General features: G+C 70.4%; 52 protein-coding genes, 1 tRNA gene and 2 pseudogenes (2 of these 55 cut by a window edge). 28 read left to right on the forward strand and 27 right to left on the reverse strand.

The features are described from left to right. The 3 genes from ACFPIH_RS14325 to bldG form a co-directional block, all read right to left on the reverse strand. Window positions 1–584: the beginning of a sodium-translocating pyrophosphatase gene (locus ACFPIH_RS14325; protein ID WP_381171685.1), read on the reverse strand. 1,822 nt of this gene lie to the left of the window's left edge; only the first 584 of its 2,406 coding nucleotides appear in the window; it begins with the start codon at window positions 582–584; its stop codon lies off the left edge, out of view. A gap of 325 nt (window positions 585–909) precedes the next feature. Further along, window positions 910–1,341: an ATP-binding protein gene (locus ACFPIH_RS14330; RefSeq protein ID WP_381171687.1), complete on the reverse strand. Its 432-nt coding sequence runs from the start codon at window positions 1,339–1,341 to the stop codon at window positions 910–912. A gap of 108 nt (window positions 1,342–1,449) precedes the next feature. Further along, window positions 1,450–1,791 carry an anti-sigma factor antagonist BldG gene (bldG, locus tag ACFPIH_RS14335; RefSeq protein ID WP_009189842.1) on the reverse strand — a complete coding sequence of 114 codons (342 nt, stop codon included), beginning with the start codon at window positions 1,789–1,791 and terminating at the stop codon, window positions 1,450–1,452. Window positions 1,792–1,872: 81 nt separating this feature from the next. Here bldG and ACFPIH_RS14340 point away from each other — a divergent pair, with 81 nt between their 5' ends. Next, complete coding sequence (locus tag ACFPIH_RS14340; protein WP_381171689.1) at window positions 1,873–4,494, forward strand: DEAD/DEAH box helicase; 2,622 nt, start codon at window positions 1,873–1,875, stop codon at window positions 4,492–4,494. A 40-nt stretch (window positions 4,495–4,534) separates the two neighbouring features. Here ACFPIH_RS14340 and ACFPIH_RS14345 read toward each other — a convergent pair. From ACFPIH_RS14345 to ssd, 7 genes and pseudogenes are all read right to left on the reverse strand, one after another. Next, window positions 4,535–5,068: pseudogene (locus ACFPIH_RS14345) on the reverse strand (Rv3654c family TadE-like protein); the annotation flags it as partial. Further along, window positions 5,065–5,532 carry a TadE family type IV pilus minor pilin gene (locus ACFPIH_RS14350; RefSeq protein WP_381171691.1) on the reverse strand — a complete coding sequence of 156 codons (468 nt, stop codon included), beginning with the start codon at window positions 5,530–5,532 and terminating at the stop codon, window positions 5,065–5,067. The gene ACFPIH_RS14350 and the pseudogene ACFPIH_RS14345, both read right to left, overlap by 4 nt. Next, entirely contained in the window at window positions 5,519–5,731 is a 213-nt protein-coding gene (locus tag ACFPIH_RS14355) for a DUF4244 domain-containing protein (protein ID WP_381171693.1), read from the reverse strand. The genes ACFPIH_RS14350 and ACFPIH_RS14355 overlap by 14 nt, the downstream gene beginning before the upstream one ends. A gap of 76 nt (window positions 5,732–5,807) precedes the next feature. After that, the gene (locus ACFPIH_RS14360) at window positions 5,808–6,596 is read right to left on the reverse strand and encodes a type II secretion system F family protein (protein ID WP_381171695.1); all 789 of its coding nucleotides are present in this window, start codon (window positions 6,594–6,596) and stop codon (window positions 5,808–5,810) included. Window positions 6,597–6,648: 52 nt separating this feature from the next. Continuing rightward, complete coding sequence (locus ACFPIH_RS14365; protein ID WP_381171697.1) at window positions 6,649–7,542, reverse strand: type II secretion system F family protein; 894 nt, start codon at window positions 7,540–7,542, stop codon at window positions 6,649–6,651. Next, window positions 7,526–8,740 (reverse strand): TadA family conjugal transfer-associated ATPase, encoded by a 1,215-nt coding sequence (locus tag ACFPIH_RS14370; RefSeq protein ID WP_381171699.1) that lies wholly within the window; start codon window positions 8,738–8,740, stop codon window positions 7,526–7,528. The genes ACFPIH_RS14365 and ACFPIH_RS14370 overlap by 17 nt, the downstream gene beginning before the upstream one ends. Before the next feature lie 26 nt (window positions 8,741–8,766). Further along, window positions 8,767–9,870, reverse strand: coding sequence for a septum site-determining protein Ssd (gene ssd, locus ACFPIH_RS14375; protein WP_381171701.1), 1,104 nt, complete (start codon window positions 9,868–9,870; stop codon window positions 8,767–8,769). Window positions 9,871–10,452: 582 nt separating this feature from the next. Between ssd and ACFPIH_RS14380 the strand changes: the two genes are divergently transcribed. Then, window positions 10,453–11,289, forward strand: coding sequence for an HAD family hydrolase (locus ACFPIH_RS14380; protein WP_381171704.1), 837 nt, complete (start codon window positions 10,453–10,455; stop codon window positions 11,287–11,289). Between the two features lie 423 nt (window positions 11,290–11,712). On the opposite strand, the gene ACFPIH_RS14385 is transcribed toward ACFPIH_RS14380, so the two are convergent. Next, window positions 11,713–12,537, reverse strand: a complete 825-nt coding sequence (locus ACFPIH_RS14385; protein ID WP_381171707.1) for a Fic family protein — start codon at window positions 12,535–12,537, stop codon at window positions 11,713–11,715. A 100-nt stretch (window positions 12,538–12,637) separates the two neighbouring features. Here ACFPIH_RS14385 and ACFPIH_RS14390 point away from each other — a divergent pair, with 100 nt between their 5' ends. Further along, window positions 12,638–13,618: an ATP-binding protein gene (locus ACFPIH_RS14390; RefSeq protein WP_381171709.1), complete on the forward strand. Its 981-nt coding sequence runs from the start codon at window positions 12,638–12,640 to the stop codon at window positions 13,616–13,618. A gap of 7 nt (window positions 13,619–13,625) precedes the next feature. Here the strand turns inward: ACFPIH_RS14390 and ACFPIH_RS14395 are convergent, their stop codons facing one another. Then, complete coding sequence (locus ACFPIH_RS14395; RefSeq protein ID WP_381171710.1) at window positions 13,626–14,897, reverse strand: polysaccharide deacetylase family protein; 1,272 nt, start codon at window positions 14,895–14,897, stop codon at window positions 13,626–13,628. A 394-nt stretch (window positions 14,898–15,291) separates the two neighbouring features. Here ACFPIH_RS14395 and ACFPIH_RS14400 point away from each other — a divergent pair, with 394 nt between their 5' ends. From ACFPIH_RS14400 to ACFPIH_RS14425, 6 genes are all read left to right on the forward strand, one after another. Then, complete coding sequence (locus ACFPIH_RS14400; RefSeq protein WP_381171712.1) at window positions 15,292–18,150, forward strand: SulP family inorganic anion transporter; 2,859 nt, start codon at window positions 15,292–15,294, stop codon at window positions 18,148–18,150. Window positions 18,151–18,384: 234 nt separating this feature from the next. Further along, window positions 18,385–20,346, forward strand: coding sequence for an acetate--CoA ligase (gene acs, locus ACFPIH_RS14405; protein WP_381171713.1), 1,962 nt, complete (start codon window positions 18,385–18,387; stop codon window positions 20,344–20,346). A gap of 237 nt (window positions 20,347–20,583) precedes the next feature. After that, window positions 20,584–22,032, forward strand: coding sequence for a Na+/H+ antiporter NhaA (nhaA, locus tag ACFPIH_RS14410; RefSeq protein ID WP_381171715.1), 1,449 nt, complete (start codon window positions 20,584–20,586; stop codon window positions 22,030–22,032). Window positions 22,033–22,152: 120 nt separating this feature from the next. Continuing rightward, window positions 22,153–22,641 carry a phage holin family protein gene (locus ACFPIH_RS14415; protein WP_381171717.1) on the forward strand — a complete coding sequence of 163 codons (489 nt, stop codon included), beginning with the start codon at window positions 22,153–22,155 and terminating at the stop codon, window positions 22,639–22,641. Beyond that, entirely contained in the window at window positions 22,638–23,657 is a 1,020-nt protein-coding gene (locus ACFPIH_RS14420; RefSeq protein WP_381171719.1) for an alpha/beta fold hydrolase, read from the forward strand. Before ACFPIH_RS14415 ends, ACFPIH_RS14420 begins: the two co-directional genes overlap by 4 nt. Before the next feature lie 258 nt (window positions 23,658–23,915). Continuing rightward, the gene (locus tag ACFPIH_RS14425) at window positions 23,916–24,098 is read left to right on the forward strand and encodes a hypothetical protein (protein ID WP_381171721.1); all 183 of its coding nucleotides are present in this window, start codon (window positions 23,916–23,918) and stop codon (window positions 24,096–24,098) included. A 17-nt stretch (window positions 24,099–24,115) separates the two neighbouring features. Here the strand turns inward: ACFPIH_RS14425 and ACFPIH_RS14430 are convergent, their stop codons facing one another. The 3 genes from ACFPIH_RS14430 to nth all read right to left on the reverse strand — a co-directional run bounded on the left by ACFPIH_RS14430 (window position 24,116) and on the right by nth (window position 27,011). Further along, entirely contained in the window at window positions 24,116–25,315 is a 1,200-nt protein-coding gene (locus tag ACFPIH_RS14430; protein WP_381171723.1) for a MarP family serine protease, read from the reverse strand. Between the two features lie 13 nt (window positions 25,316–25,328). Beyond that, window positions 25,329–26,060, reverse strand: coding sequence for an NUDIX hydrolase (locus ACFPIH_RS14435; protein WP_381171725.1), 732 nt, complete (start codon window positions 26,058–26,060; stop codon window positions 25,329–25,331). Window positions 26,061–26,186: 126 nt separating this feature from the next. Continuing rightward, window positions 26,187–27,011 carry an endonuclease III gene (gene nth / locus ACFPIH_RS14440; protein ID WP_381172096.1) on the reverse strand — a complete coding sequence of 275 codons (825 nt, stop codon included), beginning with the start codon at window positions 27,009–27,011 and terminating at the stop codon, window positions 26,187–26,189. A 346-nt stretch (window positions 27,012–27,357) separates the two neighbouring features. Between nth and ACFPIH_RS14445 the strand changes: the two genes are divergently transcribed. Next, window positions 27,358–28,032, forward strand: coding sequence for a Crp/Fnr family transcriptional regulator (locus tag ACFPIH_RS14445; protein WP_029382547.1), 675 nt, complete (start codon window positions 27,358–27,360; stop codon window positions 28,030–28,032). Window positions 28,033–28,126: 94 nt separating this feature from the next. On the opposite strand, the gene ACFPIH_RS14450 is transcribed toward ACFPIH_RS14445, so the two are convergent. The 4 genes from ACFPIH_RS14450 to ACFPIH_RS14465 form a co-directional block, all read right to left on the reverse strand. Then, the gene (locus ACFPIH_RS14450; RefSeq protein WP_381171728.1) at window positions 28,127–28,957 is read right to left on the reverse strand and encodes an MBL fold metallo-hydrolase; all 831 of its coding nucleotides are present in this window, start codon (window positions 28,955–28,957) and stop codon (window positions 28,127–28,129) included. Next, window positions 28,954–29,841 (reverse strand): NUDIX hydrolase, encoded by an 888-nt coding sequence (locus ACFPIH_RS14455; protein WP_381171730.1) that lies wholly within the window; start codon window positions 29,839–29,841, stop codon window positions 28,954–28,956. Before ACFPIH_RS14455 ends, ACFPIH_RS14450 begins: the two co-directional genes overlap by 4 nt. Window positions 29,842–30,321: 480 nt before the next feature. Then, entirely contained in the window at window positions 30,322–30,786 is a 465-nt protein-coding gene (locus tag ACFPIH_RS14460) for a RidA family protein (protein WP_381171731.1), read from the reverse strand. Next, window positions 30,783–30,941, reverse strand: coding sequence for a DUF4177 domain-containing protein (locus ACFPIH_RS14465; RefSeq protein WP_003967454.1), 159 nt, complete (start codon window positions 30,939–30,941; stop codon window positions 30,783–30,785). Before ACFPIH_RS14465 ends, ACFPIH_RS14460 begins: the two co-directional genes overlap by 4 nt. 136 nt (window positions 30,942–31,077) lie before the next feature. Between ACFPIH_RS14465 and bagA the strand changes: the two genes are divergently transcribed. Both bagA and bagB read left to right on the forward strand, forming a co-directional pair. Further along, complete coding sequence (bagA, locus tag ACFPIH_RS14470) at window positions 31,078–32,055, forward strand: ATPase BagA (RefSeq protein ID WP_381171734.1); 978 nt, start codon at window positions 31,078–31,080, stop codon at window positions 32,053–32,055. Continuing rightward, on the forward strand, window positions 32,052–33,518 hold the full coding sequence (gene bagB / locus ACFPIH_RS14475) for an ATPase BagB (protein ID WP_381171736.1): 1,467 nt from the start codon (window positions 32,052–32,054) through the stop codon (window positions 33,516–33,518). Before bagA ends, bagB begins: the two co-directional genes overlap by 4 nt. 266 nt (window positions 33,519–33,784) lie before the next feature. Here the strand turns inward: bagB and wblA are convergent, their stop codons facing one another. Then, window positions 33,785–34,123 carry a transcriptional regulator WblA gene (wblA, locus tag ACFPIH_RS14480; RefSeq protein ID WP_055634507.1) on the reverse strand — a complete coding sequence of 113 codons (339 nt, stop codon included), beginning with the start codon at window positions 34,121–34,123 and terminating at the stop codon, window positions 33,785–33,787. A gap of 563 nt (window positions 34,124–34,686) precedes the next feature. Between wblA and ACFPIH_RS14485 the strand changes: the two genes are divergently transcribed. Continuing rightward, window positions 34,687–36,996, forward strand: a complete 2,310-nt coding sequence (locus tag ACFPIH_RS14485) for a transglycosylase domain-containing protein (RefSeq protein ID WP_381171738.1) — start codon at window positions 34,687–34,689, stop codon at window positions 36,994–36,996. 144 nt (window positions 36,997–37,140) lie between these two features. Here ACFPIH_RS14485 and ACFPIH_RS14490 read toward each other — a convergent pair whose 3' ends face one another. Beyond that, entirely contained in the window at window positions 37,141–37,605 is a 465-nt protein-coding gene (locus ACFPIH_RS14490) for a GatB/YqeY domain-containing protein (RefSeq protein WP_381171740.1), read from the reverse strand. A gap of 117 nt (window positions 37,606–37,722) precedes the next feature. Here ACFPIH_RS14490 and ACFPIH_RS14495 point away from each other — a divergent pair, with 117 nt between their 5' ends. The 5 genes from ACFPIH_RS14495 (at window position 37,723) to ACFPIH_RS14515 (ending at window position 41,508) form a co-directional block, all read left to right on the forward strand. After that, window positions 37,723–38,649, forward strand: coding sequence for a metallophosphoesterase (locus ACFPIH_RS14495; protein WP_381171742.1), 927 nt, complete (start codon window positions 37,723–37,725; stop codon window positions 38,647–38,649). 130 nt (window positions 38,650–38,779) lie between these two features. Then, window positions 38,780–39,547, forward strand: coding sequence for a Pr6Pr family membrane protein (locus ACFPIH_RS14500; protein WP_381171744.1), 768 nt, complete (start codon window positions 38,780–38,782; stop codon window positions 39,545–39,547). A gap of 33 nt (window positions 39,548–39,580) precedes the next feature. After that, window positions 39,581–39,654: transfer RNA gene (locus ACFPIH_RS14505), tRNA-Pro, on the forward strand. Between the two features lie 242 nt (window positions 39,655–39,896). Next, window positions 39,897–40,586: a DUF488 family protein, N3 subclade gene (locus tag ACFPIH_RS14510; protein WP_381171746.1), complete on the forward strand. Its 690-nt coding sequence runs from the start codon at window positions 39,897–39,899 to the stop codon at window positions 40,584–40,586. A gap of 88 nt (window positions 40,587–40,674) precedes the next feature. Beyond that, window positions 40,675–41,508 (forward strand): hypothetical protein, encoded by an 834-nt coding sequence (locus tag ACFPIH_RS14515; RefSeq protein WP_381171748.1) that lies wholly within the window; start codon window positions 40,675–40,677, stop codon window positions 41,506–41,508. Between the two features lie 172 nt (window positions 41,509–41,680). Here the strand turns inward: ACFPIH_RS14515 and ACFPIH_RS14520 are convergent, their stop codons facing one another. Next, entirely contained in the window at window positions 41,681–42,289 is a 609-nt protein-coding gene (locus ACFPIH_RS14520) for a hypothetical protein (RefSeq protein WP_381171750.1), read from the reverse strand. Between the two features lie 282 nt (window positions 42,290–42,571). Between ACFPIH_RS14520 and ACFPIH_RS56510 the strand changes: the two genes are divergently transcribed. After that, a protein-coding gene (locus ACFPIH_RS56510) for an IS630 family transposase (RefSeq protein WP_465270371.1) occupies window positions 42,572–43,659 on the forward strand; the annotation gives its coding sequence in 2 pieces (ribosomal slippage) (window positions 42,572–43,030 and window positions 43,033–43,659; 1,086 coding nt in all). Between the two features lie 118 nt (window positions 43,660–43,777). Next, complete coding sequence (locus ACFPIH_RS14535; RefSeq protein ID WP_381171756.1) at window positions 43,778–44,554, forward strand: hypothetical protein; 777 nt, start codon at window positions 43,778–43,780, stop codon at window positions 44,552–44,554. Window positions 44,555–44,660: 106 nt separating this feature from the next. On the opposite strand, the gene ACFPIH_RS14540 is transcribed toward ACFPIH_RS14535, so the two are convergent. The 5 genes and pseudogenes from ACFPIH_RS14540 to ACFPIH_RS14560 all read right to left on the reverse strand — a co-directional run bounded on the left by ACFPIH_RS14540 (window position 44,661) and on the right by ACFPIH_RS14560 (window position 48,124). Continuing rightward, complete coding sequence (locus ACFPIH_RS14540; protein ID WP_315886462.1) at window positions 44,661–45,113, reverse strand: DUF5615 family PIN-like protein; 453 nt, start codon at window positions 45,111–45,113, stop codon at window positions 44,661–44,663. After that, window positions 45,110–45,751 carry a DUF433 domain-containing protein gene (locus tag ACFPIH_RS14545; RefSeq protein WP_381171758.1) on the reverse strand — a complete coding sequence of 214 codons (642 nt, stop codon included), beginning with the start codon at window positions 45,749–45,751 and terminating at the stop codon, window positions 45,110–45,112. The genes ACFPIH_RS14540 and ACFPIH_RS14545 overlap by 4 nt, the downstream gene beginning before the upstream one ends. Window positions 45,752–45,870: 119 nt before the next feature. Next, window positions 45,871–47,388 carry a LacI family DNA-binding transcriptional regulator gene (locus ACFPIH_RS14550; RefSeq protein WP_381171760.1) on the reverse strand — a complete coding sequence of 506 codons (1,518 nt, stop codon included), beginning with the start codon at window positions 47,386–47,388 and terminating at the stop codon, window positions 45,871–45,873. Between the two features lie 39 nt (window positions 47,389–47,427). Next, entirely contained in the window at window positions 47,428–47,802 is a 375-nt protein-coding gene (locus ACFPIH_RS14555; RefSeq protein ID WP_381172100.1) for a helix-turn-helix domain-containing protein, read from the reverse strand. Between the two features lie 74 nt (window positions 47,803–47,876). Beyond that, a pseudogene (locus ACFPIH_RS14560) lies at window positions 47,877–48,124 on the reverse strand (helix-turn-helix domain-containing protein). A 504-nt stretch (window positions 48,125–48,628) separates the two neighbouring features. On the opposite strand from ACFPIH_RS14560, the gene ACFPIH_RS14565 reads away from it, so the two are divergent. The 8 genes from ACFPIH_RS14565 to ACFPIH_RS14600 all read left to right on the forward strand — a co-directional run. After that, window positions 48,629–49,570 (forward strand): hypothetical protein, encoded by a 942-nt coding sequence (locus ACFPIH_RS14565; protein WP_381171762.1) that lies wholly within the window; start codon window positions 48,629–48,631, stop codon window positions 49,568–49,570. Beyond that, window positions 49,567–50,265: an ATP-binding protein gene (locus ACFPIH_RS14570; protein WP_381172103.1), complete on the forward strand. Its 699-nt coding sequence runs from the start codon at window positions 49,567–49,569 to the stop codon at window positions 50,263–50,265. Before ACFPIH_RS14565 ends, ACFPIH_RS14570 begins: the two co-directional genes overlap by 4 nt. A gap of 52 nt (window positions 50,266–50,317) precedes the next feature. Then, entirely contained in the window at window positions 50,318–50,944 is a 627-nt protein-coding gene (locus tag ACFPIH_RS14575) for a hypothetical protein (protein ID WP_381171764.1), read from the forward strand. Between the two features lie 100 nt (window positions 50,945–51,044). After that, window positions 51,045–51,875, forward strand: coding sequence for a DUF2637 domain-containing protein (locus ACFPIH_RS14580; RefSeq protein ID WP_381171766.1), 831 nt, complete (start codon window positions 51,045–51,047; stop codon window positions 51,873–51,875). A 517-nt stretch (window positions 51,876–52,392) separates the two neighbouring features. Further along, window positions 52,393–52,734: a plasmid mobilization relaxosome protein MobC gene (locus ACFPIH_RS14585; protein WP_381171768.1), complete on the forward strand. Its 342-nt coding sequence runs from the start codon at window positions 52,393–52,395 to the stop codon at window positions 52,732–52,734. Beyond that, window positions 52,731–54,479, forward strand: coding sequence for a relaxase/mobilization nuclease domain-containing protein (locus ACFPIH_RS14590; protein ID WP_381171770.1), 1,749 nt, complete (start codon window positions 52,731–52,733; stop codon window positions 54,477–54,479). The genes ACFPIH_RS14585 and ACFPIH_RS14590 overlap by 4 nt, the downstream gene beginning before the upstream one ends. A 239-nt stretch (window positions 54,480–54,718) precedes the next feature. Then, window positions 54,719–56,293 (forward strand): hypothetical protein, encoded by a 1,575-nt coding sequence (locus ACFPIH_RS14595; protein WP_381171772.1) that lies wholly within the window; start codon window positions 54,719–54,721, stop codon window positions 56,291–56,293. A 26-nt stretch (window positions 56,294–56,319) separates the two neighbouring features. Next, window positions 56,320–56,617, forward strand: the 5' portion of a protein-coding gene (locus tag ACFPIH_RS14600; RefSeq protein ID WP_381171774.1) for a hypothetical protein. 98 nt of this gene lie beyond the right edge of the window; the window shows 298 of its 396 coding nt (coding positions 1–298); the start codon lies at window positions 56,320–56,322; its stop codon lies beyond the right edge, outside the window.

Consider the following 56,617-nt stretch of genomic DNA (forward strand, 5'->3'; position numbering starts at 1 on the left):
GCGTCGGCCGCGTACACCAGCACCACGCAGGAGGCCCCGAGCAGCCCGAGGCCCACCGTGAACATGCCTACGACGCCGCCCGTGCGAAATGCGATCTTCATCGCCTTGTGCGAGACGGCGGTGAGATCCTTTTCCGGTTCGCCGGCCGCCGGAGTCGCTTCCCGGGCCGCCGCGGCGACCCGCACATTACTGCGGACGGCGAGCCACATGCCGATATAACCGGTGGCCGCCGAGAACGCCGCGCCGATCAAGAAGAACACCGACCGCCCGGCACGTTGATTCCAGTCGTCCGCGGGCAGCAGCATGAGCAGGAAGAACACGACGACGGCGAATACGCCGAGCGTGCGCAACTGTCTGGCCAGATAGGCGTTGGCGCCCTCCTGGATCGCGACCGCGATCTTCTTCATGCTGTCGGTGCCCTCGCCGGCCGCGAGCACCTGGCGCAGCAGGACGCCCGCGACCACGAGCGCAGCCAGTGCGACGACCCCGATGACCACCACGAGCAGGCGGTTGCCGTCGGTCAGCACTGCGGTTGCGAGGGTTGTGGGGTGGTCCAACCGATGAGGGGTAGAAAGCCCCGCCATTCGTCCTCCTTGACGCTTGGGCTGAGCTCAAGATGTGGACGGATTGTAGGTACCGGAACCTGATCAAAACAGTGCGCGGTAAACAGAATTCGCTCGCACGTCCAGTAATGCCTCAAAGGCGTTGTCGAGCCGTAGATCCAATTCGCTGATCTTTTATTGACCTTTCACCGATCTTTCAGTGATCGTGAATTAATTCACGGACGGCGAATGGATCAGGTGAATGGATCAGTGGGACAACTGTAAGCACGGGTACCCGGGTGGGCGCACGCCAAAGGGCCCCACCGGAGTGGGGCCCTTCAGGTCGTACGGAAAACGAGCGGCCGGCTCAGGCCAGGTTCGCCTCGGCCGGCGTCGTCGGCCATGTCATACGGATCAGTCCGCCGTGTTCCCCGGCGGTGACCTCCACGTCGTCGACGAGGCCGCTGATGACCGCGAGGCCCATTTCGTCCTCCTCGGTCTCCGCGTCGCCCACGCCGGAACCGGGCGCGCGGTCGCCTGGGGCGGACCGCGGCGCCTCGTCGCCGACCTCGATGGAGAACTGTTTCTCCTCCTCGATCAGCGCCACCTTCACCGGGGCGGTGATGCCACCGCTCTGGTGAAGGCCTACGGCACGGGTGCAGGCCTCGCCCACGGCGAGCCGCACTTCGTCGAGGACGGCCTCGTCCACTCCGGCCCTGCGCGCCACCGCTGCCGCCACCAGTCGGGCGGTCCTGACGTGCTCGGGCAGCGCGCTGAAGCGGAGTTCAACGGTGGCCATGCATCCCCCTCGGAACTACGGGCGTGCTGTGGAGGGGCCGGGCTGCCGAAAGCCCGGTCCCCCATTTTCCACTGTCCGCCCCGGACCGTGAGGCCCGGGACGGGATCGTCAGTCGGTGGCAGCGACCGCTTCGTCGACCGAGGTGTGAATCGGGAACACCTTGGTCAGACCTGTGATGCGGAAGATCTTCAGAATGCGCTCCTGGTTGCAGACCAGGCGCAGCGAGCCCTCATGGGCACGCACTCGCTTCAGACCGCCGACCAGTACGCCGAGCCCGGTGGAGTCGAGGAAGTCCACGCCCTCCATGTCGACGACGAGGTGGAAATTCCCGTCGTTCACCAGCTCGACCAACTGCTCGCGCAGCTTGGGCGCGGTATATACATCGATTTCGCCACCGACCTCGACGACCGTACGATCGCCGACGGTACGGGTCGACAGGGACAGGTCCACGGATCCTCCAGCACCTTGCTATCGAGCGGTCGTCCCGCGGGACACCTCGGCAGGAGCCCCCGGGACGGTTCGCCAGCCGCGATGGCATTCAATCACTTACCGGCAGGCGTGCACGACGCCTTGGCCCCATTGTCCGTCACGCCAGTGACACACTCGGTGCCGATGGCCAAGAATCACCGATCCGATCGATCCTCGGCACAGCCCGCCCCGGGCCTGTCGCCGGGGGCGCTGCTGGCCCGGCTCGCCCCGGGCCCGAGCCGGACTTCGCGCATCACTCATACGGAGCACTTGCCCCCGCGTGAGGGCCGCCATGCCGTCTGGCCTGACCGGATTCGTTCGGAGGTCGTCGCGGCCGTCCAGGCCTGTGGCATCGCACACCCCTGGGCCCACCAGGCCCTGGCCGCCGAGCACGCCCTGGACGGCGACTCGGTGGTCGTCGCCACGGGCACCGCCTCCGGCAAGTCCCTGGCCTACCTCGTGCCCGTGCTGTCCGCCCTGCTGGACGGCTCCGAGGCCCCGAACGGCCGCGGCGCCACCACCCTCTACCTCGCGCCCACCAAGGCCCTCGCGGCAGACCAGTGCCGCTCCGTGAAGGAACTTTCACAACCGCTCGGCAACGCGGTGCGTCCGGCCGTGTACGACGGCGACACGCCGTTCGAGGAACGCGAGTGGATCCGCCAGTACGCCAACTACGTCCTCACCAACCCGGACATGCTGCACCGCGGCATCCTCCCGTCCCACCCCCGCTGGTCCTCCTTTCTGAAGTCGCTGAAGTACGTCGTCATCGACGAGTGCCACACCTACCGCGGTGTGTTCGGCTCCCACGTCGCCCAGGTGCTGCGCCGGCTGCGCCGCCTGTGCGCCCGCTACGGCGCCTCCCCGGTCTTCCTGCTGGCCTCCGCGACGGCCGCCGAGCCCGCGGTCGCCGCCGGCCGCCTCACCGGCCTCCCGGTGGTGGAGGTGGCCGACGACGCCTCACCCCGCGGTGAACTGGTGTTCGCCCTCTGGGAGCCCCCGCTCACCGAGATACGCGGCGAGAAGGGCGCCCCGGTCCGCCGCACCGCCACCGCCGAGACCGCCGACCTGCTCACCGATCTCGCCGTCCAGGGCGTGCGCACGGTCGCCTTCGTCCGCTCCCGGCGCGGTGCCGAACTGATCTCGGTGATCGCCCAGGAGCGGCTCGCCGAGGTCGACCGCTCCCTCGCCCGGCGTGTCGCGGCGTACCGGGGCGGCTACCTGCCCGAGGAACGCCGCGCCCTCGAACAGGCCCTCCACTCCGGCGAACTCCTCGGCCTCGCCGCCACGACCGCCCTGGAACTCGGCATCGACGTCGCCGGCCTCGACGCCGTCCTGATCGCCGGCTACCCGGGCACCCGCGCGTCCCTGTGGCAGCAGGCCGGCCGGGCCGGCCGGGCCGGGCAGGGCGCGCTGGCGGTGCTGATCGCCCGGGACGACCCGCTGGACACCTTCCTCGTCCACCACCCGGAGGCCCTCTTCGACCGCCCGGTGGAGTCGACCGTCCTCGACCCCGACAACCCCTACGTCCTCGCCCCGCACCTGTGCGCGGCAGCCGCCGAACTCCCGCTCACCGACGAGGACCTGGAGCTGTTCGGCCCCGAGACCGAGGGCCTGCTGCCGCAGCTGGAGGCCGCGAAGCTGCTGCGCCGCCGGACGAAGGCCTGGCACTGGACGCGCCGCGAACGGGCCGCCGACCTCACCGACATCCGCGGCGAGGGCGGCAGACCGATCCAGGTCGTCGAGTCCGGCACGGGCCGGCTCCTCGGCACGGTCGACGCGGGCTCCGCCCACACCACCGTCCACGAGGGCGCCGTCCACCTCCACCAGGGCCGCACCTATCTCGTCCGCTCCCTCGACCTGGAGGACGCGGTCGCCCTGGTCGAGGAGGCCAACCCGCCCTACTCGACGGTCGCCCGCGACACCACCGCCATCTCCGTCCTGGAGACGGACATCGAAGTCCCCTGGGGCCAGGGCCGGTTGTGCTACGGCTCGGTCGAAGTCACCAACCAGGTCGTCTCCTTCCTGCGTCGACGTGTCATCACCGGTGAAGTCCTGGGCGAGTCGAAGCTCGATCTCCCTCCTCGTACGCTGCGCACCCGCGCGGTGTGGTGGACGGTCGCCGAGGACCAGCTGGACGCCGCCCGCGTCAACCCCGAGATCCTCGGCGGCGCCCTGCACGCCGCCGAACACGCCTCCATCGGCCTCCTCCCACTCTTCGCGACCTGCGACCGCTGGGACATCGGCGGTGTGTCGGTGCCCCTGCACCCCGACACACTCCTCCCGACGGTCTTCGTCTACGACGGCCATCCCGGCGGCGCGGGCTTCGCGGAGCGCGCCTTCCGCACCGCCCGCGACTGGCTCACCGCCACCCGGGAGGCCATCGCCGCCTGCGAGTGCGACGCCGGCTGCCCGTCCTGCATCCAGTCCCCCAAGTGCGGCAACGGCAACGAACCGCTGCACAAGAGGGGCGCGGTCCGACTCCTCACGGAACTGCTCCGGGAAGCGCCGGAGCCGAAGGAGGATCCGGAGGAGAAGAGCCCGGAGACTCCGGCGGAGGCAGCGAGCCCGGCGACCCCAGCGAGTCCGGCGGGGCCGGAGAGCCAGGCGAGGCCGGAGAGCCCGGCAAGGCCGGAGAGCCCGGCAAGGGCGGCAGAACCGGCCCCGGGGGGCCGGCCCGTGCCCTGACCTCGGCGGTGAACGGCCCCTTTCCCGAGGCCACCGCCACATCCGAGATCTCCCCCACGACCGCGCACCGCACCAGCCGCGCGCCCTGTGCCCGGGCCACCCGGTCGGCCCGCTCGCAGGCCTCCGCCTCACCCTCCGGCCAGTGGTCCGCCGCCGCGAGCGCCGCGAGGTCCGCGCCACCGGCGGCACGATGCCGAGCCACGACGGCCTGTCCGAGGGCGAGCACCACCCCGAAGACCACGCACAGCACGGCGATCGCCCCGAGACTCCAGACGGTGGCAGAGCCACGATCACCGCCGCCCCGCAGCCGCCCACGGACCAACCCGATGTACCGCGGCCGCCGACGGAACATCCCGATGCGCCGCAGCCGCCCAGAGACCGCCCCACCGCGACACCGCCGCCCTGGAGCCACCCCGCCGCGAGGCGGCAGCCCTGGGACGTCCCCACCGCGGCGAACCAGTCCCGGGGCCACCCCACCGGGGTGAACCCGCCCTGGAGCCACCCCATCGCGGCGAACCAGCCCCGGAACCGCACCCCGGCGGCGAAGCGCCCCCTGGACCACACCCGCCGTCATGGCGTGGCCCCCACAGCCTCGTCAGGACTCCGCCCGGCCCCCTCGGCCGCCCCTGGGGCCTCCGGGGCTCCCAGGGCCCCCTGTGCCGCCCCCACGGCCTCCTCAGCCATCGCCACGGCCTCCTCCCGTACCTCGAACGCCTCGAAGGGCAGCTCCCGCAGCACCGATGGCTGTGCCACGACCACCACCCGGACCTGGTCGCCCTCCCTGCCGACCGTCACCCGTGCCCCGCTCGGTGCCGCCGCGAGGGCCAGTTCGACGACCCGGTCGGGCGGATCCTGCCGGGCCGCCGCACGGGCCCCGGTCCTGGCGGCGTCCACGCACTGGATCTGGGCCGCCACGACGAGCAACGCCCACACCAACGCCATCGCGAACCCCACCAGCACCGGCAGCACCAACGCCGACTCGGCCGTCACGAACCCCCGGTCCGAGCCCGGCCACCGGCGCCGCTCACATCCCCGCATCGAGCGCCCGCTTCACGATGTCCTGGAGCTGCGCCTCGACGACGTCGCTGGTCACCACCTGGTAGAGGAGCACCGCGAGCCCCACCGCCGCAACGATTCCCGTCGCGTATTCCGAGGTCACCATTCCGGCGTCGCCGCGCGCACTCCGCCGCATCCCGCACACCAGGGCACGCAGCCGTGCCCGTACTGCCTTGTACATCTCAACCCCCGTGAGGTTCGATCCCGCTTTGGTTTCTTTCGTCCGGTTTCACGCCTGGGTCCCGCTCATCACCCCCTCATCGCCCACCCCCTCCCAGCACCCCGCCCGCGAGCCCGATCACGACGGGTACGATCCCGACCGCGACGAAGGCGGGCAGGAAGCACAGGCCCACGGGCGCGGCGACCAGGACGGCCGCGCGCCGGGCACGGGCCGTCGCGGCGCGCGTCCAGTCGGCGCGGGCGTCCGCGGCGAGCCGGGCGACCGGCCCGGCCGCAGGCAGCCCCGACACGTCGGCCCGCTCCAGCAGGCGTGCCAGCGCCTCCGCGCCCCGTACCGAGGCCAACCTCCGCCAAGCGGTGGCCGGTTCGCCGCCCAGCCGTACCTCGGCGGCGCCCCGCGCCAGCCGTTCCCCCACGGGGCCGCCCAGGGCCTCGCCCACCGCCTGCGCCGCGATCACCGGACCGGCGCCCGCCGCGATGCACGCGGCCAGCAGGTCTGCGGCGAGCGGGAGTTGGCGTGCCGCCAGCCGTGCGTCGACATCGCCCGTGGCGACCGGCGCCGCACACCTGCGCCGCCATCGCCACAGCCCGACCGCGCCGATCACCCCCGCCACCACCCCCGCGACACCGCCGATCACCACACACCCGAGGCCCACCACCACGCCCTCGGGCAGCCATTTCCGTACGGCGTCCCGCGCTGCGGCGGCACGAGGGGCGTCCCGCGTCCGCTCCCGGCCCAGCAGCTCGGCCACCCGCCGACGGGCCGTGCGCAGGCGCCGCAGCCGCTCCAACCGCCACCCCAACAACCCGAGGGCCAGCACGATCCCCACCGTCACCCCCAGCCTGTGGACAACTTCCGCACCCATGACGCCTCCCATGACCCCTCCTGCGCTGCCTGTCATGCCTCCTCCCGCCATGTCACCCACCGCCCCTCGCCTCCTCCACGGGCCCTTCCGCGCCCCGCACGATCCGCTGCACCCACCACACCCCCGCGCCCTCCAGCAGCCCGCCGACGAGCAGACAACCCAGCCCAGCCGCGGTGTGCAGCAGCACGTGCAGCGGATCCGCGCCGAGCGCGGTGCCCAGGACGAGGCCCAGGCCCGGCAGACCGGCGAGCATCACCGCGGTAGCCCTGGCCCCCGCCAACTGCGCGTGCAGGTCGGCCCGTTGGTCGCGTTCCGCGCGCAACGCCCCTTCGAGACGGTCGAGTCCGGCCGCCAGGCCCGCCCCCTGGTCCACTGCCACCCGCCAGCACGCCGCGAGTCCCAGCAGTCCGCCGGCTCCCCGGTGCTGTGCGGCGACCGCCAGCGCCTTGGGCACGTCCCCGCCGAACCGGGCCGCCGCCAGCACCGTCGCCTGCGCCTCGCCCAGACCGCCCGAGTCCCGGGCGGCCCGCTGCAACGCCTCTCCGGGCTGTCGGCCGGCCCGCACCTCACCGGCGAGCGCCGCACAGAGCGCGATCACCGCGTCCCCTCGCTGCTCCTTGGCCCGACGCGCCTCGGCGACCCGCCGCGCCCTGCGCAGCAGAGGCACTCCGGCCGCCCCCGCCACGGCCGGCAGCACCGAGGCGCCCAGCACGGCCAGGGTCAGCCCGACGACCGGCGCCCACCACTCGGGCCGCCACCGCCCCCGCAGCCTGCGCAGCTCCAGCAGAACGTCCTGCCACCCCGGGGGCCCGCCGCCGACCACCCCGCCCCCGGCCAGCAGCAACTGCGCCCGCCGGGACCCGGAGTTCGGCCCGCCCAGCAGCCAGACCGCCGCCCCCAGGCAGGCCACGGCCGCACCTAGCGGCATCTCACGTGTCACGTACATCGTCCGCCTCGCTTCCGCCCCGCAGCAGCTCACGCAGCCGCTCCCAGCCCCGCTCTCGTGCGAAGGCGTCCGCCCCCCAGCGCAGCGCCGGCACGGTCCGCACCAGCCCGGACGGGTCCCGCTCCAGCACATGCACCTCGGCGATCCGGCGCCGCCCGGCCGGGTTGCGGACCAGGTGCAGCACCACCGACAGGGCCGCCGCCAACTGGCTGTGCAGCGCCGCCCGGTCCAGCCCGGCCGCCGTACCGAGCGCCTCCAACCGGGCGGGGACATCCGCGGCGGCGTTGGCGTGTACCGTCCCGCAGCCGCCCTCGTGGCCCGTGTTGAGCGCGGCCAGCAGGTGGACGACCTCGGGCCCGCGCACCTCGCCCACGACGAGCCGGTCCGGCCGCATCCGCAGCGCCTGCCGCACCAGGTCCTCGAGCGTGACGAGCCCCGCGCCCTCCTGGTTGGCGGGTTTGGTCTCCAGCCGCACGACGTGCGGGTGGTCCGGGCGCAGCTCCGCCGAGTCCTCCGCGAGCACGATCCGCTCCCTGGGCCCGACCATGCCGAGCAGCGCGCTCAGCAGGGTCGTCTTGCCGCTGCCGGTGCCACCGCTGACCAGGAAGGACAGCCGCGCCCGCACGAGGGCCCGCAGCACCCGGTCGCCGTCCGGCGGCACGGTGCCCGCCGTCACCAGTTCGTCGAGCGTGAACGCCCGCGGCCGTACCACCCGCAGCGACAGACAGGCGCAGCCGACGGCCACCGGGGGCAGCACCGCGTGCAGCCGGGTCCCGTCGGGCAGCCGGGCGTCGGCCCACGGCCGGGCGTCGTCCAGGCGCCGTCCGGCCACCGCGGCCAGGCGCTGCGCGAGGCGTCGTACGGCCGCGGCGTCGGGGAAGGTGACGGCGGTCAGCTCCAGGCCACCGCCCCGGTCGACCCACACCCGGTCGGGGGCAGACACCAGCACGTCGGTCACGGAGGGGTCGGCGAGCAGCGGCTCCAGGGGGCCGCTGCCGATCAGCTCGGACCGCAGGTGCTCCGCCGCGCCGAGCACCTCCGCGTCCCCGAGCACCCGCCCTTGTTCCCGCAACGCCTGTGCCACGCGCGCGGGTGTCGGCTCGGCCCCGCTGTCGACGAGCCATTGCCGTACGCCGTCGAGCAGCTCGCGTTCGAGCCCGAGCCCGAGCCCGGTCGCGGCCCCGGGCGCCGTGTCCATCACCGCCGTCCTCCTGGCCGCCGTACTCATGAGCCACCCGCCTCGACCAGGGCGCGCTCCCAGAACTCCGTGCAGAAGCGGGCGAGGGGCCCGCGGGCCAGGGCCCCCGGTGGCGCCTTACCGCCGTCCGGGCGCAGCAGACCCGGCTCGACAGGCACCTCGCCGGCCAGCGGCAGTCCGAGCAGGCGGGCCACCTCGTGGTCCTCGAGCCCGGGCGCGTACGGTCCGCGTACCGCCACCCGGAGGTCGCGCAGCACCATGCCCACGGCGGAGGCGACGCGGCCGGACGCGGCGACGGCGCGCAGTTCGGCGGGGACGACCAAAAGCCCGAGGTCGAGCTGGGCGAGGGCCTCGGCGACTCCGTCGTCGATGCGGCGGGGCAGGTCGACGACGACCGTGCCGCCCCTGCGGCGGGCCGCGGCGAGCACCGCGCGGACGGCCTGGGGCGGGATGGCGACACAGTCGCCGCGGTCCCAGCTGAGCACGCGCAGCGAGTGCAGTTCCGGCAGCGACTCCTCCAGGGCGCCGCCGCCGACCCGCCCGCGGGAGGCGGCGAAGGCGGGCCAGCGCAGGCCCTGGGCGGTCTCGCCGCCGAGGAGCACGTCGAGGCCGCCGCCCAGCGGATCGGCGTCCACGAGCAGGGTGCGGACCCCTTCGCGCGCGGAGGTGACGGCGAGGGCGCACGCGAGCGTGGAGGCTCCGGCGCCGCCCCGGCCGCCGATGACGCCGACAGTGAGCGCGGGTCGGCCGACGCCCTCGGCGACGTCGGCGATGCGGTCGACCAGCCACTGTTCGCCGTCGGGCAGCATCAGGACGTGGTCGGCGCCGATCTCCACGGCGCGCTGCCACACCCCGGAGTCGTCCTGGTCCCGGCCGACGAGGACCACCCCTCGCCTGCGGGTGGCTCCCCGCACACGCGGTGCGGCGTCGTCGCCGACCAGGACGAGGGGTGCCGACTCCCAGCTGCCCCTGCGGTCCGGCACCGAATGGTGCACCTCGGGTGTGGCGCCGGCCGCGGCGCACAGGCGGAGCAGGTCGTCGAGGAGGTCCGAGTCCTCCGTGACGATCAGCGGCTTGCCGGGCCGCCCGGAGGCGGCGGGCGGCGGGTCGTGTGTGACGGCTCCGGTCATGTTTTCCATCCCCCTTCGCGGCGGGGTGCGCAGTCCCTGCGGCCCCGCGATTCCCAAACGTCCGGAGAACCGGCAACCGGTCTCCATATGAACGGCCGTCAGAAACCGGCCGCGCGCCCACCCGGACAAACGGAACCGGTCATGAACTCGGCCCGAGCGGACGTGCTGGAATCACGGTGCAGCGAACGCGGAAATCGTGTGGATCTTGGTGAAAATCTGTGGACAGCCAAGCGACTGTGAATATCGCCGTCACCCAAACCGGTGAGCACTCGCCGTCCCCTGTACGACTTCCGCAGAGCAGTCCGACGACTACACACCGTGACATCGCGGGGCATGACGAAGGGGCGGCCTCAGCCGCCCCGGATGGCACGGCTCAGCCATGCACAGAACAGGAAAACCCACCCGGACATGCGACGACCCCCGCCGGGGGGGAGAGCGGGGGTCGTCTTCACGGCCGACTCGGGGGGGGGAGGAGCCGGGCCGCGTTAGCACGGTCGCGAACGATCCGTGACTTCCATGGTGTACCCGAGAGGCCTCTCAGGCAAACCCACGCGCCCACCTTACGCCGAATGGGCTGCCCCTATGCTCTTGGTTGTGGAAAACCACTCCTTGCCCCGCACAGCGGCCTTCTTTGACCTGGACAAGACGGTCATTGCGAAGTCGAGCACGCTCACCTTCAGCAAGTCCTTCTACCAGGGCGGGCTGATCAACCGCAGGGCGGCACTGCGCACCGCGTACGCCCAGTTCGTCTTCCTCGTCGGCGGTATGGACCACGACCAGATGGAGCGGACCCGCGAGTACCTGTCCGGGATGGTGCGGGGGTGGAACGTCCAGCAGGTGAAGGAGATCGTGGCCGAGACACTGCACGACCTGATCGACCCCCTCATCTACGACGAGGCCGCCTCCCTCATCGAGGAGCACCACACCGCGGGCCGCGACGTCGTCATCGTGTCCACGTCGGGTGCCGAGGTGGTCGAGCCGATCGGCGAACTGCTGGGCGCGGACCGCGTGGTGGCGACCCGCATGGTCGTGGGCGAGGACGGCTGCTACACGGGCGAGGTGGAGTACTACGCCTACGGCCCGACGAAGGCGGAGGCGATCAGGGAACTGGCCGAGTCGGAGGGGTACGACCTCGCGCGCTGCTACGCCTACAGCGACTCGGCGACCGATGTGCCGATGCTGGCGGCGGTGGGCCATCCGCACGCCGTGAACCCGGACCGGGCGCTGCGGCGCGAGGCCGTCGCGCGCGGCTGGCCGATCCTCGACTTCCATCGGCCGGTGCGGCTCAAGCAGCGGATCCCGTCGTTCTCGGTGCCGCCGCGCCCGGCTCTCGTCGCGGCTGCCGCCATAGGCGCGGCGGCGGCCACCGCGGGCCTGGTCTGGTACGCCAGCAGGCGGCGGGCCGCGGCGACCGCCTGAGAGTCCGGCCACCTGGGAATCCACGACCGTTTAGACCTATTTGCAGGTAAAAGTAAAGAACTGACGGCAGGGCTTCCGCTTGCCCTGGCACTGGAGTAGAAAGGACTCAACGGCCCGCGAGACCAAGGACATCCGAAAGGATCACCTTAAAACCGCATTTGGCCCCACGGACCGACACATGGACATCGAGCACCCACGCGACGTCGACCCGTCGATTACGGGCCAGCCGCACCAGGTGACGGGCAAAGAACCCGACCTGATGGGCACTACATCGAGGACGCTTGGTAACCCGGTGAACATGTCGGCGGCGGTACGAATCCTCGTACCGCCGCATCCCATTGCGCCCCAAGGGCGCTTTTTTCATGTCTCGCGCGCGTCCCGCACCCTTCGCACCCGGCGCATCCCTCGCATCCTGGTGTCTTCCTACGCCGCCCCGCGCTGCAGCGCCTCGCACACCGCCGTGGACTCGCGGGCGCCGAGCTCGGTCGCCCTGCCGCAGTGCGCGAGCCAGGCCGCCATCCCGTCCGGGCTGCCCGAGACATAGCCCTCCAGGGCCGCCAGATAGGCGGCGCGCCCCAGCTCGGCGTGCCCCACCTCGGCGGGACAGACCGACTTGGGGTCGAGCCCGCTGCCGATCAGGACGATGCGTTGGGCCGCCCGCGCGACCAGGCCGTTGTGGGAGGCGAAGGGTCGTAGCGCGAGGAGCTCGCCGTGCACGACGGCGGCCGTCACCAGGGCGGGCGCGGAGCTGCCCGCGACGATCAGCCCGGCGAGCCCCTCCAGACGGCCGGCCACTTCGTCGGCGCCGGGCAGCGGCAGCTCGACGAGCGGCTCGTCCACCGCCTCGCCGGCCTGCCGGGGCCGTCCGACCTCGTCGCCGCTCGTCGCCGCGGCCACCAGATGCAGCCGGGCCAGCACCCGCAGCGGTGACTGCCGCCAGATGGACAGCAGTTGACCCGCTTCCGCGGTCAGCCGCAGGGCGGCTCCCACCACCCGCGCCTCGTCGTCGACACCGAAGTCGCTGCGCCGGCGCACCTCCTCCAGGGCCCAGTCGGCGCCGGACAGCGCCGCCGAGCCACGGGCGCCGCGCAGGGCGGCCTCGGAGGTGATCTCGGTGCTGCGCCGCCGCATGACGCGGTGCCCGTAGACCCGGTCCACGGCCTTGCGCACGGACTCCACGGACTCGGCCACGCCGGGCAGCGACCCCAGGGCCGCGAGCGGATCGGCGGACGCGCCTGTCGTACTCATGAGTACGACATTACGCAACCAAGCCCGGGCCCCTCGAAGGAGTGGTCTTCTTCACGAACCGCTGCCACATACAGCTACCGCGCCACTACCCTTGGTGAACATGAAAATTGCTTTCGTTGGGAAGGGCGGCAGCGGCAAGACGACCCTGTCCTCCCTGTTCGTCCGCCGTCTCGCCGCCCTCGGCGCACCCGTGATCGCCATCGACGCGGACATCAACCAGCACCTGGGGCCCGCCCTCGGCCTCGACGAGCCGCAGGCCGCCGCGCTGCCCGCGATGGGCGAGCGGCTCCCGCTGATCAAGGACTACCTGCGCGGCTCCAACCCACGCATCACCTCCGCCGAGACCATGATCAAGACGACTCCGCCCGGCGAGGGCTCCCGCCTGCTGCGGGTGCGCGAGGACAATCCCGTCTACGACGCCTGCGCCCGGCCGGTGGAACTCGACGGCGGCGCCGTCCGTTTGATGGTCACGGGCCCCTTCACGGACGCCGACCTGGGGGTCGCCTGCTACCACTCCAAGACGGGAGCGGTGGAGCTGTGCCTGAACCACCTGGTGGACGGCCGTGACGAGTACGTCGTGGTCGACATGACGGCGGGCTCGGACTCCTTCGCCTCCGGCATGTTCACCCGCTTCGACGTGACGTTCCTCGTCGCCGAGCCGACCCGGAAGGGGGTCTCCGTCTATCGCCAGTACAAGGAGTACGCCCGCGACTTCGGCGTCGAGCTGAAGGTCGTCGGCAACAAGGTGCAGGGTCAGGACGACGTCGACTTCCTCCGCGCCGAGGTCGGCGACGACCTGCTCGTGACGGTGGGGCACTCGGACTGGGTGCGCGCCATGGAGAAGGGCCGGCCGCCCCGGTTCGACCTCCTGGAGGACACCAACCGCCACGCCCTGGACCTGCTGCGGACGACCGTCGACTCGGCGTACGAGCGACGGGACTGGGAGCGCTACACCCGCCAGATGGTCCACTTCCACCTCAAAAACGCCCAGTCCTGGGGCAACGAACGCACCGGGGCCGACCTGGCGGCGCAGGTCGACCCCGATTTCGTCCTCGGCGAGAGCCTCACGGCTGCCGTGTGAGGGACCCCTACTGGCCGGACCGACTCGCCGGCGCTCCGGGGACGCCCTTCGGGGCCGGGGCCGGGCGGCCCGCCAGGAAGGACGCCCAGCCCTGCCTCGGCGCCTCGCCGACCTCCAGTGAGCGCAGTCTGCCCAGGACCTTCGGGTCCTGGGCGTCCAGCCAGTCCGCCAGCTGCCGGAAGGAGACACAACGCACGTCGGACTTGTTGCAGACCTCCTCCACGACCTCCTCGACGGCCTTCATGTACGTGCCGCCGTTCCATGACTCGAAGTGGTTGCCGATGATCAGCGGGGCGCGGTTGCCGTCGTAGGCGCGGTGGAAGCCCCGGAGCAGGCCGTCACGCATCTGGTTGCCCCAGTACTCGTACTTGCCGGGGTCCCCCTGGGTGGTGGTGCCGGACTGGTTGACCATGAAGTTGTAGTCCATGGTCAGCTGTTCGTAGGTGTGGCCGGGGAAGGGCACCAGCTGCATCGACAGGTCCCACAGACCCTCCCGCTTGCGGGGCCAGACCTGGTCGTTGACACCGCTGGTGTCGTAGCGGAAGCCGAGTTCGCTCGCGGCCCGCACGAAGTTCTTCTGGCCCTCCAGGCAGGGCGTGCGGGCGCCGATGAGCTCCTTGTCGTAGTCGAAGGGCAGCGGGGCCGCCTTCGACCTGCCGGTGTTGGTCTTCCAGGTCTTCACGAACTGCTTGGCCTGGGCGATCTCGTCCTTCCACTCCTCCACCGACCACTCGCCGACGCCACCGTTCTTGCCGCAGAAGTGGCCGTTGAAGTGGGTGCCGATCTCGTTGCCCTCCAGCCACGCCAGGCGCAGCTGCCTCACGGTCTCGGCGATGCCCTGCTCGTCGTTGAAACCGATGTCGGAGCGGCCCGGCGAGTGCTGTGGCGGCTTGTACAGCTCGGCCTTCTCCTGGGGCAGCATGTACACGCCGCTGAGGAAGTACGTCATGGTTGCGTGGTTGGCCTTGGACACCTTTCGGAAGTGGGAGAACAGCCTCTGGCTGTCCTCGCCGGCGCCGTCCCAGGAGAACACCACGAACTGCGGGGGCTTCCGGCCCGGCTTCAGCCGCTCCGGTCTTGGCAGGTGCGGCTGTGCCCCGGTGTACGCGGTGGAGCCGTCCCCGATCAGGCGGACCGCGCTCTTGGGCGCGGCGCCCTTCAGCGGGACCTGTGCCTCCTCCTTCGAACCGTCGGTTCCCGTCGCGCAACCGGCGAGTGATGCGGCGACCGTCGCGGCGACCACGGCGCCGGCGGCGATCCTCCTCTGGGTGGCGGCCATCTCCGCCCCACCTTCTTCCTTCTCTCGGCCCACGCCGACGACGGCCTTCTGACGGCGGCGTTCTGTCGCTGTCGCCGGACATGCCGGCGGCGCCGTCAAGGTCGCACGGGACCGGAAAGGAATTAGTACGACAAGCCGATAAAAAGCTCACAACACCCGAGAGAGTGATTCATTCACCCATTTGCCATATAAATCCATGCCTGACTTTTACTCTGCATTACGATCGTTTTACCGAGCGTCGATTTCGAGCCCTACTTCCGAACGTTCCGAGCCTTGTTTCCGACCGTTGATTTTCATCCCGCCGCTGTACGCCGTGACCCACGGCCGCGATCGCCCCGCCATCGACCGGGGCCACCGGTTCCGCGACCGCGCCGCCCCGGAGGAGACGGGAAACATGTCAGCCTTCGTCCCCACTCGCGCATCCGACCCGACGCGCACCCGACGCGCCCACTCACCCCACAGCCCCCCACCGGCCCCGCACCGCCGCTTCCGCGTCGCCGGCGCTGATGTGTCCGCCTCGATCGCGGTCTTCCTGATCGCCCTCCCGCTGTCCCTCGGCATCGCCCTGGCCACCGGCGCACCCCTCCAGGCCGGCCTCGTCGCGGCCGCCGTCGGGGGAATCGTCGTCGGCTGGATCGGCGGCTGCCCGCTCCAGGTCAGCGGTCCTGCGGCCGGACTGACGGTGGTCACCGCCGACCTCATCCAGCGCTACGGCTGGCGGACCACCTGCGCGATCACCGTCCTGGCCGGACTCGCCCAGCTCGGCCTCGGCTGCCTGCGCGTGGCACGCACCGCGCTCGCCGTCAGCCCCGCCATCGTGCACGGCATGCTCGCCGGCATCGGCGTCACCATCGCCGTCGCCCAGCTCCACATCGTCCTCGGCGGCAACCCGCAGAGCTCCGTCCTCGACAACCTCCGCGCACTCCCCGCCCAGTTGACCCGCGTGCACCCGGCCGCCATGGCGGTCAGCGCGCTGACCCTCACCCTGCTGTTGCTCTGGCCGCGCATCCCCGGCCGGGCCGGGCGGCTGCTGCGCAAGATGCCCGCCGCGCTCGTCGCCGTCGCCGGAGCCACCACCGCCTCCGCCCTCGCCGGCCTCACCCTGCCCTCGGTCGACCTGCCGTCCTGGCGCAGCCACGCCCTGGCCGGGCTGCCCGAGGGGCCGGTGCTCGGGGTCGTGGCCGCCGTCCTCACCGTCACACTGGTGTGCAGCGTGCAGTCGCTGCTCGGCGCGGTCGCCGTGGACAAGCTGATCGCCTCCCGCCCAGTTCTCGTCGCCTCCCGCGGCGACGGCTCCCGACGCGTCGGCCGCTCCGACCTCGACCGTGAACTGCTCGGTCAGGGCTCCGCCAACATCGTCTCCGGCGCGCTCGGCGGACTGCCGGTCGCGGGGGTGGCGGTGAGAAGTTCGGCGAATGTCAACGCGGGTGCCGTGAGCCGGAACTCCACGATGCTGCACGGCGTTCTCGTAGTAGTCGCCGCGCTGCTGATGGTCCCGATCCTGGAGTTCATCCCGCTCGCCTCGCTCGCCGCCCTGGTGATGGCCGTCGGCATCCAGATGGTGTCCCTGCACCACATTCGCACGGTGACGCGCCACCGAGAGGTGCTGGTGTACGCCGTCACCACCCTCGGCGTGGTGTTCCTCGGCGTCCTGGAGGGCGTGACGCTGGGGATCGCGGTAGCCGTCGCCGTCGCCCTGAACCGCCTCGCCCGCACCCGGATCACCCATGACGAAGAGGAAGGAGTCCATCACGTACGAGTCAGAGGCCAGTTGACGTTCCTCGCGGTGCCCCGGCTCAGCCGCGTCCTGCACCTTGTGCCCCAAGGCGCCCATGCCGTGGTCGAGTTGGACGGCTCCTTCATGGACCACGCGGCGTACGAGTCACTGCAGGACTGGCAGAAGGCGCACACCGCCCACGGCGGTACCGCCGAGCTGACCGGCCGCCGGAACGGCAGGACAGCCGACCCCACGCACCCGGCCGACCCCGCACACCCGGCAGGCACCGCACTCCCGGCAGACACCGCGCTCCCGACGGGCGGCCACCTGGCAGGCAGCTCTCTGGCGGGCAGCTCCCTGACAGGCTGCGACTGCGGGCCCTGGACACCCTGGCGCAACCACCAGTGCGAGGTGCCGCACTCCACGCCGACACCTGCGGCGCCCGGACGATCCCGACCGCGCACGGCCGGCGCCCGTCGGGTCACGGCTCTCGCCACCCCCGACAGCGCCTATACCGGTGCCACCGCCTCCGGCATCACCGAGCCAGCTTCCTCCGTCACCACCGACTGCACGACCGACACCGCCGCCGATGGCACGACCGGCACCGCGGCCGACCGCACGACCGGCACTGCCGCCGCAGCCGACCCCGCCACCGCCGACCGCTCCACCGCAACCGACCCCACTGACCCCGACCCCACCGCCACCGACTCTGCCGACCCCATCACCGCCGAGCCACCCACCGTCACCCCCGTCACCCCCGACACCCCCGCCGACCGCACCACCGCCGCCCCCGACACCACCGAGCCAGTCGCCGCCCAACCCGCCTCTAGCCACCCCGGCACCACCCACCCCTCCACCACCCAACCCGGCAGTCGTCAACTCGTTCGTGGTATCAGTGCGTTCCAGCGGAACACCGCTCCGCTGGTGCGTGGGGAGCTGGCGAGGCTGGCTCGGGAGGGGCAGCAGCCGACGCAGCTGTTCCTGACCTGTGCCGACTCACGGCTGGTCACCTCGATGATCACCTCCAGTGGTCCGGGCGATCTGTTCGTGGTGCGGAATGTGGGCAACCTCGTGCCGCCGCCCGGCGAGGAGAGCGGGGACGACTCGGTGGGGGCCGCGATCGAGTACGCGGTGGACGTGCTGAAGGTGCGGTCCATCACGGTGTGCGGGCACTCCGGGTGCGGGGCCATGCAGGCTCTGCTCGGCTCCGAACCCGGCGAGGCCCGGACTCCGCTGCAGCGATGGTTGCGGCACGGGCGGCCGAGCCTGGAGCGGATGGCCGACGGCGGCCGTCCCTGGGCCCGGTTGGCCGGCCGGCCGCCGGCGGACGCGGTAGAGCAGCTGTGTCTGACCAACGTGGTCCAGCAGTTGGACCATCTGCGCACCCATGAGTCGGTGGTCCGGGCACTGCGGGCCGGGGCGCTGGAGCTGCACGGGCTGTACTTCCACGTGGGCGAGGCACAGACGTATCTGCTCGCCGAGCGAGGGGGAGCCCAGTTGTTCGATCACGTCGGGGTGGCGGACCGCACGGGGTGAGCAGCGGGCGGGAAAGGCGTGGGAGGGGCTGAACTGCGCCCGTGCCCCGTCCGTGGGTACGGGTGACCGGGCTCGCGCCGCCCCTCATAGGTCTAAACCAATTTTCTGACGGCCCTTGTCACCGGCCCCCCGCTTCTGATGAGCTGTGGCCTGGGACACAACGGACACCCTTGGAAAGGGAGATGTCGTGAGCAACGAGAGCCTGGCCAACCTGCTGAGGAAGGAGAGGGAACAGTGAGCGAGAATCCCTCCCTCTCCAACCTGCTGAAGGAAGAGCGCAGGTTCGCGCCACCCGCCGACCTGGCCGCACATGCCAACGTCACGGCGGAGGCGTACGAACAGGCCAAGGCTGACAGGCTCGGCTTCTGGGCCGAGCAGGCCCGCCGGCTGACCTGGGCCAAGGAGCCGACGGAGACGCTGGACTGGTCGAACCCGCCGTTCGCCAAGTGGTTCAAGGACGGCGAACTCAACGTCGCGTACAACTGCGTCGACCGGCATGTGGAGGCCGGGCACGGCGACCGGGTCGCGATCCACTTCGAGGGCGAGCCGGGCGACGGCCGGGCGATCACCTACGCCGAGCTGAAGGACGAGGTCAGCAAGGCCGCGAACGCGCTGCTGGAGCTCGGGGTCCGCAAGGGTGACCGGGTCGCGGTCTACATGCCGATGATCCCGGAGACGGCGGTCGCGATGCTGGCCTGCGCCCGGATCGGCGCCGCGCACTCCGTGGTCTTCGGCGGCTTCTCGGCGGACGCGCTGGCCACCCGTATCCAGGACGCCGACGCGCGGGTCGTCATCACCTCCGACGGCGGCTACCGGCGCGGCAAGCCGTCCGCGCTGAAGCCGGCCGTCGACGAGGCGGTCGCCAAGGCCGGCACCGTGGAGCATGTGCTCGTGGTGCGCCGTACCGGCCAGGACGTCGCCTGGGACGCCGATCGGGACGTGTGGTGGGACGAGATCGTCGAGCGGCAGTCGGCGGAGCACACGCCCGAGGCCGTCAACGCCGAGCACCCGCTGTTCATCCTCTACACGTCCGGTACGACGGGGAAGCCGAAGGGCATCCTGCACACCTCCGGCGGTTACCTCACACAGGCGGCGTACACGCACCACGCGGTCTTCGACCTCAAGCCGGAGACGGACGTGTACTGGTGCACGGCCGACGTCGGCTGGGTCACGGGGCACTCGTACATCGTGTACGGGCCGCTGGCCAACGGCGCGACGCAGGTCATGTACGAGGGCACGCCGGACACCCCGCACCAGGGCCGGTTCTGGGAGATCGTGCAGAAGTACGGGGTGACGATCCTGTACACGGCGCCGACCGCGATCCGTACGTTCATGAAGTGGGGTGACGACATCCCCGCGAAGTTCGACCTGTCCTCGCTCCGTGTCCTGGGCTCGGTCGGTGAGCCGATCAACCCCGAGGCATGGATCTGGTACCGCAAGCACATCGGGTCGGACCGGACCCCGATCGTCGACACGTGGTGGCAGACCGAGACCGGCGCGATGATGATCTCGCCGCTGCCGGGTGTCACGGAGGCCAAGCCGGGTTCCGCCCAGCGCCCGCTGCCCGGCATCTCCGCGACCGTCGTCGACGACGAGGCGAGGGAGGTGCCCAACGGCGGTGGCGGCTACCTCGTCCTCACCGAGCCGTGGCCGTCCATGCTGCGGACGATCTGGGGCGACGACCAGCGCTTCCTCGACACGTACTGGTCGCGCTTCGAGGGCAAGTACTTCGCCGGCGACGGCGCGAAGAAGGACGACGACGGGGACATCTGGCTCCTCGGTCGGGTGGACGACGTGATGCTCGTGTCGGGGCACAACATCTCCACCACCGAGGTCGAGTCGGCGCTCGTCTCCCACCCGTCCGTCGCCGAGGCGGCCGTCGTCGGTGCCGCCGACGAGACGACCGGGCAGGCCATCGTCGCCTTCGTCATCCTGCGCGGCACGGCGGACGCCGACGACAAGGGGCTGGTCGACGACCTGCGCAACCACGTCGGCACCACGCTCGGCCCGATCGCCAAGCCGAAGCGGGTCCTGCCGGTGGCGGAGCTGCCCAAGACCCGCTCCGGCAAGATCATGCGCCGGCTGCTGCGCGACGTCGCGGAGAACCGCCAGCTCGGCGACGTGACCACGCTGACCGACTCCACGGTCATGGACCTCATCCAGGCGAAGCTCCCGGCGGCGCCGAGCGAGGACTGACCCTCCACACCGGAGCAACCGGAGCAACCGGAACAACCGGAACAACCAGAGCACAACCAGAGCGACAACGGGCACCCGGCCAGGCGCGCCGGGTGCCCGTTTCGCACCTACCGTGAGGATCGTCCGACCACTCGCCTGGCCGCTCCGGAGCACCTTAGGTAAACTAAACAAACAGGGTGCGCCGGGAAGTCTGGTCGGCATGCGTTCAGCCATGCCCACCGACCGGAGGTCTCCGCCGTGTCCGCGCCCCGCACCACCCCCGCCCGCAAGGTCCTCGGCCGGCTCTCGCTCCCCGAGCGGACCTATGTGGCGGACGCGCTGCGGACCGAGACCGTCGGCGGTGTGCTGCTGCTCGTCGCCGCGGTCGCCGCGCTGATCTGGGCCAACATCCCCGCGCTGCACGACAGCTATGAGAGCGTCAGCCACTTCCATCTGGGCCCGGAGGCCCTCGGCCTCGACCTCTCGATCGCGCACTGGGCGGCCGACGGCCTCCTCGCGGTCTTCTTCTTCGTGGCCGGCATCGAGCTCAAGCGCGAACTCGTCGCCGGTGACCTCCGGGATCCCAGGGCCGCCGCGCTCCCCGTGGTGGCGGCGCTGTGCGGGATGGCCGTACCGGCGCTCGTGTACACGCTCACCAATGTCACCGGCGGCGGGTCCCTCGGCGGCTGGGCGGTACCCACCGCCACCGACATCGCCTTCGCGCTGGCCGTGCTCGCGGTCATCGGTACGTCTCTGCCGAACGCGCTGCGCGCCTTCCTGCTCACCCTCGCCGTCGTGGACGACCTGTTCGCGATCCTGATCATCGCGGTGTTCTTCACGAGCAGCATCGACCTCGCCGCACTGGGCGGCGCGGTCGCGGGCCTCGCCGTCTTCTGGGTGCTGCTGCGGAAGGGCGTACGCGGCTGGTACCTGTACGTGCCGCTCGCGCTGGTGATCTGGGCGCTGATGTACAACAGCGGCGTCCACGCGACCATCGCGGGCGTCGCGATGGGCCTGATGCTGCGCTGCCACACGAGAGAGGGCGAGGAACGCTCCCCCGGTGAGCGGATCGAGCACCTGGCCCGGCCGCTGTCGGCGGGCCTCGCCGTCCCCCTGTTCGCGCTGTTCAGCGCCGGTGTGACCGTCTCGGGCGGCACGCTGGGAGACGTATTCGCCAGACCGGAGACGCTCGGGATCGTGCTCGGTCTGGTCGTCGGCAAGACGGTCGGCATCTTCGGCGGGACCTGGCTGACGGCCCGGTTCACCCGGGCCTCGCTCAGCGACGACCTCGCCTGGGCTGACGTCTTCGCCGTCGCCTCGCTGGCCGGCATCGGCTTCACCGTCTCCCTCCTCATCGGGGAACTCGCGTTCGACGGCGACGCCACGCTGACCGACGAGGTGAAGGCGGCCGTCCTGACCGGCTCGCTGATCGCGGCGGCCCTGGCGACGGTCCTGCTGAAGCTGCGCAACGCCAAGTACCGCGGGCTGTACGAGGCCGAGGAACGCGACGACGACCTCGACGGCATCCCGGACGTCTACGAGCAGGACGACCCGGCGTACCACCTGCGGATGGCGGAGATCCACGAGCGCAAGGCCGCCGAGCACCGGCTGCTCGCCGCGGAACTCGCCCGGGACCGGGCCGCCGTACGCCACGCGCGGGCCGAAGTATCGGGCAGCGCAGGCGAGGAGGGCGGCGGTCCGGCATGATCTGACGGGACGGTACAAAAGAAGCCGGTACAAAAGAAGCCGGAACAAACGAAGCCAGAAGCACAGCCTCAGCAGAAGCACAGCCACGGCAGAAGAGCAGCAAGAAAGAGGGAGACCGCGATGAGCGCACCCGACGGCAGCCCGGTCGGCGCCGAACGCAGCATCGGCCAGCTGTTCGCCTCGGCGACGACCGAGATGTCCGCACTGGTGCACGACGAGATCGCGCTGGCGAAGGCGCAGCTCAAGCAGGACGTCAAGCGCGGCGCGACGAGCGGCGGCGCGTTCACGGTGGCGGGCGCGGTGCTGCTGTTCTCCCTGCCGATGCTCAACTTCGCGCTGGCGTACGGCATCCGGACCTGGAGCGACTGGAACCTCGCCGTCTGCTTCCTGCTGTCCTTCGCGGCGAACGTCCTGGTCGCGGTCGTCCTGGCACTGATCGGCGTGGTCTTCGCGAAGAAGGCCAAGAAGAGCCAGGGTCCGCAGAAGGTGGCCGCGTCCATGAAGGAGACGGCGGGCGTCCTGCAGAAGGCCAAGCCGCACCCGCGACCCGAACTGCCGCAGGACCGTGTCCCGGAAGCCATCGAGGCTGTGGCACGCTCGTCCTCATGACGGACCCCGCCATGCCCTCGGACCGGCCCACCCCGTCGAACCAGCCCGCCCCGGACCACCCGGCACCGGGCCGGCCGACTCCGGACCGGCCCGTCCCGGCCTCGGTCGTACGGCCGGAACTGGCGGCCGGTACGAAGGTGACGCACCGGGAAGTCGCCGCGAACGGCGCCCGCTTCCACATCGCGGAGGCAGGCGACGGTCCGCTGGTCATGCTCGTCCACGGCTTCCCGCAGTTCTGGTGGACGTGGCGGCACCAGCTGGGCGCGCTCGCCGACGCGGGGTTCCGGGCCGTCGCGATGGACCTGCGGGGCGTGGGGGGCAGCGACCGTACGCCCCGGGGCTACGACCCGGCCAACCTCGCCCTCGACATCACCGGCGTGATCCGCTCCCTGGGCGAGCCGGACGCGGCGCTGGTCGGCCACGACCTGGGCGGCTATCTGGCGTGGACGGCGGCCGTGATGCGTCCCAAGCTGGTCCGGCGGCTCGCGGTCGCGTCGATGCCGCATCCGCGGCGCTGGCGCTCGGCGATGCTCGCCGACGTCCGGCAGACCTCCGCGAGTTCCCACATCTGGGGGTTCCAGCGGCCTTGGATCCCCGAGCGGCAGCTGACGGCGGACGACGGCGAGCTGGTGGCCCGGCTGATCCGGGACTGGTCCGGGCCGACGCTGCCGGACGAGGAGGCGCTGGAGACGTACCGGCGCGCCATGTGCATCCCCTCCACCGCGCACTGCTCCGTCGAGCCGTACCGGTGGCTGGTGCGTTCGCTGGGGCGCCCGGACGGCATCCAGTTCTACCGGCGTATGAAGCGGCCCGTGCGGGTGCCGACGCTGCATCTGCACGGCTCGCTCGATCCGGTGATGCGCACCCGCAGCGCGGCGGGCTCCGGGGAGTACGTCGAGGCGCCGTACCGCTGGCGGCTGTTCGACGGACTGGGACACTTCCCGCACGAGGAGGATCCGGTCGCGTTCTCGACGGAACTCGTCAACTGGCTCAAGGACCCCGAGCCCGACCGGTGACGAACGTCGGCTGTGGGCCGGCCGGGTCCGGGGGTTGTCCCCCGGGACAGCACAGCCCGCACGGGGAGGATCCGGTCGTGTTCTCCGCCGAACCGGTCAATTGGCTGAAGGATTCCGAACCCGATCGGTGACCGAGCCATAGCGCCCGGTATCCGGACACGAACAGCTGTACTACGAACAGCCACTTGCCCGACGCATAGGCCAATTGGCGGGCCCCTGGGCGGTTATCGACCTTGGGGCGGGGGCAGAGGTCGGGGTATGGGCTGGACGCACGACTACAGTGACGCACCACGCAACCGCCGCTCGGCCAGTGGCCTGAGCCCCCACCAACGAGGCACCGACCCGCAGTTGCCGGGCTCCGACCTCCGGGTGGGCATCCCGCGCATCCTGCGCCGCCGAGCCCGCTGGGTCTCGGTCCGTCTGCGTCACCCTCGAGGCTGACGAACCCCCCACGGGGCTCACAGGGCGCAGCTGTCGCTGTCCACCTGCTGACCGGCGGTACGTCCCTCGGTGATGTCCTGCCGGATCTCGTCCGCGGTGAGTGCGTACCCGGTGTCGGCGTCGTCGAGCGACTTCGCGAACACCACGCCGTACACCTTGCCGTCGGGGGTCAGCAGCGGGCCGCCGGAGTTGCCCTGGCGGACGGTGGCGAACAGCGAGTACACGTCACGGCGCACGGTCGTGCGGTGGTAGATGTCCGGGCCGTTGGCCGTGATACGACCCCGCACACGCGCAGCGCGGACGTCGTACGACCCGTTCTCCGGGAAGCCTGCGACGATCGCGTCGGAGCTGCTCACCGCGTCCTTGGCGGTGAACTGCAGCACGGGCGCGTCGAGGTCCGGTACGTCGAGCACGGCGATGTCGCGCTTCCAGTCGTACAGGACGACCGTGGCGTCGTACTTGCGGCCCTCGCCGCCTATCTGGACGGTGGGTTCGTCGACGCCGCCCACGACGTGCGCGTTGGTCATGACGCGGCGCTCGCCGAAGACGAAGCCGGTGCCCTCCAGGACCTTGCCGCAGCTCTCCGCGGTGCCCATCACCTTGACGATGGAGCGCTGCGCGCGGATGGCCACCGCGCTGTTGGCGAGGGCCGGGTCGGGCGGCTGGACCTCGGTGATCGGCTCGTTGGAGAACGGGCTGAACACCTGTGGAAAGCCGTTCTGCGCGAGGACGGTGGAGAAGTCGGCGAACCAGGTGTCGGCCTGGTCGGGCAGCGCCTCGGACACCCCGTGCAGCACCGTGGAGGTGCGGACCTCCTTGCCCAGGGTGGGCAGTGTGGTGCCGGCCAGGGCTGAGCCGATCAGCCATGCGACGAGCAGCATCGCCACGACGTTGACCAGCGCGCCGCCCGTCGCGTCCAGCGCGCGGGCCGGGGACCAGGTGATGTAGCGGCGCAGCTTGTTGCCGAGATGGGTGGTCAGGGCCTGGCCGACGGAGGCGCAGACGATGACGACCACGACCGCGACGACCGCGGCCGTCGTGCTCACCTCGGAGTTGTCGGTGAGCCAGTCCCAGATCACCGGCAGCAGGTAGACGGCGACCAGACCGCCGCCCAGGAAGCCGATCACCGACAGGATGCCGACGACGAAGCCCTGGCGGAAGCCGACGACCGCGAACCACACGGCCGCGACCAGCAACAGGATGTCCAGCACGTTCACGGAGGACACCTTGTCATGACCGCCAGTCGAGCGGGACCTGCTTGTCCCGGTCCCAGGAGCGCTCCCATCCCGAGAAATGCAGGAGACGGTCGATGATGCCCGCCGTGAAGCCCCACACGAGGGCCGACTGGACCAGGAACGCCGGACCGCTGTGGCCGCTCGGATGGACGGCCGTGGCGCGGTTGGCCGGATCCGTGAGATCGGCCACGGGGACCGTGAAGACCCGGGCCGTCTCGTTGGGATCGACGACGCCCACCGGGCTCGGCTCGCGCCACCAGCCCAGGACGGGGGTGACGACGAAGCTGCTGACCGGTATGTACAGCTTGGGGAGCGCCCCGAAGAGCTGGACTCCTGCCGGGTCGAGGCCGGTCTCCTCCTCGGCCTCGCGCAGCGCGGCCCGCAGCGGTCCGTCGCCCTGCGGGTCGCCGTCCTCCGGGTCGAGTGCGCCGCCGGGGAAGGAGGGCTGGCCCGCGTGCGAGCGCAGTGAGCCGGCCCGCTCCATCAGCAGCAGCTCGGGACCGCGCTCGCCCTCGCCGAACAGCACGAGCACCGCGGACTGTCTGCCCCCGCCGTCCTCGGGCGGCAGGAAGCGGCTGAGCTGGCCCGGCTCCACGGTCTCGACGGCGTGCACGACCGGGTCGAGCCAGCGGGGCAGGCCATCCTTGCTCAGCGCCACGGCGGGGCCTGCCGCCCCCGCGTCGCCGACCGTTCGGCCTTCCCTCGTCGTGTCACTCGCCCTCGTCATCGCCACACCATCCCCCGTTCTGCCCGGTCCAACGCGCACACCCCCACAGATCGTTCCGCACCCGCGACGCTGCGGAGGCCCTCGGCGGTTCCGTCGGCAGGGGCGCCGCAGAGCCCGTCGGTCGGGTCATCCGGTGCCCAGGGGCGGGGCCGGGCGGCCACCCGCGTCCAGGTAGGACTGGGGCGGGTTGAGGCGTTGGCCGGGGAAGCCGCCCTTCTCGTACTTCAGGAGCTTCTTCGCCTTCTCGGGGTCCGTCTCGCCCTCGCCGTACGCCGGGCAGAGCGGGGCGATGGGGCAGGCGCCGCACGCGGGCTTGCGGGCGTGGCAGACACGGCGGCCGTGGAAGATCACATGGTGGGACAGCATCGTCCAGTCGCTCTTGGGGAAGAGCCCGCCGACGGCCGTCTCGATCTTGTCGGGCTCGGTCTGCTCGGTCCACTGCCAGCGCCGTACGAGCCGCTGGAAGTGGGTGTCCACGGTGATCCCGGGCCGCCCGAACGCGTTGCCCAGCACCACGAAGGCGGTCTTGCGGCCGACGCCGGGCAGCTTGACCAGGTCCTCCAGCCTGCCGGGCACCTCGCCGCCGAACTCCTCGGCGAGGGCCTTGGAGAGCCCTATCACCGACTTGGTCTTGGCGCGGAAGAAGCCGGTCGGGCGGAGGATCTCCTCGACCTCCTCCGGGTTCGCGGCGGCCAGGTCCTCGGGGGTGGGGTACTTGGCGAACAGGGCGGGGGTCGTCTGGTTGACCCTGAGGTCGGTGGTCTGGGCGGACAGGACCGTGGCGACCACCAGCTGGAAGGGGTTCTCGAAGTCCAGCTCGGGGTGGGCGTAGGGGTAGGCCTCGGCGAGCTCGCGGTTGATGCGGCGGGCGCGGCGCACCAGGGCCGTGTGCGACTCGGGCTTCTTGATGACGACCGCTTTGGCGATCCCTTTGGTGTTCCCTTCGGCGATCCCTTCGGAGCCGGAGGGACGCTTCGTCGCCTTTGCCACTTTCTTACCACCTCCCGGGCCCTGTTCGCCCACAGCGGAATCACGACGTACAACCACCAGCCCAGCCCCCTTGGCCTGTGCTCTCACCGGCGATTTGGACACCCGGCCAGCCTAAAGCCCGGCACTGACATCTGCCCCGGACCCTGAAGATCAGCCTCCAATTGGACCCCTGCCGCTTACCTCGGGACTGGTGTGCGGCATCCTTGTGACAGATCACACTGTTTGGACCGTCCGGCAAAATGGGGAGCACGGTCCCCTGGTAAGCGGGGAGCAAGATCCCCTGAGCAGGTCGACAAGGAGAGAACTCGTGGACGACGTTCTGCGGCGCAACCCGCTCTTCGCGGCACTCGACGACGAGCAGGCCGCTGAGCTGCGTGCCTCCATGAGTGAGGTGACGCTCGCCCGTGGCGACTCCCTGTTCCACGAGGGCGACCCCGGTGACCGGCTCTATGTCGTCACCGAGGGCAAGGTCAAACTCCACCGCACGTCCCCTGACGGCCGCGAGAACATGCTGGCCGTCGTCGGCCCCGGCGAGCTGATCGGCGAGCTGTCGCTGTTCGACCCGGGCCCGCGTACGGCGACGGCGACGGCGCTGACCGAGGTCAAGCTGCTCGGCCTGGGCCACGGCGACCTCCAGCCCTGGCTGAACGCCCGCCCCGAGGTGGCCGCCGCCCTGCTGCGCGCCGTCGCCCGGCGCCTGCGCAAGACCAACGACGCCATGTCCGACCTGGTCTTCTCGGACGTCCCCGGGCGCGTGGCGCGCGCCCTGCTGGACCTCTCCCGCCGGTTCGGCGTGCAGTCCGAGGAGGGCATCCACGTCGTGCACGACCTCACGCAGGAGGAGCTGGCGCAGCTCGTCGGCGCCTCGCGCGAGACGGTCAACAAGGCGCTCGCCGACTTCGCCCAGCGCGGTTGGCTCCGCCTGGAGGCGCGGGCGGTCATCCTGCTGGACGTGGAGCGGCTGGCGAAGCGGTCCCGCTGACGCGGGGGTCGCGCCGTACGGCTTCGTGGGCCCCGCCTGTCGAAAGGCGGGGCCCACGCGTGTGTGGCCGCCCGTGTGGCCCCGTGTGCGGCCGTCAGATCAGCCCGTGGTCCCGCAGGTAGTCCAGCTGGGCCCGTACCGACAGTTCCGCCGCCGGCCACAGGGTGCGGTCGACGTCGGCGTACACGTGGGCGACGACCTCCGCGGGCGTCCGGAAGCCGTCCTCGACCGCCGTCTCGACCTGGGCGAGACGGTGGGCCCGGTGGGCCAGGTAGAACTCGACGGCGCCCTGTGCGTCCTGGAGGACGGGACCGTGGCCCGGGAGGACCGTGTGGACGCCGTCGTCGACCGTGAGGGACCTCAGGCGGCGCAGGGAGTCCAGATAGTCGCCCAGTCGGCCGTCGGGGTGCGCCACGACCGTCGTACCGCGCCCCAGGATCGTGTCGCCGGTCAGGACGGCCCGGTCGGCCGGCAGATGGAAACAGAGGGAGTCGGCGGTGTGGCCCGGGGTCGACACGACCCTCAGCTCGAGGCCGCCGGCCGTGATCACGTCGCCCGCGCCCAGGCCCTCGTCGCCCAGCCTGAGCGCCGGATCCAGGGCCCGCACCTTCGTACCGGTCAGCTCGGCGAAGCGGACGGCGCCCGCGGCGTGGTCGGGGTGGCCGTGCGTCAGCAGCGTCAGGGCGACCCGCCGGCCGGCCCGCTCGGCGGTGTCGACGACCGCCCGCAGATGCTCCTCGTCCAGCGGACCCGGGTCGATCACGACCGCCAGTTCCGAGTCGGGCTCGGCGACGACCCAGGTGTTCGTGCCGTCCAGGGTCATCGCGGAGGGGTTGGGCGCGAGGACGTTCACCGCGCGCGTGGTGGCCGGTCCGGACAGGACGCCTCCGCGCGGCTGGCCGGGCAGGGTGCTCGCGTCCGTCATGCGTGGCCTCCACCGGCAGTGGGGATCGGGATGTGCTTGGTGAACTCGCCGTGGCCCGGCCAGGACAGCACGATCTCGTCGTCCGTCAGACGGGCCTCGGCGAGGACGGCGGTCAGGTCACGGCCGGGGGCCGCGGCCAGGGCCTCCGCCGCGCTCGCGTACGGCGTCAGCTGGCGCAGGGTCGCGATGGTGGGCGGCATCATCGTCAGCTCGCCCTTGTCGTACCCCGCGGCGGCCTCCTCGGGGCGGATCCACACCGTGCGGTCGGCCTCCGTGGAGGCGTTGCGGGTGCGCTGGCCCTCGGGGAGCGCGGCCACGAAGAACCAGGTGTCGTAGCGGCGCGGCTCGAACTCCGGGGTGATCCAGCGCGTCCAGGCGCCCAGCAGGTCGGAGCGCAGGACCAGGCCGCGGCGGTCCAGGAACTCCGCGAAGGACAGGTCACGGGCGGCGACGGCGGCGCGGTCGGCCTCCCAGTCGGCGCCGGTGGTGTCGCCGACTACCGAGTCGGGGGTCGGCCCGGCGAGCAGGACGCCCGCCTCCTCGTACGTCTCGCGTACGGCCGCGCAGACGATCGCCTGGGCGGCCGTCTCCTCGACACCGAGGCGCTGTGCCCACCACGCGCGCGTGGGGCCCGCCCAGCGAACGTGCCGTTCGTCGTCCCGCGGGTCGACACCGCCACCCGGGTAGGCGTACGCGCCGCCCGCGAACGCCATGGAGGCGCGTCTGCGCAGCATGTGGACGACCGGGCCGCCGGTGCCGCCCCTGGGGTCCTTCAGGAGCAGCACGGTGGCCGCGCGCTTCGGGGTGACGGGGGTCAGCGTCCCGTCCGCGAGCGCCTGGATGCGTTCCGGCCAGTCCGAGGGAAACCACTGCCCATTCGCCATGGGCGCGAGGCTATCCCCTGGGGACCGAATGTTCGAGAGGTGCCAGGTCGGGTCCGCCCAGGAGGGTGCGGGGCCGGGCGCGGGGCGGTCTGCCCGGGAGGGCGCCATGCCGGGCGCGGGTCGGCCCACCGGGGAGTGCCGTGCCCGGCGCGGGACGGTCCGCCCCGGAGGGTGCCCGGCCCGGCGCGGTCGGTCCTGCGGGCGCCTAGCCCGGCGCGGGTCGATCCTCCCCGGAGGGTGCCCGGCCCGGCGCGGGACGGTCCGCCCTGGAGGGTGCCCGGCCCGGCGCGGGACGGTCCGACCCGGAAGGTGCCCAGCCCGGCGCGGTCGGTGCTGCGGGCGCCTGGCCCGGCGCGGGACGGTCCGCCCCGGAGGGTGGCCGGCCCGGCGCGGGCCCGCTGTCTCGCGGTTGCACGTGCCGAGCCCGCTCCGCTCACCCGCCCAGGGCTGCCGGGCGCCGTAGGGCTGTGCCCGGGGGCGCTAATCCGCCAGCTCGACCTGGATCTCGACCTCGACCGGCGCGTCCAGGGGCAGGACCGCGACGCCGACCGCGCTGCGCGCGTGGACGCCCTTGTCGCCGAGGACCTGGCCGAGCAGTTCGCTCGCGCCGTTCAGGACGGCGGGCTGGCCGGTGAAGTCCGTGGCCGACGCCACGAAGCCGACGACCTTCACCACGCGCGCGATGCGGTCCAGGTCACCGGCGACCGACTTCACGGCGGCCAGGGCGTTCAACGCGCAGGTGCGGGCCAGGTCCTTGGCCTCCTCGGGGGTGACCTCCGCGCCGACCTTGCCGGTGACCGGCAGCTTGCCGTCCACCATGGGCAGCTGGCCGGCGGTGAACACGTACGGCCCCGACTGCACGGCGGGCTGGTAGGCGGCGAGCGGCGGCACGACGGCCGGCAGGGTCAGCCCCAGCTCGGCGAGCCTCTCCTCGACGACGCTCACGCCTTCTCCCGCTTCAGGTAGGCCACGAGCTGCTCGGGGTTGTTCGGTCCGGGCACGACCTGGACGAGCTCCCAGCCGTCCTCGCCCCAGGTGTCCAGAATCTGCTTCGTGGCGTGGACGAGCAGCGGAACGGTTGCGTATTCCCACTTGGTCATGGGGGCGACTGTATCGGCTGCACCGGCTGGATCCGCTGTCGACCAGGGGGCCTTCCCAGGCCAAGTGGCCGATATCGGACCCTGTTGTCCACAGCCTCCGGATTGCTCCGGCCACGGACTGGTTACGCTCGAAGATGTGAGCAGGCTCCAGGTCGTCAGTGGCAAGGGCGGGACCGGAAAGACGACGGTCGCCGCGGCCCTCGCGCTGGCTCTCGCCACGGCAGGGAAGCGGACGCTTCTCGTCGAGGTGGAGGGCCGGCAGGGCATCGCACAGCTCTTCGAGACACAGGCGTTGCCCTACGAGGAACGCAAGATCGCCGTCGCGTCGGGCGGTGGTGAGGTGTACGCGCTCGCCATCGACCCCGAACTGGCCCTTCTGGACTACCTCCAGATGTTCTACAAACTGGGGGGCGCCGGACGGGCCCTGAAGAAGCTGGGCGCCATCGACTTCGCCACCACCATCGCGCCCGGCCTGAGGGACGTACTCCTCACCGGCAAGGCGTGCGAGGCGGTGCGCAGGAAGGACAAGGCCGGACGGTTCGTGTACGACTACGTCGTCATGGACGCACCGCCCACCGGCCGCATCACCCGCTTCCTGAACGTCAACGACGAGGTCGCGGGCCTCGCCAAGATCGGCCCGATACACAATCAGGCGCAGGCCGTGATGCGAGTGCTGAAGTCGAACGAGACGGCCGTGCACCTGGTGACGCTCCTGGAGGAGATGCCGGTCCAGGAGACCGCCGACGGCATCGCCGAACTGCGGGCGGCGCGGCTGCCGGTGGGCCGGGTCATGGTGAACATGGTGCGGCCCGAGGTGCTCGACGCCGACCAGCTGGAACTCGTACGGAGTGTGACGCGTTCCTCAGTTGCCCGGTCGCTGTCCACCGCGGGGCTCGGCGGGGCGCGGCGCGGGGGACGTGCCGAGCGGCTGGTGGACCCGCTCCTGCGGCAGGCCGAGGAGTACGCCGAGCGGTACACGCTGGAGCACGAGCAGCGCGCCGTCCTGGTCGGTCTCGACCTGCCCCTGCACGAACTGCCGCTGCTCGCCGAGGGGTTGGATCTGGCGGGCCTCTACGAACTCGCCACCGAGCTGCGGAAGCAGGGGATCGCATGAGCCGGGACCAGGCCGCTCAGACCCAGCATCGGATCTCCGGCACGCACGCCCTCGACATCGATCCGCTGCTCGACGACCCGGCCACCCGCATCGTGGTGTGCTGCGGCTCTGGCGGCGTCGGGAAGACGACGACCGCGGCGGCGCTGGGGCTCAGGGCGGCCGAGCGGGGCCGCAAGGTGGTCGTCCTCACCATCGACCCGGCACGCCGGCTCGCACAGTCCATGGGCATCGACTCGCTCGACAACACCCCGCGCCGGGTGAAGGGCCTCGAAGACTCGGCCGGCGGCGGCTCGGCCGGCGGCGGCTCGGCCGGCGGCGGCGAACTGCACGCGATGATGCTCGACATGAAGCGCACGTTCGACGAGATCGTCGAGGCGCACGCGGACCCCGAGCGGGCCGCCGCGATCCTGTCGAACCCGTTCTACCAGTCGCTCTCGGCGGGCTTCGCGGGCACGCAGGAGTACATGGCGATGGAGAAGCTGGGGCAGCTGCGCGCCAGGGACGAGTGGGACCTGATCGTCGTCGACACCCCGCCGTCCCGTTCCGCGCTGGACTTCCTGGACGCGCCGAAGCGGCTGGGGTCGTTCCTCGACGGCAAGCTGATCCGGGTGCTGCTCGCGCCCGCGAAGGTCGGCGGGCGCGCGGGGATGATGTTCCTGAACGTCGGGATGTCGATGATGACGGGCGCCCTCGGCAAGCTGCTGGGCGGGCAGCTGCTGAAGGACGTACAGACGTTCGTGGCCGCGATGGACTCGATGTTCGGCGGGTTCCGCACGCGCGCGGACGCCACGTACAAGCTGCTCCAGGCGCCCGGGACGGCGTTCCTGGTGGTGGCGGCTCCCGAGCGGGACGCGCTGCGGGAGGCCGCGTACTTCGTGGAGCGGCTGGCCGCCGAGGACATGCCACTGGCCGGCCTGGTGCTCAACCGGGTCCACGGCAGCGGGGCAGCCCAGCTGTCCGCCGAGCGGGCGCTCGCCGCCGCGGAGAATCTCGACCTCGTCGAGGTCCCCGCGGATGTCCCTGCGGATGTCTCCGCAGATGTCCCCGCGGCGGAAAATCTTGACAGGCCCCGCATTGTCGATCAGGACGACGGGAAAGCTGGACTTCGTAACTCTCCCGACACGTACGACAGTTCAGAACCACCTACATCCGAGTCCCCCGAGTCCCCCGACAAGGCCCTCGCGTCCGAGCCCGACTCCCCCGTCGGCACGGGCCGGTCGGTCGACGACCTCACCGCAGGACTGCTGAGGCTGCACGCCGAGCGCATGCATCTGCTCTCGCGTGAGCAGCGCACGCGCGACCGCTTCGCCGCGCTCCACCCAGAGGTGGCGGTCGTCGAAGTGGCTGCGCTGCCCGGCGATGTGCACGACCTCGCGGGACTGCGGGACATCGGAAACCGACTCGCGACCAGGCGACCGGAGCTGCCCGAGCCGACCGAACCCACCGATCCCGCCGACAGCTGAGCGGAACTGCCGAGAGCGGAGGCCAAGGGCTTCGCCACAGCCTTCCCCCAGCGGTCGAGAGTTGAGGGCACAGGCGCTTCCCGCAGCAGCGGCCCAGAGCCGAAGCCACAGGGAGCCGACCCAACAACTTTCCCGAGCGCACGGCCACGAGCTTCCCCGGGCGCACGGGCTTCGCCGAGCGGTGGTGTCCTTCCGCGCGGTGGTGTTGTTCCGCGCGGTGGTGTTGTTCCGCGCGGTGGTTTCCGGCGGATGGCGGCGTGGCCGCCTCAGCTCACCGCCGCGTAGTTCTCGTACATCTCGTCGTCGTCGAGCGACACGATGCCCGAGCCGCGCTCGTACTCCGAGCGCGCGGTCTCGAGGAGCCGGCGCCACGATGTCACCGTGGGCCGCCTGCGCAGCAGGGCGCGGCGCTCACGCTCCGTCATGCCTCCCCACACGCCGAACTCGACGCGGTTGTCGAGCGCGTCGGCCAGACATTCGGTACGTACCGGACATCCGGTGCACACCGCCTTGGCCCTGTTCTGCGCTGCTCCCTGAACGAACAGTTCATCCGGATCAGTAGTGCGGCAGGCAGCCTGCGCACTCCAGTCGGTTACCCAGCCCATACCGGCGCCGTCCTCTCCCGAATCGAGGCTCCCCCACGGCGGCAGCGGCATATTCACCGCCGCCAGTTGAGGACGTTACGGAAGGTGGGCACAGCGCAACACCCCCTTCGGGCCCAATCTTGAATGGCCCGAACGGACTATGGGTAAGCGGCAGATCACCCGGGGGAGTGAACCTGCAACATACGTGACTATCCCGGCAAAAGAGACAGTTCTGTTGCGTCACAACGGACGCCGAGTGACACACAAGGCGGATTCGGACACGCCCCCACCAAAAAAGTTGGGGAACCTCCGGAACGATTCGGGGTCGCCGGACGTATTGATACGTAGCCCTGCTGCTGTGACAGTTGAGAGCAGCTTAGGCCAAGGCATATACGTGTGTCCGGCGAATGAGAACGTAGACACGTCGTGTTGCTGCGCCCTGCCGTACCGCGTGGCGCCCTCACGATGCCGGGGGAAGGCCGCTACCTCGAGCCGCTGCCCCGAACTGTCACGATCAGGCGCCGAACCTCCGCAGGGGCAGCCGCCCCTGCGGAACGCTCATGACTACGGATTAGGCTGCCCTCATGCCAAACAAGCGCTCGGGCGGTGGCCTGTCCGCCACACAGCAGGCCGCCAAATTCCTCGGTGTCAGTGTGCTCTCGGGAGCCGTCCTGGCGGGCATCGCGCTGCCCGCGTTCGGCGCACTGGGCCTGGCCGCCAAGGGGTCGGTGGAGTCGTTCGACGAACTCCCGGCCAACCTGAAGACGCCACCGCTGAGCCAGCGCACCTCCATTCTCGACTCCAAGGGCTCCCAGATCGCGACCGTCTACTCCCGTGACCGCACGGTGGTCGACCTCAAGAACGTCTCGCCGTACATGCAGAAGGCGATCGTCGCGATCGAGGACTCGCGCTTCTACGAGCACGGCGCGGTCGACCTGAAGGGCGTGCTGCGCGCGCTCAACAAGAACGTGCAGAACAGCGGGGTCTCCGAGGGCGCCTCGACGCTCACCCAGCAGTATGTGAAGAACGTCTTCGTCGAGGAGGCGGGCGACGACCCGACGAAGGTCGCGCAGGCCACCCAGCAGACCATCGGCCGCAAGATCAAGGAGCTGAAGTACGCGATCCAGGTCGAGGAGGAGCTCGGCAAGAAGAAGATCCTCGAGAACTACCTGAACATCACGTTCTTCGGCCAGCAGGCGTACGGCGTCGAGGCGGCCTCCCAGCGGTACTTCTCCAAGCACGCCAAGAACCTCACGCTCCCCCAGGCGGCCCTGCTGGCCGGCATCGTCCAGTCGCCGAGCCGCTACGACCCGGTCAACGACGAGGCCGAGGCCATCAAGCGCCGTAACGTCGTCCTGACGCGCATGGCCGAGGTCGGCGACATCTCCAAGGCCGACGCCGCCGAGGCGCGCAAGGCCCCGCTGGGTCTGAAGGTCACCCAGCCGAAGAACGGCTGCATCACCGCCGTCCAGGGCGCCGGCTTCTTCTGCAAGTACGTCGAGCGGGTCTTCCTCAGCGACCCGGTCTTCGGCAAGACGAAGGAGGAGCGGGCGAAGGTCTGGAACCAGGGCGGCCTGACCATCCGCACCACGCTCGACCCGCAGTCCCAGAAGTCCGTCCGGAACAGTCTCAAGGAGCACATCTACCAGTCGGACAAGGTCGCCGCGGCCTCCACCCTCGTCGAGCCCGGCACCGGCAAGATCCTCGCGATGGGCCAGTCCAAGCCGTACGGCTACGGCAAGAACGAGACCGAGTACAACTACTCGGTCAACGCGTCCATGGGCGGCTCGAACTTCGGCTTCCCGACGGGTTCGACGTTCAAGCCGTTCGTCGCCGCGGCCGCGCTGGAGGAGGGCCGCCCGGCCAACCAGACGTACGCGGCGCCGTACTCGATGCAGTACCCGGCGACGGTCCAGACGTGCAGCGGCAAGCCGTGGGTCAACGACGACAACTACAAGCTGGAGAACGAGAGCGAGTCCGAGAAGGGCCCGTACGACCTCCAGACGGCGATGAACAAGTCGGTCAACACCTACTTCGTGCAGATGCTGGCCGACATCGGCATGTGCCCCGTGGTGAACATGACCAACAAGCTCGGCGTGGTCCAGGGCAACGGCGACAAGGTCCCCGAGGTGCCGTCCTCGATGACCCTCGGTTCGACGGGTCTCTCGCCCCTCACCATGGCGAGCGCGTACGCCGCCTTCGCCAGTCGCGGCATGTACTGCACCCCGGTCGCCATCGAGTCGATCACCCAGACCGTCGGCGGCAAGAAGAAGGCACTCGAGGTCCCGAAGTCGACCTGCTCGCGCGCGATGAGCGAGAAGACCGCGGACACCATCAACACCCTGCTGAGCGGTGTGGTCGACTCGGGTACGGGCACGCAGGCCGGTCTGTCCGGCCGCGCGAACGCCGGTAAGACGGGTACGACGGACTCCCGCAAGAACGCCTGGTTCGTCGGCTACACCCCGAACCTCTCGGGCGCCGTCTGGGTCGGCAGCGCCACCCAGAAGGTCGAGATGAACAACATCTACATCGGCGGCGTCTACCACTCCCAGGTCTACGGCGGTGACACCCCCGGCCCGATCTGGCGCGACGCGATGACCGGCGCCCTGGAGGGCAAGGAAGCCCCGCCCTTCAACCTCGTCACCATCCCCCGCAACAAGGACCGCGACAAGGGCGACAACGACGGGAACGGCGACAACGGCGGCGGGAACGGCGACAACGACGACGATGACGACAACTTCATCGGCGGCCTGCTCACCGGCGGCACGTCCGACGGGGGCACGTCCGACGGCGGCAACAGCTCGACCGGCGGCAACTCGACGACCGGCTTCACCGACGGCGGCTTCTTCCAGGGCCAGACCAGCGGGAACGACAACGGCGGCAACCGCGGCTGAGCCCCGGCCACAGAAAAGCTGAGCTCCGGCCACAGAAAACGGCCCCTGCTCCTCGTACGGAGAGATCATCTCGTAAGGAGAGATCTTCCCGTACGACGAGACAGGGGCCGCTTTCCTGCCCGGGAACCGTGGGCGGGTGGCCGGTCAGCCGGCGAGCAGCTTCTTCACCACCGCGGCGACCCGGCCTCCCTCGGCCAGCCCCGCCACCTTCGGGTTCACGATCTTCATCACGGCGCCCATCGCGCGCGGCCCCTCGGCACCGGCCGCCTTCGCCTCCTCGACGGCCTGGGTGACGATGTCGTTCAGCTCGTCGTCGCTGAGCTGCTTCGGCAGGTACTCGGCGAGGACCTCGCCCTCCGCCTTCTCCCGCTCGGCGCTCTCGGCCCGACCACCCTGCGCGAAGGCGTCGGCGGCCTCGCGGCGCTTCTTCGCCTCCTTGGTGATCACCTTCAGCACCTCGTCGTCGGAGAGGACGCGCTTCTCCTTGCCCGCGACCTCCTCCTTGGTGATGGCGGTGAGCGTCAGCCGGAGCGTCGAGGAGCGGAGCTCGTCGCGCTTCCGGATCGCAGCGTTGAGGTCTTCCTGCAGCTTCGACTTGAGCGTGGTCATGCGTTTGATTGTCGCAGGTGCGCGGCGCCTGGTGCCCGCCCATTTAAAGGGCGGGCAGCCCGTAAGTTAACGGGACTCGGCCGACGGGTCGTCAGCGCGATCTGACACGATGGACGAATGCGCGCGCGATACGGAGTACCTCTGTCCATCGCGGCGGCTGGCGCCGCCGGTCTGGCCTACGCGGCGGGTTTCGAAGCCCGCTCCTTCCGCCTCCGACGGGTGACGGTCCCCGTCCTGCCCGCCGGAATGCGCCCCCTGCGCGTGTTGCAGGTCTCCGACATCCACATGGTCGGCGGTCAGCGCAAGAAGCAGCGCTGGCTGCGCTCGCTGGCCGGGCTGCGTCCCGACTTCGTGATCAACACGGGTGACAACCTCTCCGACCCGGAGGGCGTGCCCGAGGTCCTGGACGCCCTCGGCCCGCTGATGGAGTTCCCGGGCGCGTACGTCTTCGGCTCCAACGACTACTACGGCCCGAAGCTGCGCAACCCCGCCCTCTATCTGCTGGAGAAGACCCAGGGCCGCCACGGCCTGAACGGCAACGCACCCGCGGTCAACGTCGTCCACAACCCGTGGGAGGACCTGCGGGACGGCTTCGACGCGGCGGGCTGGCTGAACCTGACCAACACCCGGAGCGTCCTGAAGGTCGACGGTGTGTCGATCGAGCTGACGGGACTGGACGACCCGCACATCAAGCGCGACCGCTACGCGCAGGTGGCCGGCGGCCCGTCCGCCTCCGCCGACTTCGCGATGGGCGTCGTACACGCGCCGTATCTGCGCGTCCTGGACGCGTACACGGCGGACGACTACCCCCTGGTCCTGGCCGGCCACACCCACGGCGGCCAGCTCTGCATCCCCTTCTACGGCGCCCTCGTCACCAACTGCGACCTGGACACGGACCGGGTGAAGGGCCTGTCCACGCACACGGCGGAGGGCCGCACGTCCTATCTGCACGTCTCGGCGGGCTGCGGAACGAACCGCTACACACCGGTACGGTTCGCCTGCCCGCCGGAGGTGACGCTGCTGACGCTGACGGGGAGGGAGTAGCGGCCGAGGACCTCGGCTGCCAGTCCCTGGGACTCAGGGAAGCCCGTTGCACAAGTGGACGGGCCCCCCGGACTCCCCCGGACGGCCCACCCATATCGCCCCTTACGCCCTATTTATCTAGCGTGGGGGCATGACCGCGCCGATACCCAGGGACATCCCGGACCTACCCGCGATTCCGCGGACCCACGCGCTACTGCCCTCCTTCGTCCCCGCCTCAGCGGTGGTACCTCCCGTACGCCGCCCCCTGGCCGCCGTCCTACGGCTGCTCATCGCCGGCACGGCTGCCGCAGGGGTGACCCTCGCGCTCCTCCTGGGCAGCCCCCTGCGCGTACTGAGCCACTTCTCCGTCCAGAGCAACCTGCTCCTGGCCCTGGTCACACTCCTGTCGGCCCGCCGCGCCTGGTCGGCCCGCAAGCCGCTGCCCGGCACCCTGCCCGGCGCCGCGCTGCTCTACGTCACGGTCGCCGGCCTGGTCCACCACCTGCTCCCGCCCACCGTCTCGGTGACAGGCTCAACAACCGGCGGCTGGCACTGGCTGACCAACCAACTCCTCCACACCGCGACCCCCCTGGCCGCCGCGCTGGACTGGCTCCTCCTCACCCCACCGGCCCGCCTGCGCCTCCGCCGGACCGCGACCTGGATGCTCTACCCCCTGACCTACCTGGCCTTCACCCTCACCCGAGCCGAACTGATCCCCGAGGGCACCCCCGGCCGCTACCTCTACCCCTTCCTCGACGCGGAGGCCCACGGCTTCAGGCACACCCTGGCCAACGCCCTCCTCCTCGGCCTCGCCTTCTACGGCCTGGCAGTCCTCCTCGTAGCCCTCGACCACGCCCGCCCCAACCCACTCCGCCACCGCGCCAAAACCGGATTTCGCCTCCGGCCACCAGTGGGCTAAAGTAAACGACGTCGCCGCGACGAGCAGCGACATCGGGGTGTAGCGCAGCTTGGCAGCGCGCTTCGTTCGGGACGAAGAGGTCGTGGGTTCAAATCCCGCCACCCCGACAGAGAAGTACCAGGTCAGGGGCCTGATCCGCAGTGCGGGTCGGGTCCCTGATTGGTTCCTGGAGATCGCTTGGGAGAAATCTGGGAGAAGATCTTGGTCGGCTTCTCCCGGGCGCAGTCTCCGGTGCCGCAGGAACAGCGGCGCTCTCGCGCCCGATGACCTGCGCATTCGCGAATCCGGGCTCGTAGCTGATCAGGAACACCCGTGCGGGCCACCCCAACGGTCGTTAGGAACACCGCATATGGCTGATCATCTCTCAGCTCCTTCTCACGACCGGGCCCGTGCGCTCGCCCAGCGGGTACGTGCGTTAAGGGAAGACCGTGGGTGGACGCGGGAACGGCTGGCGAAAGAGGCAGGCATCGCCGTCGGGACGCTGGGCCGTCTGGAGAGCGAGGGAGCGATCCAGCCAGGTTTCCTGACCGTTGGCTCGGTGGCTGAGGCTCTTGCGGTCTCTCTCGATGATCTGTTCCGGGCGACCCAGGTCCCGGCCGTCACGCCCGGCCTCTGGTCCGCCGGATACGAAGGGCGGGACATCGACTCGTTCGTCGCCGCGCTCGTCGACAGCCACATCGGTGTCGTGGCGGATGTACGGCTCACGCCGATCAGTCGCAAGAAGGGCTTCAGCAAGACCCGCCTCGGAGATGCCCTGGCAGAGGCCGGTATTGAGTACACGCACCTGCGTGGCCTGGGCAATCCGAAGGACAACCGGGAGCCCTTCTGGGACGGCCGGGTCGAGGTGGGACGCGCGCGCTTCCGTGGCCTGCTGCGGTCCCAGGAGGCACAGGCCGACCTTGACCGCCTCGCGGAGCATGCCCAGCAGTCGCGGGTGGCGGTGTTGTGCTTCGAGAAGGACGAGAGCCGCTGCCACCGGCAGGTCGTCCTGGAGACGGTCCGAGGCCGAGTCTCGGTCCCGGTGAATCCCCTGGCCTGACTTCGCCCCCGGCTTTCGCACGCGCCCTTGCCAGCGGTGCATGCCTCTCTTCCAATCAGATCGGGGAGACCGATGGAGGGGGCACGCCATGGCGTCGTCGGCATTCGGGAAACGGCAGCGCGCACGGATCATGATCACGGTCAAGACGTATCCGGAGCTGTCCAACAAGTACCGCGAGACCAGCTGCGTGGCCGGCATACGCCTGGACCAGGGCGAGCCACAGCACGTCCGGCTCTTCCCGGTGCCCTTCCGGCTCCTGAGCGAGGACGCCCAGTTCTCCAAGTACTCGATCATTGAAGTCGACGTCGAACCGCACCGCCGGGAGCGGGACTCCCGCCCGGAGAGTCTCCGGCCCGACCTCGACACGTTGGAAATCGTGGGTGCGGTACCGTCCGACGGCGGCTGGAAGAAGCGGTACCGGTATGTGGAGCCGCTGGTCGCCCCGTCGCTCTGCGCCATCAAGCGGGATCAGGAGAAGCGAGGAACGTCGCTCGGCGTCTTCCAGCCCGCCGAGATCACCCGCTTCCGGCTGGAGTCCGCCGAGCCCTGGTCCATCTCCAAGGCCGCCCTGGCCGACCAACTCGACCTGTTCGAGCAGGAACTGAATCCGCTGGAGTGGGTGCCGCTCGACTTCCGCTACAGCTTCCGCTGCGCCGACGACGACTGTCCGACCCACGACATGGGACTGAAGGACTGGGAGGCCGGCCAGTCGTACCGAAAGTTCCTGCGCAAGTACGGCGAGCGTGGGGTCCGTGAGGCACTGCGCGAGACTTGGTACGACCGGATGTGCGCACCGAACCGGGCCGTCCACTTCTTTGTCGGGAACATCGCGGCCCATCCCAAGACCTTCATGCTGTTGGCTGTCTTCTACCCGGAGCGAAAGGTCGTCGAGTACGTGCAGGGCAGTCTGTTCGGTGAGTGACGCGTTCCTGCCGGAGATTCAGGCGGACTTGCTGTGCTGCTGCGCGTCGCTTACTTCTGAGCTGTCGTGTGCGCAGGACCTCGAAGGTCCTGCGCACACGACAAAGCACCCATGGAAGGCCAAGCCCCTTTGAGACCCGTTCAGACGGCCCGAGGGTTCCCTGCTGGGGCGCTCAGTTCATCCTCTTCAGGTCCCGGTCGCTCATGCCGAACAGCACATTCGGCTTCGCGTACTTGAAGGTGTAGCCAGCGACGAGAGCGGCGGCGATGAACTCGCCATTGGTGACGTACCTGTCGGTTGCCCACTCCATCACGTGTTTCACGCTGTAGCTGCTGGCGGTAGGAGTCTTGATCGGCGTGATGTTCTCGCGCAGCCACGCGGCCGTCTCCATCACCATGGCCACGCCTCCGGCCAACTCCTCACGGCCGACGGCGAGGTCGGTCCGGCGCTGCTCGGCCGTCTTGCGACGGGCATCGAAGACGCCGATGCCGAAGGAGTTGAGCTGCGGATGCTGCTGCATCACCTTGGCCAAAGCAGTGATCTGTCGGCGGGCCACCAGATACGCCGTTCCGGTGACTCCCTGGTGGGCGTGAATCTCAGCCTTGCGGCGACGGTCCCGGGTCATCATGTGCTCCATCTCGCGGGACGACCCACGTCCATCCCGCCGCAGATACTTGGATGACCTGGCAGAACGCTGCTGCGCGATTCGGGGAACCTTGTCTTCGCCGCCACGATGGACGTGGGCCACCATGACTCGGAGCGGGCAGGCGCGATCTGCCATGCACAGCATACGCTCCGCCCCAGCCCCGTCCCACCAATTCGGGGCGATCCGCCGACTCCATACCAATACCAGTACCGAGGCCACCGAGCCGTACACGTCGCGCGCGGTCTCGGGCGGGCTTTAGGCGAGGTCGAGGACGTAGCGTTCGGTGACGAGGCAGCTGCACAGATTCCCGAAGTCCTATGCAAGCCCCCGAGATCTCGCAGTCACCGGGCTTACTGCGGTTGAACTCGGGTTGTCGTAGGTGCTGACAGAGCTTGATCCTCGCGGTACGCCGTCCTCATGAGGTACGCGCAGGTCGGTGGCCTGAGCGATGAGCGCAGGCAGTTCCGCGAAGGCATCCGGATGAGGGCCGCCGAGCGGTTCGCCTCGGGCGAGCCGAGTTCGGCGATCGCCAAGGAGTTACGGGTCAGCGTGCGTTCCGTCCAGCGGTGGCGGCGGACGTGGTCCAGGGGCGGACCGCGGGCCCTGCGCTCGGCCGGCTCGGCCTCGCCGCCGCGGCTGAGCGAGGCACAGTTCGCGGTGCTGGAAGCCGAGCTGGCCAAGGGGCCGGTGGCGCACGGCTGGCCGGACCAGCGGTGGACCCTGTCGAGAATCAAGACCGTGATCGGGCGGCGCTTCCACAAGAGCTACACCCTGCAAGGGGTACGCAAGCTGCTGATCCGGCACGGCTTCTCCTGCCAGGTTCCGGCCAGACGGGCCGTCGAGCGTGACGAGGACCGGGTCACCGGCTGGGTGAAGGAGACCTGGCCGCAGGTGGAAGCCTCGCGGCGGCGCTCGACGCCTGGATCGTCTTCGAAGACGAGTCCGGCTTCTCGATGACGCCGCCCACCGCCCGCACCTGGGCCCGCCGTGGCCGCACGCCCGTCATCCGGGTCCGAGGCCGATCCCGCCGCCGCATCTCGATCGCGGCCCTGACCTGCTACAAGCCCGGCGAACGCTCCCGGCTGATCTACCGGCCCCGCCGCGACGACGGCCGACGCGACAGACGCAAGAGCTTCGCCTGGACCGACTACCGCGACCTGCTCATCGCCGCCCACCAGCAGCTCGGCGGCCCGATCGTCCTCATCTGGGACAACCTCAATGTCCACCTCACCGCCGGAATGCGGCAGTTCATCGCCGGACGGGACTGGCTCACCGTCTACCAGCTGCCGTCCTACGCACCCGACCTCAACCCCGTCGAGGGCATCTGGTCCCTGCTGCGGCGCGGCTGGCTGTCCAACACCGCCTTCACCACACCCGAGCACCTGATCCAGACCATCCGACGCGGCCTGAGATCCATCCAGTATCGCCCCGACCTGATCGACGGATGCCTCGCCGGAACCGGGCTATCACTCACACCGACGACAACCCGAGTTCAACCGCAGTAGATAAACCCGCGAACCCGAACCCGTCGATGAAGACGACCTCTGAAATCCGTACGTGCCGGTGACAGCCGCCTCGGAAGACCCGCCTCGATGACTGCGAACGCTGGCATGATGCGCGCTCATGGGAACGAGAGACGACAGTGACGAGGCGTACGTAGTCGGCTTGTGCAACCAAGTGTTCGGCGAGACCGCACTGACCCAGCACAAGTTCGACTGGCTGCAGGGTGACCCCGGGACGGGCGGCCGGCGTGCCAAACTGCCGGTCGACGCCTACTGGCCCGGCCACCAACTCGTGGTCGAATACCGGGAACTCCAGCACGACCAGCCCATGCCCCACTTCGACAAGCCCGACAGGCTCACCGTCAGCGGCGTCCACCGCGGCGAGCAGCGGGCACTGTACGACGCCCGGCGTGATGCGGAGATTCCCGCGCACGGACTGCGGCTGATCGTGATCCGGCCGGCCGACCTCGATGCGGACGGTCGCGGACGACTGCGCCGTAACCAGGAGACGGACCTGGCCGCGCTGAGGAAGATCCTGGCACGCGACAGCGACGAGGACCGGGTCACCGACGCCTTTCGTACCTGGCTCCTCGCCGACGGGTGGACACCGGTTGATCCCACGGACCGTTGGACCGATCTCGAAGCCGTGCGTGGCAGTGAGCGGCTGATCTGCGAAGCCAAGGGCCGCACCAGTGAGAAGGGAATCGACGCCGACATCGCCTACGGGCAGTTGCTGCGGCGGATGACGAGCCAGGAACCCCACACGCGGTACGCGCTGGTGGTGCCGTCCGCGTCCGTGAAGGCCGTCGAGCGCGTTCCGGCGCATGTTCGCAAGCTGTTGCGCATCGACGTGTACGAAGTGACGGACGACGACGTGGTACGCCGACCGCCGGCATAGAGGGGTTCCCGTCCCAGACCGCTGCGCCCCAGTGCAAGACGGTCAGCCGCAAGACAGCCAGTTCGGTGGCGGATTCGCGGTGCTGACGTCGTCGGGCGCCCTGGGCTCAGGATGTGGGCCAGTGCTTCGGCGGGGATGCCTTCGGGTCGGTGATCTGCAGACGGTTGTGGCGCGAGGGGTCGACGGCCGTGAGGGACACCAGCCGCTGCCCGTCGGCCCCTTCGAGTTCGGCAATGGCGTGCGGCAGCGCGGCACACACGGTGGCTATCGCGGTGCCGAGGCCGACCAGGCCGCCGTGCTTGTTGTTCTGGCGGTACTGGATGCGGTGGAGTCCCGACCGCGCGATCGCCTCGACTTCCATGGGCCGGTTCAGTTGCTTGGCGTCATTGGTGATGATCGCCTGGAAGCCCTCCGTCTTGGCCTTCGCGTACAGCTCGATGTCCTTCGTGCCGGCCCAACCGTCCAGCTCATGGACGTGCACCACGTCGTGCGCGGTGAGGAGAATGCGCACGATCTCTGCCATGGGCCTGGGGACGTTCTCGTCGAGCAGCAGCTTCAAGCGACAACCTGCCGAGAGCCATCGACGTAGCTGTCCACGTAGTCGCTGAAATCGACCGCGTCGCGTGCAGCGGCAGCACTGACTCCTGGGTAGAAGTCGCTAACCCGGTCCGGGGGGACACCGTCCCTCACCAGGGCAGCCACCTCAGCCGCCGGGATGCGTGTCCCTTCGATGACCGGCTCACCGCCACGCACCGCGGAGTCGACGGCGACGTGGTCCCGCGGCTTCAGCAGGTCCGGAATGTGGCGGCCGTCCTTGTAGAAGGGCGCGAGCACGTCCACCAACTGGTGGATGACCACGTTCCCGCCTCTGATCAGATCGACCGCCTGCTCGGGCTCCGCAAGGTAGATCGTGTCCGGTCCCGCAACAAGCGCGTAGGAGGACAGGTGCTCACGCTCGCCCAGGTCCTCTCGGAGCGTGTCCACCGCCCTACGGATCTTCTGGAGCGACGTCTCCTTGCGAAGCTTCACGCAGGCCCGCAGAGCAACCACATCGCGGAAGGAATACAGGATCGGGCGTGAGTCGGAGATCTCCGGAACGAGGAGTGCGCCCTTCGTGCCGGAAGCGCGGCGCCAGTGGGAGAGCTGCCGCAGGGTGGCGCCGGAAAGGGCTGCGGCGAGCTTGGGCTCATACGACACCGCGTTCCTCCTCTCCGCCCCCATCGGATCTTTTGTGACCGTACTCCATTCTCATGCCTTCCGCCGAGATCGGAAAAGACGGGCTCCATTCCAGGTAATCGGAGCCCGTCTCCCGACCATCAGGCCATCGTCGTGGTGCGAGCGCGCAGTAGCCGATCGAGTACGGCGACCGGCGAGCGCGGGTGCAGGCTCCGCCGGGCATCGAGCGCTGCCTCCCACTGCTCGGTCAAGCCAGCCTTGAGACGCTCACGCATGCCAGGGGTTACGTGGGCGTACCGCGCCGAGACCGAGCCGTCGATGTGGCCCATGCGCTCGTCCATCAGCACCTTCTCGGTGCCCAGGTCCTCCATGTGCGTGCGGTGAGAGTGGCGCAGGCCATGCGGGGTAAGCCCCCTGGCGATGGGCAGCCAGCAGGCGTCGGCACGGCCTTGGGCGTTGCGGCCACGGACCGGGACACCGGGCCAGGGTTCGCCGAGCAGCGGGACCGGGCGGGCCTCCTGAGGTGCCTTCTTCGGGTACCAACCGGATGTGGCAGGCGCGAACAGCCACGTGGCGAAGCCATTGCGGCGCAAATGAGCGGCGTTCTCCGTCGGGATGCCGCCGCGGACAAAGTTCAGCTCGGCGATGGCGAGTTCGACGCAGGCGCGGGTGTCCTCCCGTACGCGTTCGGGGTGGTTGAGGACGTTGGACACAGTGCCGGTGGAGACGCCCGCGCGTCGGGCGACGTCCACCAGCTTGGCACCGGTGTGTCCGCCGGTGCGGGCGGTGCCCTGGCCGTGGAAGACGTAGCGTTTGCCGTGGCAGGGGCACGGCGCCGGTTTCGTACGGGCGATGTGGTCAGCAACCAGGGCCGACAGCCAGTGCGTCGCGTCGATGGTGCGGTAGCTGTCGTCCTTGGGCGGGCAGCGGATCAGCTCACCCGAGTCCAGTTCGTACAGCTGGTGTTCCACGCGTATGGCGCCGGGCCGGGCGAACTCGGTCTCCAGACCGACGATTTCGCCCCACCGCATCCCCGTGTAGCCCTTGAGGATCACGGCGACGAACTCGTCGTCGCGGCCGGACAGCAGGGCTGCGCGTTCGGCGATGAGGAGCAGGCCGAGCGGGTCGGTGATGACCTTCTCGGGGCCGCGGTCGCGGGAGCGGCCGGCGCGTTTGCCACGCCCGCGCCGCTTCGCTGCGGGGTTGGACATGATGAGGCCCTCGTCCACGGCGTCTTCCAGGATGAGGTGGAGCGTCGAGCGCCACGTCTTGACGCTGGATGCCGCGTAGACGGTCTTCTCCCGTTTCTCCCAGGTGTCCACGTCTGTGCGGAGGATGCCGGCGAGGGCCTTGTCCTCGAACTCGGGGAGCAGGTGCTCCTCGATGTGGCGGCGGTAGTTCTGCATGGTGGATGCGGCCAGGTCCTGGGCGTCGTACCAGCGGCTGGCGTACTCGCCGAAGGTCTCCTGTCCGGCCGCCGGGTCGCGCCAGGTGCCGCGCCGGACCTTGGCTTCTTCCTCGTCCGCGGCCTGCTTGGCCTCCCTCTTGGTGGCGAACTTGACCACCGCGCCCGTCGGGTCGACGACGGTGCCGTACTTGCCCTCGCTGACCTTGTATCTACCGCGCCAGTAACTGCCGCGCTTCTCGGCGAAGCCCACGCCTCGTATCCCCTCCTTTCTCGGATGTGCCGGGTACAGCTACGCAGCAGTGCCGTACTGGGACCTGCGGGGCGGTCGGGCCCTGAGACGCGGGGCGGAGGACGTGGAGGGCCGCGTCTGCCGAGTCGGACGCGACGGCGTCATAGCCGACTCCGGCGGACTGGCCGGTGGCGGCGCCTGGGCTCGCTGTGGCGCCGGCTCCTCGTGGATGCGGATGATCTCGGCGAGGTGGTCCGCGGTGAAGCGGTAGCCGCGGCCGACTCGTGTGTGCGGTATCAGGCGCCGACGTGCACGGTCCTTGACCCACCAGGCTGAGCAGCCGAGGGTCTCGGCGATCTCCTCGGGGCGGTAGAGACGGGGCAGGGCGGCTTCACCATCCGTTCGGTGCGGAAGGCGTGCGAGGGCAGGGGGCATCGAGGGGTGGGGCAAGAGGGGTGGGGTCCTTACTCGGTGGAGGATGCTCGATCAGCGGCGGTGGGTGGCCCGTCTCAGGAGGTGCTCGGTCCCTCCAGCAGCACGAGGGGTGAGACGAGGAGTGCCTCGGCTATCGCGACGAGGTCGTCGACGTCGCAACGCCGCTGGGCACGTTCGATTCGAGACAGCATCGTGTTGGACATCGGGCCGTGACGCGGTCGGCCAACTGGCGCTGGGCGAGACCGCGTCCGGTGCGGAGGATTTCGATGGTGTGGGCGGTCCGTATTCCTGCCGGACCCATTTCCAGAGAACGTGCTGCCATAGCTCCAGTTGTAGCGTGAAATCCCCGGTTTGGTTAACCGGCGATCGTCGGCTATGTTGCGCCCGCTTAGCCAGCGAGCAGGGGGAAATTCCAGTCCTCCACTCTGATGTCACGCAAGCTCACATAGACGCCTCGAAGCGGTTCTGACGTGGGGTGTTGTGTTGTAGCTTCGCCGTCGCCAGCGCGTCAACGGCTTCCCGATGTGATGCTTCTGGCTCGGCCGATAGGGCAACTATTTGGTCAACCGGCGATCGTGCCCTACGGTTTTGGTCCCGCCCGCTACCAGCCTGATTTCCTTCGGCCTTTCTGCCGTGAGAGATTGCGCCGGATCAGGCTGGACTAGCGCGGCCCGGGTGTGGCTATGTTGACGACACCCCCGGAAAACGCAGTCGGTTCGCGGCGCACCCCACGCCAACAGCCCGACCCCTCCGTTCGAATCCTGCCCCGACCGACGGTGAGCCGTGGTGTCCTCCCACAGGCCGCCGAGTGAGGACCATCCCGCTCTTGGCACGAATCCGCACCATCAAGCCCGAAGCCTTCGTCTCCGAGTCCCTGGCCACCGTCTCCCTGACCGCGGAGCGCACCTTCCTCGGCCTGCTTACCCAAGCCGACGACCAGGGCCGCCATCGCGACCACGCCGCGATCATCGCGGGCCAGCTGTGGGTCCTGCGCCCGGAGCACACCCCACCCGATGTCGAGACGGACCTCGCCCAGCTCGCCGACGCCGGGCTGGTCTGCCGCTACAAAGGGCCGGACGACAAGCGATACCTGCATATCGTCACCTGGCACCAGCACCAGAAGATCAACCGGCCCAGCAAGAGCCGCCTCCCCGCCTGCCCCCACCACGACACAGCGGTCGGCACCACGCCAGGCGTCGCCGCGCCGACTGCGCGGGCCAGCATCACGGAGCCCGCACCGCAGCTTCACAGAACCCTCCGTGAAAGCTCCGGGCAAGTGCGCGAGCCTGCTGTGAATCCCAGCGCCGATGACGAAGCCGCAGGTCAGATCAACTTCACGGAGCCCTCCGTGAGGGAGCGGGGAGGACTTCATGAGGCAGCAGTGACGCCTCACGGTCCGGATCTAGGACCTAGGATCATGGATCTAGGAGATACCCCTTCGGGGGGCGCGAGCGCCCCCGCACCCGACACCGTCTCGGCCCAGCAGCTCATCGCCGAGTACGCCGCCGCCTGCGCCCACCGCCCGCCCAAGGACGTCCTGGGCCACCTCGGCCGGGAGGTGCGCAAGCTCGTCGACGAGGGCATCGCCCCCGCCCATATCCGGGCCGGACTCGAACGGCACCGCACCAAGGGGCTGCACCCCAGCACCCTGCCGAGCCTCGTCCACGAGGCGATGAACGCGACCCCCGCCACGCCAACCGCGCCGGTTACCCACAGGGCGTGGACAAACCCCACCGACGTTGAAGCCGCCTTCGGAGGTGACCTCTGACCGCCACCCTCACCCGAGAGCCCCACCGGGTCGGCCCGCTCGCCGACCGGCTCAAGGGCATCCTGGCCAGCCGCGGGATCGATCCCGCCACCGCTGCCACCGAGGAACCGCAGGCCGAGCCCGTCACCGCCCTGGAGCTCGCCGACGCCCGGATCCCCGCCCGCTACCGCCGTGCCCTGGCCGACCACCCGCAGGTCACCGCCTGGGCCGACCAGATCGCCCGCGCCGGACGCCCCGGCCCCGGCGGGCCCGGCATCGCCGAAGGCCCGTCGCTGCTGATCGCCGGCCCCACCGGCACCGGCAAGACGTACCAGGCGTACGGCGCCATCCGCGCCCTCCTCACCCGAGGTGTGCGCCTACGCTGGGAAGCCACCACAACCGCCGACCTCCACGCACGGCTCCGCCCCCGTGTGGGGCACGACGCCGAACGGGATCTGCAGACGCTGGCACGCTGCCCACTGCTGCTCCTGGACGACCTCGGCGCGGCCAAGAGCAGCGAGTGGACCGAGGAGCTCACCTACCGGCTCATCAACCACCGGTACGAGCGCATGCTCCCCACCCTCATCACCACCAACCTCCCCACCGCCGAGCTGCGCACCGCGCTCGGAGACCGTGTCGCGTCCCGCCTCGCCGAGATGACCGAGCGCGTCGTCCTCACCGGCCCCGACCGACGACGCACCGCGCCCGCCGTCTGACGACAGCCGCGCCTTCCCTGCCCACCCTCGCCTCACCCGCCCGCGTACAGGCATGCCCTCGACCGCGCGGGCCCTGGAGAACCCCGGCATGACACCTCGCAACACCGCGCCCGTGAGCGCCGAAGAGACCGCCACGTCGTTCGTGGCGCACTGGACAACTTCCTCCGTGGCAGCCCTGTCGCTGCTCGTCCCCGCCGCCCTTGCCGCTGGTTGCTTGCTGTGGCAGAGCGCCCGAAAACTTACCAACGGGCGGCGACGTGGAACCGTCGCAGATTGGGTCGCCGCCATCGCTGCTGTCGGCTGCACCGCCTACAGCGCCAGTACCAGTTGGCGATTCGCCGCCGACTACCTCGACATGCACAACACCGTCGAGCGCTGCGCCTTCTTCGCCATCGGGGAACTCGCCATGATCGCCAACGCGGTGATAGCCCGCCAGAACCTGCACGGACCACGGCAGGCCGCTGGCCTCCCTGCTGTCCTCATCTGGGTGCTCGCCGCCGTGCTGACCGTCCCCGCCTACGCCGAGTACGGCCTCGTCAGCGGCACGTGGAACGGCTTCTTCGGGCCGGTGATGGCGGCAGCGATGTGGCACCTGGCCATGGGGACCGAGCGGCGCCATCGGACTCCCGGCACCGATCGGCCCCGTGAGGCGTTCACCGCGAGCGCCCCCACCGTGTGAACACCGCAGCGATCACACACTCATGCCGCCCCGTGTCCCCGTGAACGCCCCTCGCTCCCTCACCGCAAGTCCCACCGCACCAGCCCTGGAGAGATCTGGCTTGTCCTCCCCCGCCCCGAAAGCCCCGTCCGCCATTCGCGGCGGACGCGCCATCCGCGTCGGCATCGCCCTGCTCGCCGTGGTCGCCTTCGCCCTCTCCTACGACGCGCTGCGCCAGATGGCCGTCGCCGGCCACGTGCGCGGCCTGCTCACCTACCTCTTCCCGCTCGTGATCGACGGCTTCATCGCCATCGGCATCGTCGCCCTGATCATCCTCCGCACCGCCCCGGTGAGCTCCCGCTTCTATGTATGGATGCTCGTTGGCGTAGCCACCGGCACCAGCATCGGGGCCAACGTCGTACACGCCGTCGGCCTCAACGAGGGAACCCGCCTCCGCCTCAACAACGCCACCGCGGGCGCTCTGTCCGCCATCGCCCCGCTCGCCCTCGCCGGCGCCGTCCACCTCTACCTCGTCATGAACCGCCACCTCGCCGCAAGCGGCGCCATGGCGGAAGCGTCTCCGGCCACGCCGCCCGCCGCATCCGCCACGCCAGGGGACGACCGCCCGATCCGCCAGGAGCAAACAGACGACGACGCCACCGCTCCCTCCGCCAAGGCCAAGTCCGCGCCCGAGGCGAACGCCACGATCACCAAGTCGCCCCCAGCCAAGGTGAATCGGAAGAAGGGGGAGCGCAAGACCACTGCTCCCGACAACGTTCTGTGGTCAACGGCCCGCGCCATCGGCGCCGAACACGGCACAGTGCCCCGCACCACTCTGGAGGCCGCGATCAGGGCCCAGGGCTACACGATCCAGAAGGACCGCGCCAAGGAGATCGCCAACGCCGTCACGGCGGAACTCGCCTCCGCCGCCAACACCGACGCTGCTGCATAACCGCCACGGCGGAATGCCCGGCGGGGCGGAAGACCACCCCGCCAATGCCGGGCGCCGCCACGCGAACTCCACCACCTCTACACACACCACTCGGCGGCTCTTCAACTTGCGCCAACAGCTCATCCAACGACGCCGCGGTACTTCCTCACGTCCCTCCACCAGGGCGACGGACAGCGCTTCCTACCCGGCTCCACGACCACACACACGTCGACTTCCCGCACACCCCCTGAGGACACACTCCATGCCCGACCAGCACCACGAACCCCCCGCTGCCCAGCGGGCGATATCCACCACCTCAGCCCCAGACAGCACAGCAAGTTGTACCGGGAGCAATGCTCCCGGAATTCCCGCCCCAGGGGTGGCGGGAGCAGCCCTGCGCCAGGGGGCACCGGACCGTCAGGCTGCGACCGAGGGCGGACCGCAGCAAGGAGGGAAGCAGGCGGAGCCCCTCGCGAAGAGACGTCAGCGCACGCGTCAGCCAAAAGGGCGCAAGCGCCTGAAGCAGCCCAGTTGCCGCATGAACGACGCCGAGTTCAAACGCCTCACCGACGCAGCCGCCCACTGCGAGATGACCAACGCCTCCTTCCTCGCCTACGCCGCCGACAAGGCCGCCCGCGACCTGACCCGCACCGCCGCCGAGATCGCCACCGAACGGGAAGTCATCGACGAACTGTTCGCCGCCCGTCGGCACCTGGGCCGCATCCACGGCCTGTTCAACCAGGTCGCCAAGGCCCTCAACTCCGGTGCCGACGCACCCCACCTCGACGCCGCCGCCGAGGCAGTCCGAAGCGCCGCCCGACGCATGGAGGACGCCGCGGACGCCCTGCTCGCCCACCGAGACGGCGGTGCCGCTGAGTGATCCCCAGCATCCACAAGTGCGGCAGCAGGACGATCGGCCTCATCAACTACCTCTACGGGCCCGGCACCCACGAGGAGCACATCGACCCCCACTTGGTGGCCGCCTTCGATCCGCTCGCCCCCGACCCCGGCCGCGACCCGAAGGCCACCTACGAGCAGCTTCAGCGGCTGCTCGACCAGCCCGTCAACGCCCTGCCCACCAGCCGGCGCCCCAAGAACCATGTCTGGCATCTGTCCGTGCGGGCTGCCCCGGAGGACCCGGTCCTGTCCGACGAGGACTGGGCCGCGATCGCCCGCCGCATGGTCGCCATCACCGGCATCGCCCCCGACGGCGACGATCAGGCATGCCGGTGGGCGGCCGTCCGCCACGCCGACGACCACATCCACATCATCGCCACCCTGGTCCGCGACGACGGCCGCCGGCCCCGCCTGCACAACGAGGCCCGCCGCGCCCAGGCCGAATGCCGCCGCGTCGAAGCCGACTACGGTCTGCGCCGCGTTTCGCCCGGGGATGGCACCGCCGCCAAACGCCCTACCAGCGCCGAACGCCACAAGGCGGAACGCCAGGGTCGCGAACGCCCCGCGCGCGAAGAGCTGCACGAGACCGTCCGCCAAGCGGTGGCCGGCGTCGCGAGCGAGGCGGAGTTCTTCGCCCGGCTCAAGGCCGCCGGGCTCCTGATCCGCCAGCGCGTCGCGCCGTCCGGGGACCTGCTCGGCTACAAGGTGGCCCTGCCCGGCGACGTGAACGACGACGGCGAGCCCATCTATTACGCCGGCTCCACGCTCGCCCCCGACCTCTCCTTGCCCCGCATCCGTAGGCGCTTCCCCACCACCCACGACGTCCACCAGGACGAGCAGGAAGCAGCCGCACGTCGGCCGACCGCCCGCTCACGTGCAGCTGTGTCGCCTCCGGCCGCCGCCCGGCGCTCGGCCACCCGCGCCGCCTGGACCGTCCTGGTCACCTTCGACCAGGACGGCGACGGCGCCGCAGCGGCCCGCATCGCCGCCACCGGCGAGATCCTGGACACCCTCGCCCAGACCAGCGCATCGCACACTCGCCAGCAACTCCGGGACGCGACCTGGGCGTTCGAGCGGGCCACGCGCTCTCACACCCGTGCCGAGTACCGGCATGCCCAGGCCCTGCGCCGAGCCGCCCGCGACCTCCGCTACAGCGGTCCGGCGCTGGGCCGCGGGGAGGACGGCGCGACCACGGCGATGCTGATCGACACCCTGTTCTTCCTCGCCACCGCCGCCGCTCACTGGCACGCCCAGCGTCACCACGTCCAGCAGGCCGAGGCCGCCCGCCAAGCCGCCGCTCACCTGCGCGCCGCCTACGCTGCCGCCGCCGAGGAGCCCATGGCCCGCCTGCACGCCCAGGGCCTGCGCCTGGTCCAGCCCGTACGCGGCTGGGCCGCCGCCCTCCTCCACGCCACAACACCCGAGATCGCCGAGGCGGTAGTGAACGAACCGGGCTGGCCCGCCTTGGCCGCCACCCTCACTCACGCCTACCAGGCCGGCCACAACCCCCAGGAGCTGCTGACCGAAGCCGTCACCCACCGCGAACTGGACACCGCCGGGTCGGTCAGCGACGTCCTCGTCTGGCGCCTGCGCCGCATCGCCGACCTGCCCGCCGACGCGGTCGAAACACCTCCTACTCGGCCCGCGCGCCACGGCACACCGGCCCCGTCTCCCGGCGCCGCTCGGGTCCCCGGTCAAGGAGGCGCACCGCGGGGACACCGCAGGTAATCCCGCTGCGGAGGCGCCTTTCGGTCATTGTTCGACCTGGGCGCCTCCGCGCGCGTCTTGTACGGGTTTGCGGTATGGCGGTGCTTCCAGCACCCGAGGACGATGCCCCTCTGTGTCTGCCGCTGATCGTCGTGGCCGGCGCCAGGAGACACGGGGGTGGGAACTTGTCATACGCGGAGCACCAGTCGGTGTTCTCGGCACCTGCGGTGCCATTGGGGACGGCGGCCAATGGCGGGGGGATGATCAGGCACGGGGCCTACACCGAGGGCATCACGCGCCGGTTGAGCGCCGCCGCCTTCGCCCGTACGGACTGGCTGGCCGTGCTCCGTGCCGTACTGGCGCAGCTGTGGAAAGCCCTGAAGGCCGCCGTACGGAAGCGTCTGCGATGGTTCTTCCCCGCCAAGGAGGCCGAGAAGGCTGCTGGTTCGTCGGAGCCGAAGCCGCCAGAGGTGGTGCTGGGTGAGGACTACGCGGTCTGGGTCCGCCGTCGGATCAAGAAGTCGGCGCGGCCGGTCCCGGTCTACGGCTTCCATCAGGAGCCGGTGGTGCACGCGTGCGATCGTGCCATCCAGCACATGCGAAGACGCCGAGTGGCCGTCATGGCCGTGGTCGCGGTCGTTGCCTGGCAGGCCATCGTCGGCGCCCTCACTGCCGGCTGGGCGGTCATCGTTCTGCTGGCCGGGTTGTGGGGCGTCTACCTGGCCGAGCGCTACCTGGCCCAGCTGCGGCTCAACGCCCTGCTGGCCGGAGAACTGCAGGCGCCTCCCACCGCGGTGCAGGCCCACGCCCTGCCGTACCTCCACGAACGTCGGGCAAACGGCGATCGACACCGGTTCCTCGGGGCGGGGCTTCAGGCGTGGCAGGAGGCCGTCATCGGCATCGATGTCGAGCCCGCCCCCGAGGGCCAGGACGACGAAGACGACAGCACCAGCCCGCTTCCGGGCCTCGGCTCACCGGCACAAAAGCCAGGTCAGCCCGACATGGCCGAGGTGGCCAAGGCCGTCCTGGACGCGCTGGCGAAGCACAACAAGCCGGTGGCCCGAAAGTCGCTGAAGCACTTCACCGCCGGCCAGCTCCACGCTCACATCGCGCGCCGCCTGGACGATCCGGCCCCCTCCCATCACCGCGATCACCCGAAACTGCGTGTGGAGGTCATCGGGATCGCCGGCATCCACCACAAGAGCTGGGACCAGATCGACGACGACGCCTGGCGCAGCCTGCATACCCTCGCCGTGGACAACATCGGCAACAAGCCCGCCGAGGAGGTCGCCCGCCGCTACATCTGGGCGCGGGTCACCGCCTGGAACGGCGACCTCGTCGCCGCCATACTCGTCCGCTTCGCCTACCAGGGCGGCTTCCTGCGCGTCACCGTCCGCCCGCACGTCATGGGACCCCTCAACCCGAAGGTCGCCGGGCTCACGCCCGCAGATCCGCGCAGCCTAAAGTGGTTCGGCCGCACCACGTTCAACGCCCTCGGCGACATCTACGTCGGACTCGACCGGCTCATACGCCGCAAGGCCCGCAAGCGCCCCGAGCTCGACCCGGGCAGCGGACCGGTCAGCCTCCGCGAGGTCTACAGCCTCCGCTGGCTGGAGGACATGCACATGCACGACGACGCCCGCTACTACGTGCAGATGATGCAACGCCGGGTCTTCGACTCCACCGAGATCTTCCTGCGTGACCACAACGTGGACATCGCCGCGTACCGCCAACAGTCCACCGCCATCTACAACTTCGGCGTCATGAACGGCGGCACCATGACCGGCGCAGTCCAGGCCACACCTTTCTCCGTCAATCCCTCCATGACGAACTGACCCATCAAACCCGCCAGGAGCCCCACGTGCCCATCCGTCGTCAGCCCGACCCGAGTCCGAACGGCCCCAACTTCGGCATCATCAACACCGGCCACATGACCGGCCCCGCCCAAGCCGCGCCGTTCTCCCAGAATGCCTCCCAGACCAACAACATCACCAACGAAGCCGTCGACAAGGCCCGCGACAGCATCGACGACCTGCGACGGCGGCTGGAAGAACTGCGCGGCCGGTACCCCGAGGTGGACAGCGCCCTGCGCGACCTCGACATGATCGCCCCGCGGCTGGACGAACCAGAACGCGACCCCGGCACCCTGCGCTACATGC

Source organism: Streptomyces vulcanius, from assembly GCF_042653945.1.
Lineage (GTDB): Bacteria > Actinomycetota > Actinomycetes > Streptomycetales > Streptomycetaceae > Streptomyces > Streptomyces mangrovi.

Coding starts and splice junctions, on each gene's coding strand:
- ACFPIH_RS14330 (WP_381171687.1), bottom strand. CDS start 1,341: ATGGCCACCGTTGAACTCCGCTTCAGCGCGCTGCCCGAGCACGTCAGG.
- ACFPIH_RS14340 (WP_381171689.1), top strand. CDS start 1,873: ATGGCATTCAATCACTTACCGGCAGGCGTGCACGACGCCTTGGCCCCA.
- ACFPIH_RS14350 (WP_381171691.1), bottom strand. CDS start 5,532: ATGCGGGGATGTGAGCGGCGCCGGTGGCCGGGCTCGGACCGGGGGTTC.
- ACFPIH_RS14355 (WP_381171693.1), bottom strand. CDS start 5,731: ATGTACAAGGCAGTACGGGCACGGCTGCGTGCCCTGGTGTGCGGGATG.
- ACFPIH_RS14360 (WP_381171695.1), bottom strand. CDS start 6,596: ATGGGTGCGGAAGTTGTCCACAGGCTGGGGGTGACGGTGGGGATCGTG.
- ACFPIH_RS14365 (WP_381171697.1), bottom strand. CDS start 7,542: ATGTACGTGACACGTGAGATGCCGCTAGGTGCGGCCGTGGCCTGCCTG.
- ACFPIH_RS14370 (WP_381171699.1), bottom strand. CDS start 8,740: ATGGACACGGCGCCCGGGGCCGCGACCGGGCTCGGGCTCGGGCTCGAA.
- ssd (WP_381171701.1), bottom strand. CDS start 9,870: ATGACCGGAGCCGTCACACACGACCCGCCGCCCGCCGCCTCCGGGCGG.
- ACFPIH_RS14380 (WP_381171704.1), top strand. CDS start 10,453: ATGCTCTTGGTTGTGGAAAACCACTCCTTGCCCCGCACAGCGGCCTTC.
- ACFPIH_RS14385 (WP_381171707.1), bottom strand. CDS start 12,537: ATGAGTACGACAGGCGCGTCCGCCGATCCGCTCGCGGCCCTGGGGTCG.
- ACFPIH_RS14390 (WP_381171709.1), top strand. CDS start 12,638: ATGAAAATTGCTTTCGTTGGGAAGGGCGGCAGCGGCAAGACGACCCTG.
- ACFPIH_RS14395 (WP_381171710.1), bottom strand. CDS start 14,897: ATGGCCGCCACCCAGAGGAGGATCGCCGCCGGCGCCGTGGTCGCCGCG.
- ACFPIH_RS14400 (WP_381171712.1), top strand. CDS start 15,292: ATGTCAGCCTTCGTCCCCACTCGCGCATCCGACCCGACGCGCACCCGA.
- ACFPIH_RS14415 (WP_381171717.1), top strand. CDS start 22,153: ATGAGCGCACCCGACGGCAGCCCGGTCGGCGCCGAACGCAGCATCGGC.
- ACFPIH_RS14420 (WP_381171719.1), top strand. CDS start 22,638: ATGACGGACCCCGCCATGCCCTCGGACCGGCCCACCCCGTCGAACCAG.
- ACFPIH_RS14425 (WP_381171721.1), top strand. CDS start 23,916: ATGGGCTGGACGCACGACTACAGTGACGCACCACGCAACCGCCGCTCG.
- ACFPIH_RS14435 (WP_381171725.1), bottom strand. CDS start 26,060: ATGACGAGGGCGAGTGACACGACGAGGGAAGGCCGAACGGTCGGCGAC.
- ACFPIH_RS14450 (WP_381171728.1), bottom strand. CDS start 28,957: ATGACGGACGCGAGCACCCTGCCCGGCCAGCCGCGCGGAGGCGTCCTG.
- ACFPIH_RS14455 (WP_381171730.1), bottom strand. CDS start 29,841: ATGGCGAATGGGCAGTGGTTTCCCTCGGACTGGCCGGAACGCATCCAG.
- ACFPIH_RS14465 (WP_003967454.1), bottom strand. CDS start 30,941: ATGACCAAGTGGGAATACGCAACCGTTCCGCTGCTCGTCCACGCCACG.
- bagB (WP_381171736.1), top strand. CDS start 32,052: ATGAGCCGGGACCAGGCCGCTCAGACCCAGCATCGGATCTCCGGCACG.
- wblA (WP_055634507.1), bottom strand. CDS start 34,123: ATGGGCTGGGTAACCGACTGGAGTGCGCAGGCTGCCTGCCGCACTACT.
- ACFPIH_RS14485 (WP_381171738.1), top strand. CDS start 34,687: ATGCCAAACAAGCGCTCGGGCGGTGGCCTGTCCGCCACACAGCAGGCC.
- ACFPIH_RS14490 (WP_381171740.1), bottom strand. CDS start 37,605: ATGACCACGCTCAAGTCGAAGCTGCAGGAAGACCTCAACGCTGCGATC.
- ACFPIH_RS14495 (WP_381171742.1), top strand. CDS start 37,723: ATGCGCGCGCGATACGGAGTACCTCTGTCCATCGCGGCGGCTGGCGCC.
- ACFPIH_RS14500 (WP_381171744.1), top strand. CDS start 38,780: ATGACCGCGCCGATACCCAGGGACATCCCGGACCTACCCGCGATTCCG.
- ACFPIH_RS14510 (WP_381171746.1), top strand. CDS start 39,897: ATGGCTGATCATCTCTCAGCTCCTTCTCACGACCGGGCCCGTGCGCTC.
- ACFPIH_RS14515 (WP_381171748.1), top strand. CDS start 40,675: ATGGCGTCGTCGGCATTCGGGAAACGGCAGCGCGCACGGATCATGATC.
- ACFPIH_RS14520 (WP_381171750.1), bottom strand. CDS start 42,289: ATGGCAGATCGCGCCTGCCCGCTCCGAGTCATGGTGGCCCACGTCCAT.
- ACFPIH_RS14535 (WP_381171756.1), top strand. CDS start 43,778: ATGGGAACGAGAGACGACAGTGACGAGGCGTACGTAGTCGGCTTGTGC.
- ACFPIH_RS14555 (WP_381172100.1), bottom strand. CDS start 47,802: ATGCCCCCTGCCCTCGCACGCCTTCCGCACCGAACGGATGGTGAAGCC.
- ACFPIH_RS14575 (WP_381171764.1), top strand. CDS start 50,318: ATGCCCTCGACCGCGCGGGCCCTGGAGAACCCCGGCATGACACCTCGC.
- ACFPIH_RS14585 (WP_381171768.1), top strand. CDS start 52,393: ATGAACGACGCCGAGTTCAAACGCCTCACCGACGCAGCCGCCCACTGC.
- ACFPIH_RS14595 (WP_381171772.1), top strand. CDS start 54,719: ATGATCAGGCACGGGGCCTACACCGAGGGCATCACGCGCCGGTTGAGC.